This window comes from Thermogemmatispora sp. (assembly GCF_019683635.1).
GTDB lineage: Bacteria > Chloroflexota > Ktedonobacteria > Ktedonobacterales > Ktedonobacteraceae > Thermogemmatispora.
Genome location: NZ_JADGIA010000012.1, coordinates 1 through 47566 on the forward strand (window position 1 = coordinate 1; position 47566 = coordinate 47566).

General features: G+C 59.6%; 37 protein-coding genes and 2 pseudogenes. 14 read left to right on the forward strand and 25 right to left on the reverse strand.

Annotated features, from left to right (window positions below; translation table 11 throughout):
- From IRZ31_RS02720 to extP, 5 genes are all read right to left on the reverse strand, one after another.
- The coding region (locus IRZ31_RS02720) for a hypothetical protein (protein ID WP_297149270.1) at window positions 1-672 on the reverse strand (672 nt) is incomplete at its 3' end.
- Between the two features lie 467 nt (window positions 673-1139).
- Window positions 1140-2120, reverse strand: coding sequence for a c-type cytochrome (locus IRZ31_RS02725; RefSeq protein ID WP_297149272.1), 981 nt, complete (start codon window positions 2118-2120; stop codon window positions 1140-1142).
- 237 nt (window positions 2121-2357) lie between these two features.
- Window positions 2358-3062: a Rieske 2Fe-2S domain-containing protein gene (locus IRZ31_RS02730; protein WP_297149274.1), complete on the reverse strand. Its 705-nt coding sequence runs from the start codon at window positions 3060-3062 to the stop codon at window positions 2358-2360.
- Window positions 3063-3101: 39 nt separating this feature from the next.
- Window positions 3102-3641: a hypothetical protein gene (locus IRZ31_RS02735; protein WP_052888330.1), complete on the reverse strand. Its 540-nt coding sequence runs from the start codon at window positions 3639-3641 to the stop codon at window positions 3102-3104.
- 255 nt (window positions 3642-3896) lie between these two features.
- On the reverse strand, window positions 3897-4718 hold the full coding sequence (gene extP, locus IRZ31_RS02740; protein ID WP_297149279.1) for a selenite/tellurite reduction operon b-type cytochrome ExtP: 822 nt from the start codon (window positions 4716-4718) through the stop codon (window positions 3897-3899).
- Window positions 4719-5674: 956 nt separating this feature from the next.
- On the opposite strand from extP, the gene IRZ31_RS02745 reads away from it, so the two are divergent.
- Together IRZ31_RS02745 and IRZ31_RS02750 are read left to right on the forward strand one after the other, a co-directional pair.
- The gene (locus IRZ31_RS02745; protein ID WP_297149281.1) at window positions 5675-6811 is read left to right on the forward strand and encodes a sensor histidine kinase; all 1137 of its coding nucleotides are present in this window, start codon (window positions 5675-5677) and stop codon (window positions 6809-6811) included.
- Window positions 6808-7497, forward strand: coding sequence for a response regulator transcription factor (locus IRZ31_RS02750; RefSeq protein WP_297149283.1), 690 nt, complete (start codon window positions 6808-6810; stop codon window positions 7495-7497). Before IRZ31_RS02745 ends, IRZ31_RS02750 begins: the two co-directional genes overlap by 4 nt.
- A 120-nt stretch (window positions 7498-7617) precedes the next feature.
- On the opposite strand, the gene IRZ31_RS02755 is transcribed toward IRZ31_RS02750, so the two are convergent.
- The 4 genes and pseudogenes from IRZ31_RS02755 to IRZ31_RS02765 form a co-directional block, all read right to left on the reverse strand.
- Window positions 7618-7965: a hypothetical protein gene (locus IRZ31_RS02755; RefSeq protein WP_297149285.1), complete on the reverse strand. Its 348-nt coding sequence runs from the start codon at window positions 7963-7965 to the stop codon at window positions 7618-7620.
- Between the two features lie 257 nt (window positions 7966-8222).
- On the reverse strand, window positions 8223-9755 hold the full coding sequence (locus IRZ31_RS02760) for a hypothetical protein (protein WP_297149287.1): 1533 nt from the start codon (window positions 9753-9755) through the stop codon (window positions 8223-8225).
- Window positions 9756-10121: 366 nt separating this feature from the next.
- Window positions 10122-10193, reverse strand: a pseudogene (locus IRZ31_RS21340) (zinc-ribbon domain-containing protein); the annotation flags it as partial.
- Between the two features lie 134 nt (window positions 10194-10327).
- On the reverse strand, window positions 10328-11563 hold the full coding sequence (locus IRZ31_RS02765; protein WP_297149289.1) for an FAD-dependent oxidoreductase: 1236 nt from the start codon (window positions 11561-11563) through the stop codon (window positions 10328-10330).
- Window positions 11564-11747: 184 nt separating this feature from the next.
- Between IRZ31_RS02765 and IRZ31_RS02770 the strand changes: the two genes are divergently transcribed.
- The 5 genes from IRZ31_RS02770 (at window position 11748) to IRZ31_RS02790 (ending at window position 16106) form a co-directional block, all read left to right on the forward strand.
- Window positions 11748-12227: a MarR family transcriptional regulator gene (locus IRZ31_RS02770; RefSeq protein WP_297149291.1), complete on the forward strand. Its 480-nt coding sequence runs from the start codon at window positions 11748-11750 to the stop codon at window positions 12225-12227.
- A 129-nt stretch (window positions 12228-12356) separates the two neighbouring features.
- Window positions 12357-13877 (forward strand): MFS transporter, encoded by a 1521-nt coding sequence (locus tag IRZ31_RS02775; RefSeq protein WP_297149293.1) that lies wholly within the window; start codon window positions 12357-12359, stop codon window positions 13875-13877.
- 327 nt (window positions 13878-14204) lie between these two features.
- Entirely contained in the window at window positions 14205-14618 is a 414-nt protein-coding gene (locus IRZ31_RS02780; protein ID WP_297149295.1) for a transcriptional repressor, read from the forward strand.
- Between the two features lie 65 nt (window positions 14619-14683).
- Window positions 14684-15322: a hypothetical protein gene (locus tag IRZ31_RS02785; protein WP_297149297.1), complete on the forward strand. Its 639-nt coding sequence runs from the start codon at window positions 14684-14686 to the stop codon at window positions 15320-15322.
- Window positions 15323-15434: 112 nt separating this feature from the next.
- On the forward strand, window positions 15435-16106 hold the full coding sequence (locus IRZ31_RS02790; RefSeq protein WP_297149299.1) for a phosphoribosylanthranilate isomerase: 672 nt from the start codon (window positions 15435-15437) through the stop codon (window positions 16104-16106).
- 98 nt (window positions 16107-16204) lie between these two features.
- Here IRZ31_RS02790 and IRZ31_RS02795 read toward each other — a convergent pair whose 3' ends face one another.
- The 7 genes from IRZ31_RS02795 to IRZ31_RS02825 all read right to left on the reverse strand — a co-directional run bounded on the left by IRZ31_RS02795 (window position 16205) and on the right by IRZ31_RS02825 (window position 25392).
- Window positions 16205-16633 (reverse strand): M67 family metallopeptidase, encoded by a 429-nt coding sequence (locus IRZ31_RS02795; RefSeq protein ID WP_297149301.1) that lies wholly within the window; start codon window positions 16631-16633, stop codon window positions 16205-16207.
- Entirely contained in the window at window positions 16627-17562 is a 936-nt protein-coding gene (locus IRZ31_RS02800; RefSeq protein WP_297149303.1) for a cysteine synthase family protein, read from the reverse strand. The genes IRZ31_RS02795 and IRZ31_RS02800 overlap by 7 nt, the downstream gene beginning before the upstream one ends.
- An 11-nt stretch (window positions 17563-17573) precedes the next feature.
- The gene (locus tag IRZ31_RS02805; protein ID WP_112428156.1) at window positions 17574-17852 is read right to left on the reverse strand and encodes a MoaD/ThiS family protein; all 279 of its coding nucleotides are present in this window, start codon (window positions 17850-17852) and stop codon (window positions 17574-17576) included.
- 271 nt (window positions 17853-18123) lie between these two features.
- The gene (moeB, locus tag IRZ31_RS02810; RefSeq protein WP_363325629.1) at window positions 18124-19302 is read right to left on the reverse strand and encodes a molybdopterin-synthase adenylyltransferase MoeB; all 1179 of its coding nucleotides are present in this window, start codon (window positions 19300-19302) and stop codon (window positions 18124-18126) included.
- Window positions 19303-19602: 300 nt separating this feature from the next.
- Window positions 19603-21951: a xanthine dehydrogenase family protein molybdopterin-binding subunit gene (locus IRZ31_RS02815; RefSeq protein WP_297149306.1), complete on the reverse strand. Its 2349-nt coding sequence runs from the start codon at window positions 21949-21951 to the stop codon at window positions 19603-19605.
- Window positions 21952-22581: 630 nt separating this feature from the next.
- Window positions 22582-23676 (reverse strand): right-handed parallel beta-helix repeat-containing protein, encoded by a 1095-nt coding sequence (locus tag IRZ31_RS02820; protein ID WP_297149316.1) that lies wholly within the window; start codon window positions 23674-23676, stop codon window positions 22582-22584.
- A 411-nt stretch (window positions 23677-24087) separates the two neighbouring features.
- Window positions 24088-25392 carry an O-acetylhomoserine aminocarboxypropyltransferase gene (locus tag IRZ31_RS02825; RefSeq protein ID WP_297149318.1) on the reverse strand — a complete coding sequence of 435 codons (1305 nt, stop codon included), beginning with the start codon at window positions 25390-25392 and terminating at the stop codon, window positions 24088-24090.
- 374 nt (window positions 25393-25766) lie between these two features.
- Here IRZ31_RS02825 and IRZ31_RS02830 point away from each other — a divergent pair, with 374 nt between their 5' ends.
- On the forward strand, window positions 25767-26291 hold the full coding sequence (locus IRZ31_RS02830) for a CoA-binding protein (protein ID WP_363325630.1): 525 nt from the start codon (window positions 25767-25769) through the stop codon (window positions 26289-26291).
- Between the two features lie 160 nt (window positions 26292-26451).
- On the opposite strand, the gene IRZ31_RS02835 is transcribed toward IRZ31_RS02830, so the two are convergent.
- The 8 genes from IRZ31_RS02835 to IRZ31_RS02870 form a co-directional block, all read right to left on the reverse strand.
- On the reverse strand, window positions 26452-27336 hold the full coding sequence (locus IRZ31_RS02835) for an LLM class flavin-dependent oxidoreductase (protein ID WP_297149322.1): 885 nt from the start codon (window positions 27334-27336) through the stop codon (window positions 26452-26454).
- A 133-nt stretch (window positions 27337-27469) separates the two neighbouring features.
- Complete coding sequence (locus tag IRZ31_RS02840) at window positions 27470-28480, reverse strand: Gfo/Idh/MocA family oxidoreductase (RefSeq protein ID WP_297149324.1); 1011 nt, start codon at window positions 28478-28480, stop codon at window positions 27470-27472.
- A 360-nt stretch (window positions 28481-28840) separates the two neighbouring features.
- The gene (locus IRZ31_RS02845) at window positions 28841-29656 is read right to left on the reverse strand and encodes a hypothetical protein (protein ID WP_297149326.1); all 816 of its coding nucleotides are present in this window, start codon (window positions 29654-29656) and stop codon (window positions 28841-28843) included.
- A 106-nt stretch (window positions 29657-29762) separates the two neighbouring features.
- Window positions 29763-31052, reverse strand: coding sequence for an AMP-binding protein (locus tag IRZ31_RS02850; RefSeq protein ID WP_297149328.1), 1290 nt, complete (start codon window positions 31050-31052; stop codon window positions 29763-29765).
- Between the two features lie 339 nt (window positions 31053-31391).
- A complete protein-coding gene (locus tag IRZ31_RS02855) occupies window positions 31392-32399 on the reverse strand; it encodes an FAD binding domain-containing protein (RefSeq protein WP_297149329.1) in 1008 nt (335 codons plus the stop codon).
- On the reverse strand, window positions 32400-34982 hold the full coding sequence (locus IRZ31_RS02860; RefSeq protein ID WP_297149331.1) for a molybdopterin cofactor-binding domain-containing protein: 2583 nt from the start codon (window positions 34980-34982) through the stop codon (window positions 32400-32402). It abuts the gene before it with no gap.
- A gap of 84 nt (window positions 34983-35066) precedes the next feature.
- On the reverse strand, window positions 35067-35579 hold the full coding sequence (locus IRZ31_RS02865) for a (2Fe-2S)-binding protein (protein ID WP_297149333.1): 513 nt from the start codon (window positions 35577-35579) through the stop codon (window positions 35067-35069).
- 229 nt (window positions 35580-35808) lie between these two features.
- The gene (locus tag IRZ31_RS02870) at window positions 35809-37476 is read right to left on the reverse strand and encodes a mucoidy inhibitor MuiA family protein (protein WP_297149335.1); all 1668 of its coding nucleotides are present in this window, start codon (window positions 37474-37476) and stop codon (window positions 35809-35811) included.
- Window positions 37477-38242: 766 nt separating this feature from the next.
- Between IRZ31_RS02870 and IRZ31_RS02875 the strand changes: the two genes are divergently transcribed.
- Complete coding sequence (locus tag IRZ31_RS02875) at window positions 38243-38932, forward strand: hypothetical protein (RefSeq protein ID WP_297149337.1); 690 nt, start codon at window positions 38243-38245, stop codon at window positions 38930-38932.
- A gap of 107 nt (window positions 38933-39039) precedes the next feature.
- Here IRZ31_RS02875 and IRZ31_RS02880 read toward each other — a convergent pair whose 3' ends face one another.
- Window positions 39040-40341: an amidase gene (locus tag IRZ31_RS02880; protein ID WP_297149339.1), complete on the reverse strand. Its 1302-nt coding sequence runs from the start codon at window positions 40339-40341 to the stop codon at window positions 39040-39042.
- Window positions 40342-40606: 265 nt separating this feature from the next.
- Between IRZ31_RS02880 and IRZ31_RS21345 the strand changes: the two are divergent.
- The 5 genes and pseudogenes from IRZ31_RS21345 to IRZ31_RS02900 all read left to right on the forward strand — a co-directional run.
- Window positions 40607-40675, forward strand: a pseudogene (locus IRZ31_RS21345) (zinc-ribbon domain-containing protein); the annotation flags it as partial.
- A gap of 402 nt (window positions 40676-41077) precedes the next feature.
- The gene (locus IRZ31_RS02885) at window positions 41078-42850 is read left to right on the forward strand and encodes a hypothetical protein (RefSeq protein WP_297149341.1); all 1773 of its coding nucleotides are present in this window, start codon (window positions 41078-41080) and stop codon (window positions 42848-42850) included.
- Window positions 42851-42978: 128 nt separating this feature from the next.
- Window positions 42979-44898, forward strand: coding sequence for a serine/threonine-protein kinase (locus tag IRZ31_RS02890; RefSeq protein WP_297149344.1), 1920 nt, complete (start codon window positions 42979-42981; stop codon window positions 44896-44898).
- A gap of 204 nt (window positions 44899-45102) precedes the next feature.
- Window positions 45103-45984, forward strand: a complete 882-nt coding sequence (gene speB / locus IRZ31_RS02895) for an agmatinase (RefSeq protein WP_297149346.1) — start codon at window positions 45103-45105, stop codon at window positions 45982-45984.
- A gap of 232 nt (window positions 45985-46216) precedes the next feature.
- The gene (locus IRZ31_RS02900; protein ID WP_297149348.1) at window positions 46217-47182 is read left to right on the forward strand and encodes a hypothetical protein; all 966 of its coding nucleotides are present in this window, start codon (window positions 46217-46219) and stop codon (window positions 47180-47182) included.
- Window positions 47183-47566: the final 384 nt, after the last annotated feature.

The following is a 47566-nucleotide window of genomic DNA, read 5'->3' on the forward strand; positions in this document are numbered from 1 at the left end:
CGCCGTGGGGCAGGCCGGGTTGATGCGGGCCGCCAGGGCATTGGGATCAACCAGCATCGAGAAGAGCATGTAGGCAAAGAGGACCACGCTACCTAGCACTGTGAGGCCACGAATTGTCGGTGTGGTCCCCGGGTCACTGCGATCCGGATCGCTCTGCTCCTTGAGCGCCAGGCCACCGTAGAACATAGCAGCAGCTCCGGCGATGAGGAGCACAACGGCGATCAGCACAAAATCAACAGCTCCCGGCTCCAACCAGAGCACATTTCCATCGAGGAGCGGGTTCCAGAAGAAGTTCGCTGATGGAAAGTACTGGCTGTTAGTCGTGACACCCGCCGCCGTAACCGGGGTGAGCACCGCCCAGAGAAGCAGCGCCAGTCCCCCTACGAAGAGCACCAGACCCAGGCCGACGAAGAGCATGGGCGGCAGCAACGGCTTGGGGTCAAAGAGCAGGACTATAACCTCAACGACGAAGAAACCGAGCAGGCAGACCAGACCGAGGGCGAGCGAGCCTTGCTCCATGCCCTGCAGCGTGGAAGCCGTCAGCTCATCGAAAATATAGCCCGGAAGCTGCCCGATCAGCAAGGCCGTAATGAAGAAGAAGCCGACACCAAAGATCAGGGCACGTGCCCACGACATGCGCTCAGGCAGCTCCCGTGGTTGAACTCTCTGCATAGTTGCCAGCCCTTTCAACGACATGTACCACAAACAGTTGCGGCGACATGCTTGATATGGGGCACGAAGCCCCGCTCTGATCACCGCGTCTTCCGCTGTAGCAGTAAACCTTGCCTGGCCTCTCACCAGTCTACGACAGGTCGGCACCTCCAGGCATGGCCTTGTAGATCCATATGCCAGGAGAACGCCCCGGGAGCAGCCAACTCTTTCTCTGCCTGCCCTCCCGGCTGGTGATCTCCTGGCCAGTCAGTCAGTTCCCTGCGCGGCGAAAGACGCTTTGACGCTTATCTGCACTGACGCAGGGCGTCCACACAGACCCCAGTATCCACATGGCTGCTAGCCCCCCTGCCTGCACACTCTCCCCTTCCCAGCCCAGCTCGACAGAGCAGCGCGAGAAGAGTCAGCAGGCATGGTACGGAGCCGGCAGCCAAACCAAGCAGGTCGCGCTCTTAGTAAGCGGCCTCTGATTAGGGCACGATCAGCAGAACCGCCACCATGCTTGGATGGTACTGGCAATAGTAGTAGACCTTATGGTCCTTATTCAGATTATAGGCCGCCATCGTCACTGTGTAGGTGAAGGTGCCATTGGTCAAGATCGGCTTTGACAGGCCGGAGTCGAAGATATTTGAGGCGATCTTCTTATTGTTCAGATCCTCGGTCTGGAGAGCCGTGACCGTATGAGCCTGAGTATCCTTATTCACCCAGGTAATGGTGGTCCCCACCTTCACCTTCACATAGATCGGGTCATAGCAGGCCGGCGAGCAGCTCGCCCCACTGGGGGCGGTCACTATATCGATCGTGACATTCTTCTTGGAAGTCAGATCGACCGGATTGCCGAACTGACCACTACTCTCCTGAGCGACCGCTGTCTGATAGGCCGTAGGGTTATTCTTCTGGATCAGCGCCGGCACCTGGTCGAAGCCATTGCCTGCCGGCAGACCATTGGCCTTCAGATAATCCGGATCGGATGAGCGGATCAGCTCAAAGAGATACTGGATATCGATGTTGGTCAGCGGGCCGCCATAATCCTCGCTCCAGGCCGGCATGATCGCCACGTTGAGCTGATTAGTGCTTGTATTATAGATACCTGCGCTGATAATGCGCAGCAGGTCATTATCGCTCAACTTATTGACCTGGGGATTATTGTTCAGGCTGGGGCCGACACGGCCCTGGCCTTTGGTGCCGTGACATTGGAAGCAGTACTGAGCATATAGCTCAGCGCCGCGCTCCAGAGCGGTTTGATGCTGCTGGACCTTAGCCATCGCCTCGCCATTGCTCTCCATGATCCAAAAGACAGGGATCAACACCGTGATCAGGGAGAGCATGATCAGCGCCCCATAGCCGCTCTTCTCAACTGCATTGGTGCGCGAGTAAAAGAGATAGAGCAGGCCGCCAACGGTCACCAGCAGCACGACAATGCCTATAGCTGCCTGGACAGGATTGATCATACGCGCTACCTTTCCAAGAGTTTTCCTAATGTTCCTTCTCTTACCCCCAGCCAGGAACCTGTACGGGAAGCAGACGGTCCCCGACCATAGGCAGAAGCCAGCGGCGAGCAGGGCCGGACAGGCATCGTGCCGGAAAGAGCCGGACCGGAGCTGCTGCAGATGCATCTCTTGTAGCCTGCCCTCCCAGGGCACTTGACCCGTCTACCCGTCCAGGCGCCGGAGAAGAGAAGGTGAGCATCAGGCGCAGGCAATCGTCGGCTCGGGGATCAGGCGGGTGGACGCATCGGGGTGCTGAACCTTATTGTTCAGCTGAGACGTGTCCACGATCACGCTCTCACCCTGGAAGAGAATGCGGAAGCGATCCAGGCTGCGGGGTGCCGGGCCATCGAGGAACTCGCCATCGACATTATAATGCGAGCCGTGGCACGGGCACTTAAAGCTTACACAGTCATCACGGAATGGCACCGTGCAGCCGAGATGGACGCAACGCTGATAGAGCGCTATCCAGTACGAGCCATCGCTATCCTTAACAATCCACTCCGAATCCAGCTGATCGCTTAGCGCCTGGCCAGAGAGCAACAACGGCGTATCCTTGGCGAGATGGACCACATAGGTCTTGGCCTCCTGGCGATAAAAGACAGCGGCCTGATCCAGCTTCGCCTCGGACGGCTTGGCGGCTGGAAAATCGCTCTTATTGCCCACATTGAGGGCCGAGCCGAACTGGCCAGCCAGATTCGGATAGAGCATATTCAACGCCCCGGCCACCGCAGTAGTCGCCGAGAGGCCCCAGACAGCCAGCGTGGCGCGGCGCAGAAAGCGCCGGCGCGAGAGGCGTTGCCGGGCAATCTCAGCAGCCTCTGCGCCGCCGCCGTGGAGCACCTCGTACTGCTGCGGTGTCAAGGGTGGCCTATCTACATCCCGCGGCGGGAAATCCATACTCATAAAGAACAGATCCTTTCCTTCCGTTTTCCCAGAGTTCCCTTACAGGTCGAAGAAAAGACCCTGCCAGGGCCAGTACCACACCCAGCCGGGGCCACGGAAGAAACTCCCGGCCAGGGTCACACAGGCCCAGAAGACCACAAACATTGTGAAGGTCACAATGGCGATCTTACGGTCTGCGTAAGCACGGCTGGGATTGCGATCCACGTAGGGCAGGCAGGCCAGGCCGACCAGCACCAGCCCCGGGATGAGCACACCGGCAGTCGTTGGTGGGAAGTAGTGCAGCAGCTCCTGCAAGCCCAGGAAGTACCAGGGAGCCTTGGCCGGGTTCGGCGTGACGTTGGGATTGGCCGGCTCCCGCAGCGGCGCGTCGATTGCCACCGAGAGCAGGGTGAGCATGACCATCACGATGGTGGAGGCAAAGAACTCTCGCACCAGCAAATGAGGCCAGACAAAGACCGAGTCCTCCAGCGGTTTCTCAACGCGCGTGATGGCCTCCTGCCTTACTACTGCCAGCGTACGATAGCGTCGCTGGGTCGCCGCTGCTTGCGTCTGTACCTTTGGCTCCTGTTCGATTGCCATTGGCCTATCCTCTCATCTTTGTTCTAATCCCTGAGCCAGCTTCTCCTGACCAGGCCAGACCAGCCTGGCTGGCCTGGTGAGCAGCCAGAGACAGCAACGGCTTCTTTTTCTCATCCCCGATTCTCATCCCTGAGCGAGCGGGCTATCCTGCAAGGAAGAGCCTCGCCTGTGAAAGAGGGCTTTTCCCGTGCCTCCAGATGCCTCCCGCTCAGGCCACTCTCTCGCCTGGTTAGCGGTTCGCAAAAAGCTCACTCACTAACGCGTAACCGTTGGCGCCAGCCCTTGCTCAGCCTCTGCCAGGCGAGCCTCCAGCTCGCGCCGCGGCGGCGGCGGTGGCCCAGCCGCTCCTCCATCCTTACGGATGCGCCAGAAGTGTACCGCCAGCAGAATAGCCGTGGCCAGCGGCAGCAAGATTACATGCCCCACATAGAAGCGAATCAGGGTTGCCTGACCAACCGCGGGACCACCTACCAGCACCTGATAAACCGGCTGTCCCAGAATCGGGGTGTACGGGGCCAGGTTGGTTCCCACCGTAATAGCCCACAGAGCAATCTGGTCCCACGGAAGCAAATAGCCAGTAAAACTCAAGAAGAGAGTACAGAAGAAGAGGCCCACACCCACAACCCAGTTGAACTCGCGCGGCGGCTTATAGGCCCCATGATAGAAGACGCGGATCATGTGCAGGGTCACGGAGACGACCATCAGGTGGGCCGCCCAGCGGTGCATGTTGCGCACCAGATGGCCAAAGGAGACCGCGCTGCTGAGCTGGTTGATGTTCTGATAGGCCGTGTGGGTCTCAGGAACATAATAAAACATGAGAAAAACCCCGGTCAGGGTCAGCACCAGGAAGAGGAAGAAGGAGATTCCCCCCATACACCAGGTATAGGTGATCTTCATCGCCTGGCGGCTCACCTTCACCGGGTGCAGATGCAGGAAGACGTTCCCCATCATCACCAGCGACTGGTTGAGTGGGGTGTCCGGATAGCCGTGGCGGAATATCGATCGCCAGAGCTGGCTCGTCACTATCTTCTGCGTGATGATGTCGAGCAAGCTCTTCTTTTCAGGTAGTGAACTCACACACAGTTCCTCCTGTTCTCATCCCTCAGCGAGCGTGACGACCATCTGAGCTGCTGCTCATAGGTTCGCTCCTTGCCTGCTTTTGTCCAGCAATTCCTTCTCGGGGCCGGTTAGCAGCAACGAGACGGGAGATGGGCGCTCAGCTGCGTGGCAGATTATACCACACCGGCTCTCTCCCTGAGTACCCCTCCCCAACAGGGTCCTGCCCCACTCCAATCTCCTCCCTTTGCTCTGCCTACTCTCTTCTAAAGAAGAGGCCACAGCTGTGCCAGATGGGTAAGGCCGGGCTGATAGGCTCTGCTCCTCTCCTTTAACCCTCGGCGCGCCCCAAGGAGCAGCCCGCTCTTTCTCTGCCCCTCATTGTTAGATTACAGAGTTCTCCTGAGGAGAGCATCAGGTGTTTACCTGATTTTGTCAGCCAACCCCTCGCTCAAGCATCCCTCTGCTCGCGCCTGGGAGGCCACGCGATCCACCCCTTTGCCTCAGCCTTCTCGGCCAGCTAACCCCCGCTCTGCCTGTTCTCCAGGGAAGGCGACGCCCGTTTTACCTTGTAATACACCACTTCTGAGGAGAAAGGCCAGCCTGGAGGTTCTCAGCCGCCCGGAAGATTATAGCATGGGGACCCGAAGAGAACATCAGGTAAATACCTGATTCTGCCCGGTACTCTACACATGCCTCTCCTCGCACCCCCAGCTCCCTAGACGGCTGCTGGCCGTAGCAGTCTGGAGGAGCAGAGAAGAGACAGGGGTGAGGGGCCACTCTACTATTTTACGTTTTCTATCTATACCTTATTTATTAATATATCAGATCAAAAATACCAATAGTATAGCTAATACAGGCAACCGGGGATGACAGGTGCGATTTTGTGTGCGCTCGTTTGACAGGCAAGCCCCCCAACGCTACAATTAAAGAAGAGGGAGGCTCTTCTTCGCCAAGCGTAGAGAGGTTCGAGAGCAATGGAGCGCAAGACTACACTGGCCGGGTCGGGGGTGCAAAGCTGGCCGCGATTGCTCAGGCCCCTGCTCAGTTTGCCTATCTTCTATAAAGTTCTGATTGCCAATAGCTTGATTATCTTTGTTGGCGCTACCGGCGGTACCTGGCTGGCCTCCCATTTGAATGATAGCCGGCAGGGGCTGGCAACGCCTACCTCGCTGATCATTTTTATTACGGTGGGTTGGCTGGTGAGTGTGGCTTTGAATTTCCTGCTGCTGCAGATCGCTTTCCGGCCCCTGATGGACCTGGGCAAGGTTATGAGCCGTGTCCAGAAAGGTGAGCGCTCGCTGCGCGCTCCTCTGACCGGGCTTGATCCTCAAGCTGACCAGCTCGCTGCGACCTTCAACGTAATGCTAGAGGCCATTGACGAGGCTTCGCGTCTGCGTTCAACGCAGATCATCAATGCTCAGGAGCAGGAGCGCAAACGCATTGCACGCGAGTTGCACGACGAAACCAGCCAGATGCTCACCTCGCTGCTCATCAGTCTGGCGATCCTGGAGAAGTCGGTGACCAGCCCCGAGGCCCGCGAGCGTATCGCCGATACACGCAATCTGGCCCATCAAACGCTGCGGGCTATCCGCAACTTGAGCATCGATCTGCGCCCCAGTGCCCTGGACGACTTGGGCTTGCTGCCAGCGCTGCGCTGGTATATTAAAGAATATCAACAGAAGTGCTCCATCGAGGTAGAGTTTTCAGCCACAGGCTTTAAGGGGCGTCTGCCCGCCGAGATGGAGACTGTCCTTTATCGCATTGTGCAGGAGGCTCTGACCAACACCGCTCGTCACGCCAATGCGACGAAGGTCTCTATCGCCCTGCGAGAGGAGGAAGGAGCGGTCCACGCAACCATCAGCGATAATGGCTGCGGCTTCGATGTCGAGGCCTTGATGAAGACGCCAGGCCAGGAGCGCGGCCTGGGTCTGGCGGGCATGCAGGAACGGGCCGTTCTCCTCGATGGGTCGCTGGACATCAAGTCCCGTCCTGGCGCGGGTACCACTATCGAGGTGCGCTTGCCCCTGCACCAGAGCGATGCCGAGTCTGTTCCCTACGCTGAGCTGACCCCTTCGGAGAAGCAACCGCGAGGAGGTCCGGTGAAGGTATGACGATGACGAGTACAGCCGAGGCAACCAAAGCCGTGCAGAAGATTCGTATCCTCCTGGCCGATGACCACACGATCCTGCGCGCTGGTCTGAAGATGATGCTCAATGCTCAACCCGATATGGAGGTGGTCGGCGAAGCACAGGATGGCCGCCAGGCTCTTCAGGAAGCGCTTCGCCTCCAGCCCGATATCGTGCTCATGGATATCACCATGCCCGACATGAGCGGGATCGAGGCCACGCGGCAGATCAAGAAGCAGGTTCCCGAGACCAAGGTGCTCATTCTAACGATGCACGAGAACGACGAATATATCTTCCAGGCGCTGCGGGCCGGCGCCTCTGGCTACATGCTCAAGGAGGCCGCCGACACCGATCTGATCTCAGCGCTGCACGTCATCCAGAATGGCCAGGTCTATCTTTCGCCGGTGGCTCAGTCGGTCATGGTGGGCGATTATCTCCAGCGTGTGCGTGCCGGTGAGGAGAAGGACAGCTACGAGAGTCTCACTGAGCGAGAGCGGGAGATTCTGAAGCTGGTGGCTGAGGGTTATACCAACACGAAAATTGCCGAACGCCTGGTTATCAGCCCCAAGACGGTCGACACGCACCGCACCCACATTATGGATAAATTGAATCTCCATAGCCGCGCCGAGCTGGTCAAGTACGCAATGCGGCGCGGCCTGCTGGAAGACTAGCCAGGCGGTGCGTTACCCCCCTGCCTGCCGCCTGCCCGCCAGCGAGACCTCTCGGCTTGGCCGCGGAGTGAGCTTGCTTCGTTAGCTGCGGCGAGGATGAGAGAGGGTGCAATCACCCCATCACACCTCATCCTCATCGCTGAGGTCAGCTCCTCGCTCGCTCTCCCCGGCGAAGTATTCGTCGCTGTAGAAGCCGACATCTCTGCCAACATAGACGCTCACCAGAAAGTCGTCGCGCGGCATATCTGCCGAAAGGACCAGGTCCTCGTCGATCTGCTCGATCAGTTTGGTCAGCTCAGCCTCCTCCAGCTCGCGCTCAAGGATTAAGGTACCATGTACTGCCGTTGTGGTGAAGTGAATGTCAATGGTACCAAGGCGCGTGCTGTTCTGCAGGCTATTACCCTGCATGATGTAATAGCCTTCTGAGTAGGGTGTACGGAAGTGTCGTTCGAAGCGAATATCTTCCATAAGCCTGCCAGGTCTGCGCGGCAGCTGGGCTTGACCGCCGCGCCCTCCTTTCTGATCACCAGATCTACGCCACACTGTCCGTCGATCGTGAAGGATGGGAAGCTATCCCGCCCTCCGGCGCCTATCCCCTAGGGGACAGACCTGTACCGGATATCGCGCACATTATAACATAGTTCCGTCGCGATAGGGGATACACAGATCACTTCTTCCACGGAATGCCAGCCTTCCCAGTTTCGTCGGTCAGGTTGGCTTGCGCTTCAGTTGAGGAAGCGGAAGGAGGCTCGTGCCGGCGCAAAGACTTGCTTCTCCTCATCTGTGTAGATCTTTTGATATGCCAGCTGCATAAAGGTGTAGAGATGGCCGGAACGGCTCGTGACAAGCAGGACCTCCGTGTAGCTGGCACCGGTGATGGTAACTGTTCCTCGCAGTTGTTGCCAGCTCACGCCACCAAACGTCAGCGGGTCTGCCGATTTGGCACCTGTCAGGCCTACCTGGCTTGCCTCTTTCTGGAGATAATGGGCCAGGTCCTGATCACCAGCGGGGGCCACCAGGAGAATCATCTGTCCGGTCTGGCTGCTATCACTAAAAGTGACCTTGCCCTGCTGGTAATCCAGCTGATAGCTCCACCCCTGCGGGTATACGAGCGCCACTCCCAGACGCTGATCGCTAAACGCCCGTAGAGGCTGGGTAATGAGAGGGACGCTGAACGGCTGATAAACAACTACCCAGGCAGTCAAGCCACCACCGATGAGGAGCAAAGCCAGGATGAATGCTACAATAGCCAGTGGGCGCCTACGTCGTCGGGAGGCCTGGCTCTCAGCTGTAGTTGACCGGGCAGCTGGCGATGAGCCGGGCTTTTCGACTTGGGGCAGGGCGGCTGTTTCCTCGGCCTCCCACTGGCGGAGAGAGGGATTAGCCGGACGTGGCGCCTGCTCAACCCTGTCGGCCCCCCAGCTGGCAACGTCGGGAGATCTGGAGGGAGACGCTCCTGCTCCAGCCCTCGTAGTTGAAGCGCCAAAGAGGGGAGCCTCAGCTATTCCTGGTAACGAGGGAGGCGACCCACTAGAGGGCGCTAGAGCGGATGCCGGCAGCGGGGTGACAGGCTGAGAGCGCCACGGGCCAGCGGTCGCCCCAGGCCCAGCAGGAGGCTGCGCTGCCAGGCGCATGGTATCCAGCTCCTCGATATCCCCCGAGCGCGTGGGAGAACTGGCCTGCCCGGCAAAGGACATGCCGCGTTCCCTGCCCAGCTCGTGCTCCTGCCAACGGCTGGGACGTGGCGTCGAGGCGCGTTCAATGACCAGCCCAGGCCCGGGGCTGGCCTTGAGTGGCATGGTAGGCAGATCGTCGACAGCCCCGTGACGCTGATCAGGTTGCTCACCCGGACGCACACGCTCCGAGCGCGGCAGCACTATCCCTAAGAGATGCCCCTGCGTGGGCATGTCCTCATAGGAGAAGGAAGATGAAGCGCTCTCGATCTGAGCCTGCGACCAGCCTTCCTCTGTCGGCGTCTCCCCCGGGAGCTGCTGAACCTCAGCCTCGCTTGCTTCCCCTGGCTGCGGCATGATCAAGGTCTCATCCTCTTCCCAGACGCGCACATGCAACTCGCGCGGGGAGAGCGAGCGCCCTGAGCGTAGCCCTTCTTCTTCTCCAGAAGAGGGGAGCAACTGGCCAGCTTCCTCTGTCGGAGTCTCCTCCGAGCGAGCGGTGGGTACTGCCGAGGTCGGTGCATCAGCTAACCAGGCCCGGCGCCAGGCCTCTGCCACCGCAGCGGTCTCCGACTGCTCTTCCATGTCTTCGGCAGTGCTTGACTCCTGCTCGCCAGAAGGAGAGGCAGGCCGAGGTGCAGCAGGCTGGGCTGACCACGAAGCTGCAGATCCCTGAACTGGAGAGTCAGCTGTAGAAGAAGAACTCTGAAAGGAACTCTCCGTTTCCCCAGGCAGGTCGGGCAGGCGCTCAAGCGACTCGCGGCGCGGTGCCCGCCAGCGGCGGCTAGCGACCTCCCGATCTAACTGGTCTAGCCAGGGAGGCGGCACATGCACATTGTTAGGAGCAGGCGCCTTCCCAGCAGGCTCCTGGGTCACCAGATGCCCTGCAGAGGGCGGCTCCCCGCTGACGGAAGTGGAAGGAGTCACCTGCTTTGTCGCGGGTAGAAATCTGCCACAGTTATTGCAGAAGCGTGCATTTTCCCTGGGCAAGGCTTTGCCACAATGCGGACAGAAAACGGCCACAAACTCCCTCCTGCATATGCTCGCTCCGGCGCAGCATCACGACCTGCCCGAGTTAGCGGGTCTGACGGTACTTGATGGTAGTTACGGTATCTTACCAGCCCGGTTTCGTCAAGCGCGATAGCCCAAAAGGAGTGCTATTTCAGGGTCAGAACGGCCTCCCGCTCGGTGGGACTGGCCAGCACCTGCTGGTTTTTGATCAGTTCGACAAGCTTTCTGCGTCCTTTGGGGCTGCCAATCATGATCGCGCCAACCAGCCTGTTCTCGCGCAGGAATAGCTTGCGGTAATTCTCATGGCCTTTTTCGCCGGGCTCGCGCAACGAGACGCTTTCCAGCTCTGGATTGTTGGACTCAGCCGTGCCAATGACGGCAATGTTGACATCAAAGAGTGGGCTTGTATACGTGGGCACATCAACGTATGGCTCACGGCCTCCGGCCATGTTGATTGCGGCGATGCGCCCATGCGCCAAAGCATTATCCCAGGTCCCCATCGTATGGTGACGGCCAATCGTTGGATCGTAAAACTCGGCAACGTCGCCGGCAGCATAGACATGCGGCACATTCGTCTCTAGATATTCGTCCACTACGATCCCAGTACGAACCTCAATGGGGGTGCCTTTGAGGAAAGCGGTGTTAAGCGTAATCCCAAGCCCTACACCGATGATGTCCGCCTGGATCTCACGCCCCTGCTTCGTTTTGACATAGGCCGGTACCCCGTCACGCGCGACAACCTCGGCGATTTCGTCGCCGTGGATGACATTGACGCCAAAACGCCTGGCAATGGCATCGACGATCTCGCCCCCCTCGGGATCAAGGCAGTTGCGCAGCCAGTACGGACCACGCATAAGCCAGGTGGTCTCAAGCTTGCGCATGGCGAAGCCGTCACACAGCTCATAGGAGATGAAGCTGCCTCCGTAGGCCAGGGCTGTGCGCGATTCGAGGATGCGCGCTATAATAGTCTTCGTGTCATCCAGGGTGACAAAGTTGTAGATGTGCTTCGTGCCAGCCGCTCCCGGCACCTGCAGTGGCTTGGCCCAGCCCCCGCTGGCAATGAGAAGCGCATCATAGGGGAAATGTTGCCCGCGTTCAGTCACTACAATCCGCTCGTCCGTGTTGACCTCTGTCACAAGGGTCTCGGTCAGCAGAGAGATGCGGCGCTGCTCATGCCAGGCAAAGTCACGCATCATTACCTTTTGCTCGGGCAGCACCCCTTGCAGGAAACGCGGCAATGAAACACGGTTGTAGAGAGGGTAAGGCTCGTTGGTAATCAGATGAATGCTGCAGTTTGGATCAAGCTTGCGTAAGGTCTCGGCGGCTGTAGTGCCGGCGATCCCGTTCCCAATAATAACGTACCGTTTCTCGTGCGTTGCCAAATGCCGTTCTCCTTGCCTGCGATGGTTTTCCTGGTCTCTGTCTCATGGGCGATTCTAGCATAGTCCAGGCAAAATTGCTACTGGACTCTTCTGTAAGGCCAGTAGGCGCGGCCTTCTTCCCTTTACTTGCCTCCCTAGTTTGCCTATCATATAATTAGATTGTCAAAGTGAGTAAGGAGCGACCATGCGACCGGATTCGCTGGATGATAGCGCAGCACTGGCAATGGAGCTGCTGGATATTGTCCCCAAGGTGCTGCGCCAGATGCACACCGATGCGCTCAATTCCGAGACTCTGGCTGAGCCTGACCGCGAGGATCTCTCCGAGATCCGTGCCACCAGCGGACAGCTGAGCTTGCTGCGCATCCTGATTGAGCGCAAGTGCTGCATGATGCAGGAGCTGGCCCGCCAGCTCGGGGTGACGCCTTCAACGGTGACGGCAATGGTGAAACGCTTGCAGGCTCAGGGCTATCTGGAACGGAGTCGCGATGAGGCCGACTGGCGCACGGTCTGGGTGAAGCCAACAGCACGCGCTCAGCACCTGGTCCAACTCTATGATCGTGGCCGCCTGGCTTCGCTGGAGCGCCGCCTGGCTCGCCTGAGCGAGACTGAGCGCGAGCACCTTGTCGCCGCGCTTCCCGCCTTGCGTCACCTCATTGAAGGCTGATGAGTGGCCGCTGAAGGCGCCTATTCGCTCCGCACCGCTTCGCTTCCATCGCCTTTGCTCTCTGCACACTGTTTCCCCTCCTTTATTGTCCACATATATCACGTAAAAGGAGAGTAGAAAGGTTTTACGATGCAGACTTCTTCGGAGTCTTCTTTGACACCGGTGACGCAAGAGGTCTCTTATGCCTCCGAGCAAGCTGGAGCCGCCGATGAGAGAGTGCCGACAGGCGGAGGCGATGGCTATCGCTGGACGGCTCTCTCGGTAACCACTGTAGGGGCCTTGCTGGCTTCTATTCAAGGCTCGGCCTTGCTGATCGCTCTGCCGGCGATTCTGGTCGAGCTGCAGGCCTCGTTCTTCACGATCATGTGGACATTGATGGGGTATTTGCTGATACTGACTGTGCTGACGCCCATCGTTGGCCGCCTGGCCGATATTTGGGGCCGCAAACGCCTCTACAATAGCGGTTTTCTGCTCTTCGCCCTGGGTTCGTTGGTAGCTGGCCTGGCCCAGCCAGCCTTTCACGGGGCCGATCTGGTGGCAGGACGTCTGATCCAGGGCCTCGGGGCCGCCTTGCTGATGACCAATAGTACGGCGATTGTCACCGATGCCTTTCGCAAAGGAGAGGTCGGCCTGGGCCTGGGGATCAACCAGATCGCCGGGGCCGCAGGCTTCTTGATCGGACCCATTATCGGCGGCCTGCTAACCGAGTGGTCCTGGCGCTGGGTATTCCTTTTTAATGTGCCTCTGGCCACCTTCGGCACGCTCTGGGGAATCTGGCGCTTGCGCGAGCCAGTGCGCCCGGCTCGCCAAACCCCTATCGATTGGGTTGGGGGCCTGACGCTTGCTCTGGGCCTCTCTGGGACCTTGCTGGCTCTGACAATGGTAGCTTTCCCGCTGCTGGGCGAGTCGACAACTGTGGTTATTTTGATAGTGGGCCTGCTGAGCCTGCTCCTGTTCGCCGCGATTGAGCCACGCATCAAGACACCTATCGTACAGCTACAGCTCTTTCGCGAGCGTCTCTTTGCAATGGCGAGTCTGAGCGGCTTGCTGAATGGAATCGCCCGTGGCGCGGTGCTCTTCCTCTTGATCTTCTTTCTCCAGGGACCCTATGGGAAAGATCCGCTGACCGCCGGGCTGATGCTTGCTCCCTTCGGAGCTGCTTTTATGATTATTGGCCCGCTGAGTGGCCGTCTCTCGGACCATATTGGTTCCCGTATTCTCACTCCCATCGGTCTGGCCGTTTCGGCTTTGGGCCTGCTGGGCTTGACGACCATTACGCCTACAACGCCGTTCTGGCTGCTTTCGTTCTATATGGCTATGATGGGAGGAGGCTCGGGTTTCTTTGTCTCGCCCAATACGAATGCGATTATGAGTTCGGTGCCACCCCATCAGCGTGGCGCCGCCTCGGGGCTGCTGGGAATGCTCAATAATACTGGCCAGATGCTCAGTATTGCTATTGTCTTTCCGCTGGCTCTGAAGGGGGTGCCCATGGGAGCGGTCATGCAGGTCTTTATCTATGGCGGCGGTATGGGCCAGTTTCCCTCAGCCCTGGCTACCTTTATGCACGGCTTGCACTCAGCGTTTCTGGTGTCGTTCGTTCTGAGCCTGGCAGCGATGCTGGTGGCCGCTTTACGCCCTTCCCATCGCTAAAGAGGCATCTGTTGATTGAAAGTTGAGGCCGATGCTGGCTGGACCAGGGGTGCCTGCTTCCCACATCCTTTCTTCTGGCGTGGCTTGCCCTCCAATCCGCCGCCCTGCCAGTTGTGGATGACTTAGGCGGGAGCAGGGCCCCCCTCCCGTCGCTCAGCTCTCCAATCTCCTCTTCGGCTTCCCTCTCCATCTGCCCCCAGGTCTATCAGCCCTCGCCTCCCTTGACAAAGCCTCCAGGCCGGACATATAATTCTGGTAGCAGATTGATAATGATTATCATTATTAGGTGACCCTAATATCGGGGTCCGAGAGAATCACCAGGCGCCAATGAAAGAGACGTTGAACGCCAATGCCCAGGCAGTTCTGGAGGTTGTGCGCAGCAGCCATAACCACCCGACTGCTCTGGAGGTTTACGAGGCTGTGCGCAAAGTGCGCCCCCGCATCGGGGTGGCGAGTGTTTACCGTATTCTGCACAGCCTGGCGCAGCAAGGGCTGATTCGCGAGTTGGGGCGCAGTGACGAGGCCTGTCGGTACGATGGGCACATCGAGCGCCACGACCACGCAATCTGCACGGCTTGCGGCGCTCTTCTCGATCTGCCTGTTGAGGTGCGTCTCTCAGAGGAGGCGCTCCGCTCGGCAGCGCAGGCCGCGGGCATAGAGCTGCACTCGCATGAGGTCAGGCTCTATGGTCTGTGCACTGCCTGCCGTCAGCGGCTGCAGGCAGAATCAACGGAGGATTGAGCGGATTGCCTCGCTCGCAGGCAATCGGACAAACAGATTACTGGTATGGTAGGGGGAGTCTTTTTATGCCACATAACCCGGAGACCGAGACACGACGAGCGAGCGCGGTGACAGCCGCGCAGGAAGGTCTGTCAGCCGAGGTGAATGAGGCCTTACAGCAACGACCTTCATCGGAGCTAGAGCGGGTGAAGATCGAGCTGGCCGAGATTCTGCGCGGGATCGCTTCTAACAATACAGATTCCCGCCACTTCTTGCTGCGCGTGGTCCAGCCTGGTCTGGCTGGGCTGATGGATGGATCGGTTTCGACGCTGGCCCCCATCTTCGCAACGGCCTTCGCTACTCACCGCCCTTTTACGGCCTTCCTGGTCGGCCTGGCTGCAGCTACTGGTGCCGGGATCAGCATGGCCTTCTCAGAGGCGCTTTCAGATGACGGCGTGCTGACTGGGCGAGGCAGCCCTATTATCCGCGGGGCTATTACGGGTCTGATGACGTTTGTGGGCGGCTCGCTCCATACGCTGCCTTTCTTGATCACCCATCTGCAGCTCGCCCTGGCTACCGCCTACCTGGTGGTCGCCGCTGAGCTGCTGGCTATTGCCGCTATCCGTCACCGCTACTTCGGGACAAAATGGCTCGTCTCTATTGTGCAGGTCATCGGTAGCGGTATCCTTGTCTTCCTGGCAGCTCTTTTCTTCGGCAATGCCTGACCAGCTCCGGGTCCAAACAAAAGAAAGGAAGAGAGTAGGGCACCCTGCTCTCACTATTGTCCTTCCTGAGGGAGAGCGCCCAGACGGATACGGATAATAAGGAGTACCAGTCATGGAAGCAGTCTCAAGGCCACGAGTGAAGATCTGTTGTATCAGCAGCAGGGAGGAAGCGCAGCTGGCGATCCGCTACGGCGCCGATGCTCTGGGCCTGGTTTCGCAGATGCCAAGCGGGCCAGGGGTCATTCCGGAGGAGTTGATTGCGGAGATCGCCGAGATCATCCCGCCACCGATCGCCTCTTTCCTGTTGACCAGCCAGCGGGATGTCGAGACGATCATCGAGCAGCAGCGCCGCTGTCGTACCAATACGCTGCAGTTGGTCGATCGCTTGCCGCCGGGAAGCCATCAGCGCCTGCGCGCGGCGCTGCCCGGTATTGCCCTGGTACAGGTGATCCATGTGCGTGGCCCAGAGGCGGTAGAGGAAGCTCTGGAGGTTGCCCCTTTTGTGCATGCGTTGCTGCTCGATTCAGGTCGGCCCGATCTGCCGGTCAAGGTCCTGGGCGGCACCGGCCAGGTGCACGACTGGACGATTAGCCGGCGCATTCGCGAGGCTGTTCCTATTCCGGTCTTTCTGGCGGGCGGCCTCAGCGCCGAGAACGTCCGGGCTGCTATTGAGGAGGTTGCCCCCTTCGGCCTCGATCTCTGCAGCTCAGTGCGCACCGAAGGCCGCCTTGATCCTCGCAAGCTAGAGCGCTTTTTCGCTCAGGTTGGGCGTCTCTCGCTTTAGCCGGCATCAGGCAGCGAGTGGGCACGACAGCGGGAGAGTGGAGCGGGGAACCACCAAGACAGAGCCAGCCGTCCGCTCCCTCCCTCCATTCACCAGCCTCAATCGATTAGCTCCAGTTTGCCCTCACTGACACTCCCATCTGCTTTGATGGAGAAGACGCGTGCGTAAGGTGGCTCAGGATGGTATTGCAATGAAAAGATAATGTAGTAGAGGCCGTTGCGCCTGGCCCACTCGATATCACGAGCTGAGGGATAGGCCTCGCTACGTGGGTGAGAATGGTAGTAAGCAAACATCTCACCATCGTAGGTGTCGATGTCGTTGGCGATGCGCAGCAGGTCCTGGGGAGAAATCTCGGAGAAATCATCCGGGTGTTCAGCAGCATTGGGGGTCGGGTAGTTTTTCACCACCCGACCATCCTTGCTCGCCAGCAGACCGCAGGCTTCATTAGGATAGCCGGCGGTGACATGCGCCACCATCTCCGAATACATTGTACGAGGGATACGCACAACAAAGGCTTCTGCTACCATAAGAGTTTATTCTCCAGCTCATCCTCCAGCGCGCTCAGGTCGCGCGTCCACAGATCTTCACTGAGATATTTCCAGCCACCGTCTGCGAGGATGACCACGATCTTCCCCCGCTCCATACTGGAAGCGACGCGCAGGGCCGCATGCAGGGCAGCGCCGCAGGAAGGGCCGGCGAAGATGCCCTCCTGGTCCTTGAGCTGGCGCGTGCGCCGGATGGCGTCGATGCCCGAGACCAGGATACGCGCGTCGAGAAGAGACAGGTCCAGCACAGGCGGCACAAAGCCGTCTTCCAGGCTGCGCAGTCCCTGAACACTGTCGCCTTGCATCGGTTCGGCAGCGACGACGCGGATGGCCGGGTTGTGCTCCTTGAGGCGACGCGCGTTGCCGGTGAGGGTTCCCCCGGTGCCCAGGCCGGCCACGAAGACATCGAGGTCAGGGAGATCATTGATGATCTCCACGGCGGTGCCGTAGTAGTGGGCGTCAGGATTGGCCGAGTTGCCGTACTGATAGAGCATTACGTAGCGCTCATCTTTGCGTGCCAGCTCCTGCGCCAGGCGCACGGCGCCATTGCTTCCTTGAGCCCCGTCCGAGAAGATGATGTCCGCGCCATAGAGTTCCAGCAACTGACGACGCTCGCGCGTCACATTATCGGGCATCACCGCAACGAACTTATACCCTTTGACTCGCGCAATCATCGCCAGCGCAATGCCAGTATTGCCACTCGTCGGCTCCAGCAGGATCGAGCCTGGCGCTAGTTTGCCACTAGCCTCAGCCTCCTCGATCATGCGCTTGGCGATGCGGTCCTTAATGCTGCCAGAGGGATTGACCCCTTCCAGCTTGGCGAAGATCTGCACCCCGGGTCGTGGGCTGAAGCTTTTCAGCTCTACCAGCGGCGTATTGCCAATGGTCTCCAGTATGCTGCTATAGCGCATGATGGCATTCCCTACTCCTGGCCTCCGCCAGCCATTGCGGGCAGCAGAATCACCGTGTCGTTGGGACCTACTGCTGTCTGCAGGCCCTGGAGGTAGCGCACGTCTTGATCGTTGACATAGACGTTGACAAAGCGGCTTAACTCTTCCTCTGGCTGAATCTGCTCTTTGAGGGCAGGATACTGCCGATAGAGGTCCGCCAGTACTTCCGCTAGTGTGTTACCTTGGGCGCTGACTTGCTTGGCACCCCCCGCTGCTGCGCGCAGCACTGGGGCAAGACGCACTGTCGCCATAGTTTTCTTCCTACTCCTCTTTTATTGCTACAACTTCGACCACACACCGCTCGCTCAGTCAGTCAGCTGAGCAATCGCGACTGCCTGGCGGTGCTGGCGAGGGCGAGCCGGTCCACCTCGCAGCGCGCTCGTCTGCGCCAGCACCGGCCTGTTCCTATCATGGCAGGATCGGTTCAAGATAGCCACGGTGTGGACGGACGTGATCCACCGTCCCGTCTACTGGCAGCCAATGAGCCACTCGACGTGCTGGCCGCTTCCCTACCGGCATTAATCAGGCCGAGAGGGCGCAGACGTCAGCGTAGGTTGGCAAGTTCTCAGGATGGGCATTCTCGCCGCAGGCCGGGCACTGCGGATCACGATAGAGTTTCAGCTCGCTAAACTCTCCGGCGAGGGCATCGTAGGTCAGCAGTCGCCCGATCAGCGGCTCTCCAATGCCCAACAGGAGCTTGATGGTCTCGACGGCCTGCAGCAGGCCGATCACGCCGGGCAGTACGCCAAGCACTCCAGCTTCGGCGCAGCTAGGAGCCAGGGCCGCCGGAGGTGGCTCTGGATAGAGGCAGCGATAGCACGGTCCCTCGTGTGGCTTGAAGACTGTGACCTGGCCTTCGAAGCGGAAGACACTTCCGTGCACCACCGGCTTGTTGGCAATGATCGAGGCATCGTTGAGCAGGTAGCGCGTCGGGAAGTTGTCGGTGCCGTCGATGATGACATCGTAGTCGGCGATGATGCGCGCCACGTTGGTCTCATCGAGGCGGTCAACGTAGGTGATGACCTTGACATCAGGGTTGAGCGCCTCAATGGTCTCACGCGCTGACTCGGCCTTGTATTTGCCAATACGACTGACGTTATGCAGGATCTGACGCTGGAGATTGCTCTCATCGACGACGTCCGAGTCGATGACGCCGATGGTACCAACCCCCGCCGCTGCCAGATAATAGGCCGCTGGCGAGCCAAGACCACCTGCACCCAGCAACAGGACGCGCGAGTCGAGCAGCTTTAGCTGCCCCGCTTCACCGACCTCGGGGATGAGCAGGTGGCGGCTGTAGCGCTTGCGCTGCGCCTCTCCCAGCGTGCGCGGCTGCGCTACCTCATAGCCACGGGCGCGCCATTGGCCAAAGCCGCCCGCCATTGAGATGACGTTTTGGTAGCCCATCTGCTTGAGGGTGGCTCCCGCCATGAGCGAGCGCACACCGCCAGCGCAGTAGAGCACCACCGGCTTTGTCTTATCAGGTACCGCCTCTTCAATCTGTAGCTCTAGATAGCCACGCGGCACGTGCAGCGCACCGGGAATGTAGCCCTCGTTCCACTCGTGTTTCTCACGCACGTCAACCAGAACCAGGTCCTGCGCTCCCTCCCCCTTGCGCTTGAGAGCCTCATGAACCTGGTCGGGCGTCCACTCCGGCACTAGCTCGCGGGCGCGCCGCATGATTTCCCTGGACGCTTCGCCCATCGCTCTACACCTTTCGATTGTTGACTATGTTCATCGAGTTTGTCGCGTCGTGCTAAAGACAGACTATCACGCGCTCTTTTGATCTGTCAAGGAAGAGCTAATCAGTGAGGAGGGGTCAGCCTTTTCACGACATTCTTATTTTTAAGAACAGCCAGAGCCGGGCCTTTTATTCCTCTTACCGCCGGCAGGCACCGCCCCGGCCCTACCAGGGAGCTTCGTGCTCCCTGGCCGGGCGAAGAGCCGCCTGCCTTCGCTGGCGCACGGCAAAAGCAAGGCGTTTGCTATTCACTCTTACTTCCGTCAGGGCGTCTGGCCCTGCTGCTGGAACGCTCGCAGAACGCGCTCGGGCGTCATGGGGAGATGAGTCAGGCGCACCCCGAGAGCCGCCTTGATAGCGTTGGCGATGGCCGCGGCTACAGGAACCACTGGAGGCTCGCCTACCCCTTTGGCTCCGAAAGGACCATGCTCAGATGGGACCTCAACGAGCAGAGGGGTGATGTTTGGAACATCGGTGCTATGAGGCAGAGCATAATCCATGAGCGTGGCGGTGAGCAACTGCCCATGCTCGTCATAAACAAAGCCTTCGAACAGGGCCCAGCCGAGGCCCTGGGTGACCCCGCCGTGAATCTGGCCTTCGATCTCAGCAGGATTAATGGCGAAACCCACATCCTGGGCAGCCAGATAGTCAAGGACACGCACTTCGCCCGTTTCAGGGTCAACGGCGACACGCGCGACATGGGCCGCGTACATGGGCGAGGAAGCGAGGGCCGAGCGCCCACGGCCATAGATCGGCTGATAGCGGCTGCCAAAAGCTGTGGTGACTTGACCGATCTTCTGGAGAGAAACGGAGCGATCGGGCACACCGCGCACTACAACGCGGTCTCGCTCAATCTCCAGGTCATCAACGGCGGCCTCCAGCAGCTCAGCAGCTACCTCCAGGATTTGCTGACGGGCGTCACGCACGGCGGCCAGTACAGCAGGCCCCATCGTGTAGGTGATCTTGCTGCCACCGGTACTGCCGCTGTGAGGTACGTTGTCGGAGCTGCCGTGCTCGATCTGCACTAGCTCGGGCGAGACGCCCAGTCCTTCGGCAGCGATCAGGGTCAGTGCCGAGTCGGTACCGGTCAGATCGACGGTGCCCACGATCACCGTAAGGCGTCCATCGCGGTCGAGTCGGCAGGCTGCCGCCGCTGGCTCGGTGCCGCCTGGCCAGCCGCCGACTGCCAGGCCAATACCAACCTTCCAGCCGCTTAGCTCGGGCGGTGGAGTCAACAGCTCCCGACGCCGCGCCCACAGGGGATGCTCGCGCACCTTCTCCAGACAGTCTAGCAGCCCAATACGTGGCCAGCGGGGACGCCGACGATCCAGCGCGGGGTCTCCTTCGCGCAGGCAGTTTTTGAGACGAAACTCCAGTGGGTCCATGCCCAGCTCATCGCACAGCTCGTCGACAGTCGACTCCAGGGCGAAAGTCGCCTGGGGCGCCCCGGGAGCTCGATAGGCCCCAACACCAACTTTGTTGGTCAGTACTTCATAACAGCGGATATCGATGTTGGGACAGCGGTAGGTGCTGGCCAGAATAAAACCAGCCAGACCGGCAGCAGCTCCAGCGTAGGCTCCACTATCGAAAATGACCTCGCCCTGGAGGGCGACGAGCGTGCCATCGCGCCTGGCTCCGAGTTTGACAGCAATGATGGCCTGGGGCGCCGGATTGGCCGCTAAGAGGTCCTCGCTTCGCGTAAAAACGAGGCGCACCGGTCGCCGACTGGCGCGGGCCGCAGCGACTACGAGCGGTTCCAGCAAGGTAAATTTGCCTCCAAAGGCGCCCCCAATCGGTACTGACTCAACATGGATCTGGCGCTCGGGTAGATTGAGAGCCTCAGCAATCTCCGTACGGGTGGTAAAGAGGCCCTGGGCGCTGGCCCAGACGGTGTACTGCGCTCCATCGGGGGAGGGCATGACGGTAATCGATTGCGGCTCCAGGTAGGATTGATGCACCACGCTGGTCCGATAGCGCCGCTCAACCACTACTTCGGCCTCACGCCAGCCGGCCTCGATATCGCCTTGCCGCAGGTGGCTCCTGTCGCTGACGTTCTCAGAAAGAGGCTGGCTCTCTTGCTCGCCTTCTTCCTCTCCTCCGGACACCGCAGCGTGGGCCTCTCCGCCAGCGATCTCCCCAGCCTGCTTCTTCTCTAGCAGGCGCGTCAGGGGAGCGTCCGGCTCCATAGCCGCTAACGGATCAACAACCACCGGTAGCGGCTCATAGTCGACCTCGATCGCCGCAGCTCCATCAGCGGCGGCGGCCTCGCTCTCCGCCAGGACGAGGGCTACGGGCTGACCAGCCCAAAGCACTTCCTGGCGCGCCAGAGGCGATTTGGTACGCTGACCCGAATTATAACCCTCTAGCGGCAAGGTCTCACCCGTATAGATAGCGTGCACACCAGGCACGGCTAGTGCCTGGCTGGTATTGATATTGACAATGCGGGCATGAGCATACGGACTGAGCACGGGTCGCGCATAGAGCAGCTTGCCCGGCACTGGAATGTCGCCAGCATAGCGCGCTTGCCCGGTGACTTTGGCGGGCGCGTCTGGGCGCTGATAGGGCTTGCCTATGGCTCTGTATTCAGCCGATCTGTCAGCTGTCTGTGTCATCGGTCACTCACTCGCTCACTCAGCTCAGAGGCAGGCCAGGGAAGAGAAAACCCTAGAGACCAGCTCCGGTTTCGCCCTGCCTCCTGGATAAAAAGCAGCTACTTACCAAAAAACAGTCCTCACACAGTGTAGCACAAACTCTGCCAGCCTGTCATGGGAGCAACGAGAGAAGAGCAAGCAAGCGCAGAGGCAAGGCTTAAAGTGAAGGAGGGAGCAGAGCAGGCGGTGCACTCGTTAGGCCGGATAGCACGAGGGAAGGAAGCTATTGGGACGGAGTGCACCGCCTGTCACCGATGGAGGCAATGAGACGACAAGGCCACCAGAGAACCAGGAGGATCTTTGAGAAGTTAGCAGGGCCGCTGAGCTTGATGGGCCTTGCTTCTTCACCTTCTTCGACTGGGGCTGCTGTCTTCCTCCGGTTCTCTTGATGCCGCTTGAGGCCGCCCACCTAGCGGCAGTTCAGATGGGTTCCTGCTCTGTCTGGTGTCGCTCCCGCGGGCTATCAGGCAAGCCTCAGAAGAGCCGGGAGAGCGAGGCAAAGGGGCAAGAGAAGAGACCTGGCGGCTGCCGCAGAGGCTGGGTCTAACCGCCAGGAGATTCCAGGCACCCTTTGCCTCTATTGAGCGACGGTCAGAGCACCAAGGCCACCAGCAAATGGCTCTGAATGTCAGTGGTAGTGCCCAGGCCAAGCGAGAGATCAAGGGCGGAGCCACCGCAGGCTGTATTGCCACTCAGCTTGAGATCAGTGGCCAGCACCAGATCGATCGGGTAAATGTAGCCCGAAACAGCGGCGTGGGCAGTGGTCAGATAACCAGCGCCACAGATCGTATTGCTGACAATGCTGACGCCGCTACCCTGAACAGTAATGCCGGCCTGGTAGGACTGACCCGCCGCACCGCTAACGTTGAGAATGCGCGCATTGCTAATGGTGTTGCTGAGCAGGACAATGTGGGTGGCTGTGCGGGTCGAGACGCAGAGACCCTGGCGCGCTCCAATGCTGAGCTCGGAGATCCAGATGCCAATATCGTTATCCTGCAGGACGTTCGACTTTAGCTGCAGACCCAGCGTCAGCGGCAGACCATAGCAGGAGCCACCGACTACTGCGATCCCAGCCGCGACCCCCGGCTGGCTGCCAACATAAATATTGGCAGTAATACGGTTGCCACTGAGGGAAACATGCGCGCCGCCCACAACCTGGATGCCTGTCTGAGCCACAAAGGAAATCGGACCCAGGCCAATCAAGGTATTGTTGGTAATGATGGCGCTGTCCGACGGCCCGGCAATGATGACACCCGAGCGCAGATAGTGCGTGATGGTGTTACCTTCGATGGTGCCACAGGCGTGGCTATCATTGGCGAAATAGATGCCTACACCAACGTGGATGTTGCTCAGATGGACATCGCCAATGTCATGAATGCGCGACTGCTTGATCGTCACGTTCGCACCGACATTCAGAACACCGAAGTCCAGCGCACCATAAATATCTGCATTGACAATGGAACCGGTCACACCGCTGCTGAAAAAGACCCCAACGTCACAGCCTGTCGCGTTGACGACCCCTGTGACCGTGGTCGAGGGGTTGACCAGTGCCGCCGTCAGAGTGACTCCATGCCAGCTAAAACCCGTTGACTTACAGCTCGTATGCCAGGCGCGCGCCCCAACAAGCTGCGATAGACCCAGGCTCAACAGCGCTATCACAAGCGCCAACGGTACACATGCCGCCAAAATCAAGGAAGCTTTTCTTCGCAATGCCTTCCTCCACTTGACACCTGTAAGATGTTGCGCAGTCCCTTCCCGCTCTCACTCCAGGCGGAATAGACTGCACGATACTCCTGAAGGTACTCGGTCGAGTACCTTCTCCTATCGAAGCGTGGAAAAATATAACACGCTTTCCCATTGATGTCAATAAAGAATCTGCATTGTGATAATTTATGAATACATTGTAATGTTGAGCGATTTAAATATATAGACATAAAGAAGAGGTGATGAAGGGGAAGCAGCTCTAGCTGGAGCGTGGATAATCCAGGGGTGGGAGAGAACAGTGCCCCGGCAGACAACGCCAGTCTACGCGCTGTTTACCGGGGCCAGAGGCAAGTCTCGGCTGCCAGGTCGTCGCCGCGTCGGTTCTTGACGAGATCAGGCCACCTTCATGGCAGCATGCAGGGCGCGATCCAGGTCCCACAGGATATCTTCGATATCCTCGATGCCGATGGAGACGCGGATCATATCCGGCGTCACACCACCCGCTAGCTGATCCTCTTCAGAGAGCTGCTGATGGGTGGTGCTGGCCGGGTGAATGATCAGGCTGCGCGTGTCGCCGACGTTGGCCAGGTGGGAGAAGAGGCGGACATTGTTGATCACGGCCTTGCCGGCCTCGTAGCCGCCTTTGACGCCAAAGGTAAAGATGGCACCGGCGCCGCGCGGCAAATAGCGCCTGGCCAGTTCATAGTAAGGACTATCGGGCAAGCCTGGATAGTTAACCCAGCTGACTGCTGGATGTTCTTTGAGGAACTGAGCGACCTGAAGCGCGTTCTGGCAGTGCCGTTCCATGCGCAACGAGAGCGTCTCCAGGCCCTGCAGCAGCAGGAAGGCATTGAAGGGACTCAAGCAAGGGCCAGTGTCGCGCAGAGTCTCACAGCGGGCCTTCATGACGAAGGCGAAGTCGCCGAAGGTCTCGTAGAAGCGTACGCCATGATAGCCCGGCGATGGATCAACGATGTGCGGGAATTTGCCGTTATCCCAGGGGAATTTCCCGGATTCGACAAGGACGCCGGCGATCGAGTTACCATGACCGCCGATGAATTTGGTGGCCGAATGCACTACGATGTCGGCGCCGTGCTCGAAGGGGCGGCAGAGATAGGGTGTCGCAAAGGTGTTGTCAACGATGAGCGGCAGGCCCGCCTCGTGGGCAATCTCGGCGACAGCCTTGATATCGAGGACATCCCCCCGCGGGTTGCCGATGGTCTCTCCATAGAGAGCGCGTGTGCGCGGGGTGATGGCGCGCCGGTAGTTTTCAGGGTCGCTGCTGTCAACAAAGATGGTATTGATCCCCCAGGTGCGCAGGGTGATGTCAAACTGGGTATGTGTGCCTCCGTAAAGGCTGCTGGATGAAACCAGCTCGTCGCCGGGCCGTAGGAGCGTTAGCATGGTGACCATCTGGGCCGCCATACCCGAGGCGGTGGCGACAGCCCCGGTGCCTCCCTCCAGGGCGGCGATGCGCTCTTCGAAGGCTGCCGTGGTGGGATTCATGATGCGCGTGTAGATGTTGCCGAAGCGCTGCAAGGCAAAGAGATGGGCCGCATGATCAGTGTCATCAAAGACGAAGGAGGTCGTTTGATAAATGGGCACGGCCCTGGCCCCAGTGGTTGGATCGGGTCGCTGACCAGCATGGACCGATAGAGTGTTGAAGCCGAAGACATGATCACCGTCGATTTCTGGCATCCTCTATTCCCCTCTTCTCTCGTGTAGGCTAGGCTCCTTTTTGGCTGGTGCGCTGTGGTGGGCTCACCATCGTCAGGCAGGCAGGCCGGCCAGGAGCACAGAGATGGTCGCTTGCCGGGCCGGGCGGCTGGCTGACTATTATGTAGTATCGTATCACATGTGCTCCGGCGTTCGGCAGCCCTCACGCGGGGCGGCGCCAGGGGGAGACGGAGAATAGAGAAACGGCTGCAGTTCCTCCTCGCTCTGCAGTACAATAAAGGGCGGGGTCTTGCCTACGCTTTGCCCCGTGGCTCTCCGCGCTTCACCGCGGCGAGGTGGACAAAGACGGCCTGAGTTGCAATTGTCTTAAGAAGGATGAGGTCGAGCGTTCTATGATGCAGTATGCTCCTGATATGTACGATCGTCTGAAGCTCCTTCAGACGTATCGCCATGTGGCCATTGTCGGCATCTCGGCTGATCCCTATCGACCGAGCCATTTCGTGGCCATCTATCTGCAGGCCGAGGGCTATCATATCATTCTGGTGAATCCGCGCTACGCCGGGCAGACGATCCTCGGAAAGCGGGTCTATGCTTCGCTGACAGAGGCCAAGGAGGCCGGGGAAACGATCGAGGTGGTGGATGTCTTTCGCAAGCCCGAGGATGTTCTGCCTATTGCTGAGGAGGCAATTCGCATCGGGGCGAAGGTGCTCTGGCTCCAGCTCGGCATTCGCAACGATGAGGCCGGACGCCTGGCACAGGAGGCTGGTTTGATCTTCGTGCAGAATAAGTGTATTAAGATGGAACACGCCCGCTTCTTCGGCGGCCTGCACACCGTCGGACTGAACACGGGCGTGGTTCTTTCGCGGGCCTTACCTCGGGCTGAGGTACTGAAGCCCTCCTCTGCTGAGCTGGTGCGCTAGGCTGCGGCCCTGTCCTTCCTTGAAGGCTTGGTCTGGAGAGAGGCCGGTCCCGCCCTGCTGACGCTCGGACAGGCGGGTGGCGTTGCCCCAGGGCAGGGAGCCGGGACCAGCCTCATCGTTCCGTTCTGCGCAGTGCACTGCGTTGAACGTGCTCTTCGCCTTAGCGGAAATGTGGCAAGACGCTGCGCACAAAGCGCTCCAGTGAAGGAATGTCCAGGAAGCGGAAGATAAAGTGAGAGACACCGATTTCAATGAACTGCTCTAGTTCCCGAATGACTTCGGTGGGGCTGCCGGCGATGAAGTGCTTTTTGGGGTCGCGTACAACCAGGGCAGGGTCATCGGCAACGCTGGCGGTGCTGAGATAGGTCAGGGTGATCTCTGCAGGATTGCGCCCGAATCGCTGGCAGTGCTGGTGTAATATGCCCAGTTTGCGGCTGTATTCTTCGAGCGTGCAGGAATTGAAGTTCCAGAGGTCGGCATAGCGCGCGGTAATGGCCAGGGTGCGCTGCTCACCTCCGCCACCAATGAGGAGGGGGATCGACGGCTGCGGGACTGGCAGACAGTGCGCTGCTTCGATACGATAGTGCTTCCCGCTAAAGGTGGCTGGCCCCCCTTGCCACAAGAGCCGCATGATTTGAATCGCCTCTTCCAGCTGCTCCATCCGCTCTTTGACACTGGGGAAGTGATAGCCGTAGGAGCGATATTCATGTTCCTGCCAGCCGGCTCCAAGGCCGAGGATCAGCCGTCCACCGGACATGTGTTGCAGATTGGCGGCCATCTTAGCCAGCAGCGCCGGATTGCGGTACCCCTGGCCAAGGACCAGTGAGCCGACTTTCAGGTGGGGATAGCTTGCCGCTACATAACACATGGTCGAGAAGCATTCCATGACAGCTGCTTCTCCCCAGTCAAAATGATCTTCGACCCAGATGGTGCTGAACCCTTCTGCCGCCTGAATCAGCCGCTGATTATACTCCCATAGCTCATCTGGACCCAAGGGGGGGCGCTGCATCATTTGAAGCATCAAACCAAATTCAACACGACTCACGCTTGTTCGTCCCTTCTATTCAGAATAGACCTGAACAGGCTTGCTCTCGTCGAGAGCATCATACCACATGCCAGAGTCTCATTGTGGGCGAACCAGGCCAGGGCCGCGAGGAGGCCGGCACTCCTCACCTGTTTCAGCCAGGTGGCCACTGATAGCCAGCGGAGCGATAGATAGCCTCGATGGTGGCAAGGTTTTCTAGGGATTCCTCAAGCTGCAGCAAGGGCGGGCGCCCGGTGCGCAGGCAGCTTCCGAAATGCTCGATCTCCAGACGATAAGGATCGCTGGGCGGGAAGCGGCGCACGATAATCTGTTCGCCAACGGTGAGGGTCACAGTGGTCTCTATCTGCCCGGGTGTGAAGGGGCCATTGAGCAGAAGGGTCCCATTCTCTCCGATAATTTCAGCAAGCTGACGGGTAGGCAGTTCAAAGCTGCTGTCGATGAGAGCGAAGCGCCCTTCTCCGAAATCGAGGAAGGCCACCACGGCACGCTCGACTTCTCCGCGAGCCGGGGCATAGACACGCGCCCCGACAGCCAGTGGGGCCCGACCATAGATGGCCCGACAGAGATTGAGTGAGTAGCAGCCCACATCAACGAGCGAGCCGCCCCCAAGGGTAGTTTGCAGGCGAATGTCCTGGGAACGGCTGCGCAGGTCGAAATAGAAGGAGGAACGCACAAGCTTGACGACCCCAATGAGGCCCTCGCTGATTTGCTCCATGACCCAGAGCATTTGCGGATGGAAGCGATACATAAAGGCCTCCATGAGCAGCCGCCCCTGGGCGCGGGCCGTCTGAAGCATGCTCAGCCCCTGCTCAACGGTGAGAGCCAGCGGCTTCTCGCAGAGGACATGCTTGCCAGCCTTCAAGGCTCGCATGCTCCACTCCGCATGCATGCTATTGGGTAAGGGCACATAGACTGCCTCTACTCCTTCGTCTGCCAGCAGGCTCTCATAATCACTATAGATGCGTACGGCTGGGGGAGCAGACAGCTGCAGGCGAACACGGTCCGGTTCGCGGCTAGCAATGGCCACCAGTTGGGCATTATTGGCCGCCTGAATAGCGGGAATGACGCGCTTGAGGGCAACGCTAGCAGCGCCGAGTATCCCCCATTTCACCGGCGCTTCCGTTGAGTGTAGCTCGCTTTGCATAGGCCTCTCTTCCTGAGAGAATGCGCAGAGCGCCGTTTCCTCTCTGGTCCTGACTGAGCAGGCGGACGGACGGACGGACGGACGGAGAGACGGGCAGGTGGCTCCCACGCTGTTCATCCGACGGTCCGTAGTGGCCCGAGAGGAGGTCAAGTCTCCTTTCCCTTCCTGCCCTGCTCCAGCGAGAACGAGAAGGTAGATCAGGACATCGGCAGGTCAGGCGCAGGGACCAGGGAAGAAAGATAGGACCGGTGACCCCAGGCAGGCCACAGTTCCAGTAGCCTGGGTGCGCTGGATATGCCACCGGTCGAGCAGCGAATGCCAGGGCAGAGCGAAGAGCCTGCCGCCCTGAGCACTGCCGGGCTAAGCCTCGCTATCTCTCACCCCTACGGGTATGCTGATCAGGAGCGACTCCTCCAGCGGTTGTGTGCCGAGAGCAGCGAATGGCGCGACTGGCGCACTGCGCTGGACGACGACACGAATGCCATCTAGGAATGTATCACCGAGCCAGGCCTCGACATCACTGACCAGCTCGAACGCTTCTGTCGCAAAGCGATGGGCGCGAATCACGAGAAGAGCCTCGCGCTCCTCATGGGGCCGCAACCAGAGAGGTTGCCCGGGAACCAGGCGGCTGCCGTCCTGCGGTAGCTCGACCCAGGCTCGGAAGGCCTCCTCTCCCAGGCCGGTACTGTGGAGGTTCAGGCGCAAGCGCAGGGGCTGGGCCTTCTCTGTAGGATTCCCCAGTCGAAACGGCACTGCCCAGCGGTAGGCATCGGCAGGAGCGTTGATGACATTCAAATTGCAGCCGACGACCCAGGGCTCTGACCATCCCTCGATCTCAAGGGAGACACGCAGACAACGGTGACCGCTAGCACTCGGGAGCCATTGCCAGCTGAGGGCCTCGATATGAGAGGGATCAGCTGGTAAGGTCACAGGCCCCAATGCTGGCAGGTTCTCGTGCTTGAGGGAGCCCATGCCGAAGTAGTAGATCCGCGGCGTGGCCTTCTGCACCGTGAGCGGCTCTCCGGCCTCGTTACATAAGAGAAGACGGATCGAGACTGTCTCGCCGACACGTGGCGGGTTGGGAACGATCTCCAGCCCGTTGGCGGCGAAGCGCAATCGGCGCCAGACTTCCTCTGGTGGAAGCGTTTGCCCAAGGGACACAGCATTCCTGGTCATGGATCTCCTCCTTGCATGGCAAGCCAAAGCGCATCTTTTACAAATCGTTCTATTATACGCTCTATTCGGCTAGTGGTGCAAGCGACGCACCAGGAAAGGAACCGGGCTAGAGCGTTCGCCTGCGACGATCTTCCACGCGCTTCGCCTTTAGCTCGAAGCGCGGTAAGCTTCCCTCGGCGACGGCTTCGACAGGGATGCGCAAGCCAAAGGAGGCGCGCAGAGCCTCCTGAATCTCGCCGACCAACGAGGGAGGGCACTCGACCTGGAGCGCGATCTCATCCAGCGGTCCATTGTTGGTCACGATGATACGGTACTCGGCCACCTCGGGGAAGCGGTGTAAGACATTGGCGATGGCCGAGGGATAGATATTGACACCGCGCACAATGAGCATATCATCGATGCGCCCCAAGATTCCGCCGGGGAGCAGCAGGAAGGCGCGGCCACAGGGGCAGCTATAGCCGCCATTGCGCACCAGGTCGCCGGTACGATAGCGCAGGGCCGGGTTGCCCCAACGTCCCAGATTGGTCAGTACTAATTCACCGACTTCGCCCACCGGCACAGGCTGGCCAGAGAGAGGGTCGAGAATTTCAGCGATGAATTCGCCTTCATTGACATGCAGGCCGTGTTGCTGCTCGCAAGTAAAGCCGTAGGCACCCATTTCGGACATGCCAGCGTGGTCGTAGGCTTTGGCTCCCCAAGCCTCTTCAATGCGCTGGCGCGTGGCCGGAATCGAGGCCCCCGGTTCGCCCGCATGGATTGTAATGCGCACCTTAAGCTTCTGCAGGTCAAAGCCCTCCTGCTGGGCCACCTCCGCCAGGCGCAGGGCATAGCTCGGTGTGCACACCAGGACGGTAGCCTGGACGTCTTGCATCATTCGTAACCGCTGCAGCGAGTCCATACCGCCGCCGGGAACCACCAGGGCCCCCAGATTTTTGGCCCCTTCACAGGCCGCCCAGAAGCCGATGAAGGGTCCGAAACCAAAGGCGATGAAGATCACATCATCGCGGGTGACGCCCGCTGCTTGATAGACCGTCTTCCAGCAGTCGGCCCACCACTTCCAGCTTTCCGCCGTATCGAGGACACGCAAGGGGCGTCCGGTCGTGCCCGACGTCTGATGATAGCGCACGTACTCGCTCAGTGCGTAGGTCATGTTCTCGCCATAGAGCGGATGCCGCTCCTGGTCAGCAAGCAGTTCCTGTTTGGTCGTAAAGGGCAGAAGCGATAGATCGCGCAGCCGTGTTAGTGAGAGCGACTGGCCATTCGCCAACAATTTCCGTTCGTAAAAACTGTTGCGCGGTAAAATGCGCGTAAGCCCTAGCTGGAGCCGGGCCAATTGCCGCGCTTCGATCAGTGAACGCGAAGCACTCTCCAGCCGTGGATGATTTGATTGAGGCATGGATCACGTCCTTTCACTCCCGGCCCCGAGCTGCCCGGCGGGCGGGAAAGCACGCCATATCCCTTACTTTTCTCCTTGCGGCTTTCTCGTTCTTCTTTATTTCTTTCTCGTATCTTCCTTGCCTGTCCTGTCGCTGTGGTTTCAGCAAGCAGCTCTCTCTCGCTGGGAGGCTGGCCTGTGCCCGGGCAGGGACAGCCCGGCACGTCGAGAGAGCCAGGTGCCCGCAGATGGCAGACAAAGGACGGCCCTCTCTTTCCGACCTACCGGGCAGACGGGTGGAGCCTTCTCATGCAGTAACACGCCTGGGCAGCTGCGGAGCGCTTCAAAGTCAGCCCAAGCCTACTCAGCTCCGCTGCCCTGCTCTGCTTCTAGCAGCAGGTCGAGAGCTCGTCGAACGTAGACCGGTGTGAGCTGTTTGCGATAGGTGATTGTCAGATCCGCGTTGTCCAGTGGCCTGGCACGTTTCGCAGCCAGGGTCGCTACTTCTTGCAGCAGGGCAGGCGTTGGCTGCTGTCCTCGCAGGCGCGCCATCGCCTCTTCAGCCTCGACAGGATGAGAGGCAACAGCGCCCAGTGCAATGCGAGCATCGCCTATGCGACCATCTGGCTCACGACGCAGGGCCACGGCCACACCCAGAATGGGGAAGTCGAAGGAGCCACGTCGGCGTAGCTTGAGATAGGTACTGCGCCAGCCAAGCGCGGGTGGCAGCCAGATCTCCTGTAAGATCTCATCAGCCTCACGAGTATAAGGTCGCATGCCGTCGTCGTAGAACAGCTCCTGAATCGGTATCTCGCGCTCGCCACGCACACTGACCAGACGTACCCGCGCTTGCAGGGCCACAAGCACGGGCGCCGTATCCGCCGAGGAGATGGCCCAGCAGCGTGGACTGCCCGGAGCGACAAGGCAGATGCTACCATCGCGCTTCATGCAATAGCCGATGGAATGGCGCCAGAACTCGGTTTGATTATAATAGTTGCAACGCGTATCCAGCAAGATATTGCCGCCAATGGTGCCAGCATTGCGCAACTGAGGTGTAGAGACCGCCGCGGCTGCCAAGGCCAGAGCAGGATAGTGGGCACAAATGAGTGGATGGTTGCTGATGCTTGTCAGGGTCTCGCCTGCACCGATGCGCATGCCCATTTCTGGGGAGCCACTGATCCCCTTCAGCTCGCGCAGGTGGCGCAGCCCAATAAGGACCGCAGGCGTAAACTGGCGACGCTTCATATTAGGCAGCAAGTCAGTTCCGCCGGCCACGGGCATGGCCTGGGGTCCTTCCTCAGCCAGTAGCCGCGTTGCCTCGCCGAGTGTGCGTGGTGCCAGATAGCGAAAAGGAGGCAGGCGTAGCATTCAGGCAGTTCCTCCTTTCTGCGGAAGCTGGGAGGAGGTGGAAGCTGCCCCATGAGGAGCACTCTCTCCCTGCCTCGGATGCTGATGGTGGCCGTTCGTTGGGTCGGGCCGCTGCTCTAGATGCTCTGGAGACCAGCGAATGAGCCGCGCGGGCCATAGCTCATTCAAGACGATAGGCGTGACACGTGGTGGGGGCAGTGGACGCTCGCCAGGTTCGCTATGAGCTGCTTTGAGGGCGCGCAAAACCTTGTCTGGTGTAATAGGCACTTCATCAATACGAATGCCAACGGCGTTATAGACAGCATTGGCAATAGCCGGGATGACAGGCAGCAGCGGCCCCTGCCCGGCCTCTTTGCCCCCAAAGGGGCCTTCATCGTCAGGTTGGCCAACCAGAATCGTCTCGATCTCTGGGGTGTCGAGGGTTGTGGGGATCTTGTAATCCAGGATCGAAGGGATCTTATGCCGCCCTTTGCGAAAGATCTGCTGCTCCATGAGAGCCTCACCATAGCCCATATAGGCGCTTCCCTCGACCTGGCCTGCAACGAGCAAGGGATTAATTGCCTGGCCCACATCGTGGGCGAGCCAGAGCTTTTCAACCTTGACCTCGCCCGTTTCGATGTCAACCCCCACCAGAGCAACACAGGCCGAGTATGAGTAGGCCGGCGAAGGACCAACTCCAGCCCCCTTGAAGTCCCCATGAATGTCCTCTGGAGGCGCATAGGAGCCAGCTGCGACCAAGGCCCCATAGCGAGCTTCGGCCAGCTGCACTGCCTGCTCAAAGGAGAGGGCCACCTGCGGATCGTCAACACAGTAAATGAAGCCATCGCCGCTCTCCAGGCGGTCGGGAGGCAGGCGCAGCCGCTCAGCCGCAACGCTGTGCAGTAGCTCCTTTAGACGCCGGGCCGCTTGAATAGCGGCGTTACCCGCCATGAAGGTGACACGACTGGAGTAGGAGCCAAGGTCAACCGGGGTTAAAGTCGTATCGGCTGTCTCCAGGTGGATGCGCTCCGGCTCAACTCCCAGTTCCTCGGCCACGATATAGGCGAGCACCGAGGTCGAGCCTTGGCCAATGTCGGTGGCGCCGCAGTAGACGGTGACCCCTCCGCCACGATCGAGGCGGATCTGGACAGCGGAATGGGGCATATCATTCCAGTAGATCGGCTTGCCGGCTCCACAGATATAGGTGGAAAGAGCCAGTCCCATGCCGTGCCGAACAGGTGAAGACTGGCGCACAGCCTCAGCCTCGCGCGCCAGACGCGCAGCATGAAACTCACGCCAACCGGAGCGAGCGACGACCTGATCCAGACATTCCTCAAGGGCACAGCTCGTAATGCGCAGACCGTTGATAGTCCGACTGTAGGGTCGGACCAGATTGCGCTTGCGCAGCTCGATCGGATCGATTCCCAGATCGGCGGCGATTTTATCGAGGTGAACCTCGACAGCGAAGCGTGGCTGAGGCGTGCCGTGACCACGCTTCGGGCCACAGGGCGGTTTGTTGGTGAAAACACGCATGCCCTCGAACTTGTAGGCAGGAAGGGCGTAAGTGACCGGCTGGAGAGCGCCCGTATAGTAGGTGGTGGCTACGCCGTAAGAGCCGTAGGCTCCTCCATCCAGGAAGGAGCGAAAATGCATGGCGGTGATCGTTCCGTCGCGCTTGACTCCGGTCTTGATCCACATCTTGACAGGATGGCGCCCGCGATGGATGAGAAAAACTTCTTCACGCGTACAGGTGATTTTGACAGGCCGCCCAGTGCGACGCGCTAGCTCACAGGCACAAATCTCATGCGAGAAGGGATCGCTCTTGCCACCAAAGCCACCTCCCACGTGGGGAGCAATAACGCGCAGATGGGAGGGCGGGATGCCCAGAACCTTGCTAACTTCGCGATGGACATAGTGAGGGGTCTGTGTCGAGGACCAGAGGGTGAGCTTCCCCCCGATGGGATCATGGGGGTCCGGCTCCCAGCGTGCAAGACAGGCATGGGCCTCGATAGGAACGTGGTTGTTGCCCTCGTAGTAGAACCAGTCTTCTCGCACATAGTCGGCGGCAGCAAAGCCAGCCTCGATATCGCCAAATTCATAAGAGACGGCTTTGTGAATGTTACCGTTGCGCGTCTCCTCGTGGATCTTGATGTCAGGGTGCGCCAGAGCCTCCTCGATGCCCATAAGAACCGGCAAGACTTCGTACTCGACTTCGATCAGGCGCAAGGCTTGCTCCAGGGTATCCGGGTCCGTGGCCGCCACGGCTGCCACTGGGTCGCCAACGTAGCGCACTTTGTCAACGGCTAAGGCCGTTTCGTCCTGGCTGGAAGGCAAAATACCGTATTTGCGCGGCAGATCTTCACCCGTAATAACGGCGAGCACACCTGGCAGCTCCCGCGCTTTACGCGTATTGATAGAGATAATGCGCGCATGGGGATGTGGTGAGCGCAGAAGGCCGCCGTAGAGCATACGCGGGAGCATGATGTCATCAGCATAGATAGCCCGCCCGGTCACAGTGCTATAGGCATCAACTTTGGGCAAGGGCTTACCTACCACTTTGTAGGGACCTGCTTTGCGTGGTTGCAGGCGCCGCCATTCGTCCATAGCTTCTCCTCTCTCTTGTGTACCGGTGCTGAGCTGAGCGGACGATACGGATACGATCGCTGTCGATCTGACCAGGATGCCTTTTCAGGGCTGGAGGGCAGCATCGGGCCGCCGCTCACCTTGGTGGGCAACAGACAGACGCTCCGCCGCCGCCTCGATCGCCTCGTAGATCTTCGTGTATCCGGTGCAGCGGCAGAGGTTCCCGGAAAGGGCCTGTTTGATCTCTTCACGCGTTGGATGGGGATTCTGACGTAGAAGGGCTACAGCGGAGAGTAGCATTCCGGGAGTACAGTAGCCACATTGAGCCGCTCCTAGCTCGGCGAAGGTCTCTTGAAGCGGGTGCAGCCTGCCCTGTTCCTCCAGCCCTTCAATCGTCGTAATCTCACAGTCTTGAACCTCTAGCGGCAGGGTCAGGCAGGAGAGAACCGGCACGCCGTCGAGGAGCACGGTGCAGGCACCACACTCGCCTAGCTCGCAGCCATGTTTTGTGCCGGTCAGCCCGAGATCCTCACGCAGGACCTCTAGCAAGGTCCGATGAGGCAACACCGCCACCTCATAGCGTTCACCATTGACACGCAGGGTAATCAGTTCGCGCATGTGGTCTCCTTTCGGCCCGATGATCATCTCCAGGGTGACCCAGAGAGAATCCCTCGGTGAGCACTCCGGCTGACAGGGGAGCCGATCGGGTTCTTCAGATAGTGCAACCCTGTGTTATTATAACATTTTTCCTTGCGTGCTATCTTGCCCAAGTGCAGCACTGTATCTGTAAAGTGCACACTCCTCCCCGCAAAAGCGGCTCCCGCCCGGAATCAGCCCAAGACGAGCCTCAAGGCAGACCGCTGACGCGGAAATCGCGCGGATGCTCGACGAGGAAACGCTCTTCAATCTGCTGCTTCCCACCAGCGGGCAAGGTAAACTGCCAGGTCAGCTGCTCTAGCTTGCTGCGTTCCTGTGGCTCGGGCAACAGAGAGATGATACGCACTTTGATGCGTTCGTGGCGCGAGATGGGCACGCGGTCCATAATGATGATGCGGCGTTCGCCCTGAGCAAAGTTCTCCACTGTGATGCGGTAGGCATAGGTGATGCGCCGCAGGTTTCCCTGCAGGCGACTGCCCTGTTCAACTGTACGCTCGATCAGCTCACGTCGAATGCGCACAGAATCATCGAGGCCAAGGAAGAGGCGAAAGGTTTGGCTGGGAGCCGTGAGGTCGATTTCGGTGGTACCGACATACTCCTCGTCGACGAAGATGTTGGCCTTGCCTTTGAGCAAGACACCGCCGCTGCTGTTCTCTACGGTGGCACGCAGATGGGCCACTTCTTCCAGGGCCGGGATCGCGACCACTTCGAGTCGGCAGGGAAGCCGATATTGGGCAATAAGCGTCCGATGGGGTGAGCCATCAGAGGGAATGTTGACAGAGCGCCCACAGTGATAGACCAGGGCAGTCGCCCGCTGCTCAATCTCGGCACTTGACTCGACGACCTCTTCGCTGGCTAGAGCCTCGTCCTCGACTTGACTCTCCGCTGCCGGAGCTGGCTCTGGCAAGGCGCTCATCGGGGCCGCCAGCATGGCCCTCCGCTGCTGGCTGGACATGCCCAGCGGAGGAGGAGGCACACTAGCAAAGGCCTGGGACAACAACACTGGTTGGAAGGTATCCAGATACCAGGGTTCCAGTTTGGGCAAAACCGTCGCTTGCGCCGGGCGCGCTGTAGAGAGCGCCAGCGCTACCTCGTTCCAATCTTCGCCGGTGCGCTGCTCTACCAGGCCGATACAGGTGAGGTCAACGCTGCTTTCCTGACCAGCATTGCCATTAGCACCATCGTGGCCGGTGAAGGAGAGACGGGCATCGTAGCTGGGACGCCAGGCTGCCCCTTCGATGAGATAGCTCAGCTCCAGCATCAGCTCACCAGCGCGCGGTAGCTCCACGGTTACAAGCACGGCCAGGCGATCAGGATCGCTGTGAAGGCGTTTCTGCTCCAGTTCACGCTTCTTAGCCTGCCACTCTTCTTGCAGTTGATGTAGCTGGATAGCCACATCCTGGGCAGCTTCGGCATCCTGCAGCATTTGCTCTAGCAGAGCAGCAAAAAAGCTCTGGTAATCGCCCGGTTGTAAGCGTCCCTGGGTCAGTCCCTGGATGAGAGCCGGTGCTTGCTCTCCCAAAGCCTGGACCCAGCGTCGACGCTGCTCAAGGGCCTGCTGGCGGGCTTGCAGGAGCTGAATCTTGCGCTCTAACAGATCACAGGCGGTCTGCAAGCGCAGCAGCTCTTGCTCGGGGGGACGGGCCAGAAAGGCTGTGGTAGCCTCAACGCCGAGCAGGCGGGTTCCTGCCGGTCCCCGGCCACTGGCTCGCAGCGAGTCCTTGAGGAAGTGGGGCAGATAGTTGACGCGCAGTTCATGCTCGCCCTCCTCCAGGGAGAGACTTCCTTGCCGCTTAACAAGGGCTCGATCTCCATAGACTGTGACCTCGACGATGCGGGTCTCTAGCTCAATGACCATGCCTACCTCATGGGTGGAAAATGTGAATTGACAACCAATCTAGCGTGGCAAGCGATCAGCGCAGCAGCACTGTTGGCCTGCACCAGCTCGTTTGACGGTGAAAGAATAGCTCGCAGGCTTCGCCCGGAAGACGATTCTGCATATCTGCTTATCCATACCGCTGATGAGATTGATTACGACTCTCCATAACAAAGCTTCTACTGAAAATAGGCGTCTGCCCCTTCACTCTTCTGCAGGTCATCCCCGCTGGGCCAACTACCAGATGAGAGGCTCTCGCCCAACGCCGATCTTGTCTAAGAGAGCCACGAGTAAGGAAGATGGACCCCAGTCGAGAGGCTCCGTTGCCAGAGCATGAAGGCCAGACGAAGCAGTCACGCAGCCTCCCAGGCTATACTCACTCCCTAGGCAGCGTTTGCTTGCTCGTTTGTCTGATCACTCATAAGCGTTTAAAAGCCGAAGCTATCCCACCTCCGTTGCAGCAGGAAGAGGAGGAACAATGTTGTTCGCTAGCACTATACCATATCACTCAATCCGGCGTTCTCTGCGACTCCACCTGGTCAGGCTACTCGGGGCCTGTGGCGTGCTGGGAATCTGCTTGAGTGTCGGCTTCTTGTGGCCGTCCGCTCTCTGGGGCAACCCGGCCATCAGTGTCGCGCATCTCCTCAGTGGTTGGCATCCTTTGAAGATACGCTCCGCCCGGATCACCAGACCGCAGACCTCTAGCCAGAACCTACTGTACCATAACGGTCCAGTGATGAGCCGCGCAATGACCGCCTATGCCATCTTCTGGGAGCCAACAGGCTCTCAGGTAAGCGCGAGCTATCATCAGCTGATCGAACGCTACTTTCAGGATGTAGGCAGTTCAGCGCTCTATCACAACAATGTACAATACAGCGATAGTAGCGGTCAGGTTCCTACTGGCGCCAGCTTCGGCGGCTCCTGGATCGACCGTCGCCCATACCCGGACTCGACGCTGAGCGACGCTCAAATCCAGGATGAGGTCAGACGTGCGCTGCAGATTCAGGGCTGGAGCGCTTCCCTTTCCCATATGTTCTTTGTTTTTACGGCTCGCGGAGAGAACATCTGCTACAACAGCTACTGTAGCTTCTCCAGCTTCTGTGCTTATCACGGCTACTTTGACAAGGAGGTCATCTACGCCGTCATTCCCTATACAGGGAGCGATCGCGAAGCCTGCGGCGTCCCTTCCTCGCCTAACCATGATAGCGACGCAGACAGCAGCATTAATGTGGCCTCCCATGAGCAGATGGAAGGAGCCACCGATCCCCTGCTCAATGCCTGGTACGATAGCCAGGGGAGTGAAATCGGAGATAAGTGCTCGTGGGAGTTTGGGCCGACAAGCGCTGATGGCGGCAATGTCACCTGGAACGGCCACCGCTACCTTGTACAGGAAGAATGGAACAACCAGAGCGGTGGCTGTGCCCTAAGCGGCCCATAAGCCAAGGGAGGCCTGCCGGACCAGCCAACCGCTTTGCACGAGATCCCTTGTCTGTGCCGGTCCGCAGTCCGAGCGCTGGCAGCCTGAGTTGAAAGGAGCAGACCCACTCAGGCTTGCTCAGCGAGTGCAGCCTCCAACGCAGCAGCCCAGGCCAGCAGCTCCTCATCGCGCATCCAGCCGGCCACACACTGCAGGCCGAGTGGTAGCCCGTTCTCAGCTCGACCTGCCGGCAGGCTCAGAGCAGGCAGGCCGGCCTGAGTCCAGGGTAAGTTCATGAGGCCGCTGCCCGTTGTCTGCAGGCCCTGGGGAGCCGGGCCAGGAGCCGCCGGGGTCAGCCAGAGATCGATGCCCTCACGCTCCATCAGGGCCTGCACCTGGGTTCGCAAGATCTCACGCCCTGCCCGCGCCTCTACAATCTCCTGAATGCCGATCGTCGCCCCTTCGCGAATGGCAGCCGCAGTCAACGGACGGTAAAGAGCAGCATAACGCTCGAACCAGCGCGCATGCACTCGTGCCATCTCAGCATGAACCAGACGCAGATGGCGCTGATTGACAGAGGCAATGTCTGGCAAGGCAGGTACGCGTTTGAGGCGATAGCCCGCCCGTTGAAGCCGCGCGAGCTGTTCCTCAAAGGCTCGCCGCCCCTCCGGCGAGGTCTGGTCAAGATAGGGACCCTCGGGCACACCCAGCACTGGCAGGGGTAGGGAAGGACAACCACGCCAGCCGCGGCAGAGCAGGGAGGCCACTTGTGCCATCCCCGCGATGTCTTGGGTAAATAGGCCCACGGTATCGAGAGAAGGGGCACAGAGAATCAGGCCATCGGCGGAGATGCGTCCGAAGCTAGGCTTGAAGCCAATAATGCCACAAAAGGCCGCCGGACGCAGGACCGAGCCGATGGTCTGAGTTCCAAGAGCCAGCGGGCAGTAGCCGGCGGCTACCGCAGCCGCCGAACCACTGCTAGAACCACCTGGCGTATGAAGAGGATTCACCGGGTTGCGCGTTGGCCCTGGCTCGAAATAGGCAAATTCAGCACTGGCGGCCTTGCCAAGCACAAGCGCCCCCGCCTCGCGAAGAAGGGTCACGCTGCTGGCTTGTGGCCCACTCAGGACCTCCGCCGGAAGCTTGGAACCAGCCCGCGTTGGAAAGCCATGCACATGAAAGAGGTCCTTGACGGCGAACAGGACCCCATAGAGCGGTGGGCGATCTGCCGGATCAGGATAACGCCGTTGCAGGCTTAACGCCTCTCTGCGCAGCCTCTCACGCCTTCCCTCTTCGGGCAAGAGAGCGTCAAGTGCGGGTTCGGCCCGCTCCACCCAGTCACAGGCTTCCTCAATGGCGGTCATCAGGTCCTGGCGACCGCTGCTGAGTTGCTCCGCCCGCTCTTGCAATCGCACTTTTCTCGTCCACATCCCCTTTCTAGGCTCCTTTCCTCATGTTCGGTGAATATTTCGTAACACGCACTCAGTCGAATAGACGCACACTTCTGCACCGCCAGAGCACTTCTGAAGGCCAGAGAGCTAGCTGGCGCTGCGATGTTCTTCTCGTACTGTTTCTCGTCGACTGCCGCAGATTTCTCAGGAAGAATTTGCAGACTCCCTATTTACGACGGACTATGGTAGACTAGACACAGTTTCTCCAAGCAAGAGAGCGATTACGCTGCGCAGGAGGATCGCTATGCGCGCCTGCAACTATTGTGGCACGAAGCTACCAGATGATGCCAGATCCTGTGGACACTGCGGGCATTCTCTGCCCACAGAGGAGCCGACTCAACCACTCCAGGCCCGGGACAGCATGTTCAGTCAGCAGCCGTCTAGCGCCGCGTCTGGTTCAGTCTGGACCCCCGCCAGTGAAGGTGAGGCGGAATCCGACGAAGCAACGTTACCACTGCCAGCGGAGCAGGAGTCGGATCTTGCTTCCCTATCCAGCTCCTCAGAAGATGAGACGGTCTCAGACTGGTGGCAGACGATCCCAGAGTCGCCTTCCTCTCTCTCGGCGGATGATGAGGTGGGAGGACCTTACCATTCTCCTTCCGTAGAGATCACCTCTGTCGCTCAACAGGACAACCGGGCTGCGCAGGCGGCGGAGGAGGAAGAGACTCGGCGCCGTCGAGCCTGGATTCTGCCTTTGCCAGGAGGGGAGCAGCTGGTGGCAAGTCAGGTCCCCCATGTCCAGGGCAATCCTCCAGCTCCTGTACCCTATGTGCGCGGTCGACCTCCCCACAGCCCCAAAGCTTCGGGTCATGGCGAGGAGGTTACCAGCCTCCGGGAGCTGGCTGAGCAGCCCCCGATATACCCTGTGGCCCCTGCTGTGGCCAGTCCACCAGCCTCTCGTCGTCTCTGGCAGCCACTTACTCGTCCAAGCAGCGGGCCGCCAGCATGGTTGACACTCGCTCTGGTCGCTTTCTGCGCAGCTTTACTGATCACGAGCAGCACTGTGGCTGCAGCCTTTACTATCTGGTCACCTACGCTCGCCATACTCTCTGGCAGCTCGACCGTAACCCCGGGCGGTTCGCTGCACCTGCACGGCTCCCATTTCCTGCCCGGTAGCACGGTGACCCTGACACTTGATCACCATCTTCCCCTGCACTTCAGCGGCATTATAGCCCCGCAACAGCAGCAACAGCCGGGGACAGTCGCGGCTGAGCTGTTCAATCCAGCGACGCTGGCCTGGCAAACGCTGGAGGGGAATAGCCTGCAGACCCGGGGAGACGGCACTTTCGATGCCACTCTGACCATTGATCCAGCTTGGCCTCTGGGCCAGCACTCGATCCAGGCCAAAGAGGCTCTGACATCGCGTAGCGCAAACCTGACCTTTACGATCGTGAGAGCCACACCGCCGACACCTTCAGCTACCGCCAGCCCGACTCCAACGGTGGAAGTCAGCCCGAGCAGCTCGCCAACGCCTACAGCCACGGCAACCGCTGCGCCAACGTCCCCCCCTCCCACCGGAGGGTTGAGCTGCGTTAATCCCTCAGCGGTGACATTCGGCCCGCTGAGTGCCGGCTATGGTAAGCCAGTTGAGCAGAGCATCACTCTCTGCGCCTCCGGCAGCGGCGCAGTCGGTTGGACGGCCAGCTGGGACAGCCAGCAAGCACCCTGGCTCTCCCTGAGCACAACTTCGGGTCTGCTGGCCGCGCCCGGCGAAGAGCAGATTAGTCTCAGCGCAAGCGTCGGCGCCCTGGCAGCGGGGCGTTACAGTACTGATATTAGCTTCAGCGACGACGCCGGCCATCCAGCCCTGCTGCTACAAGTAACGCTCATCGTGGTCAACCCGTGTCTGAGCGCCTCCCCTACCTCGCTCAGCTTCACTGCTGTGGCCTCCACCAGCGACCCGGCGCCTCAGACCCTGACCATCCAGAGCTGCAGCGGCCTGGAGAGCTGGTCAGCCTCCCTGCAATTGGCAACAAAACAGGTCTGGTTGCATCTCAGCAGCAATAGCGGTACGCTCAGTGCGAACCGCTCCACCTCGATCACGGTCACTGTGAACAGCCTGCAAACCAACCTCTCCGCAGGGAGCTACCAGGGGGAGATTCTCCTGAGCAGCGGGCAGAGCCAGGTGACTATTCCGGTGACGCTGACGGTCCAGCCTCCCCCGACACTGATTTTGGAAGCGCCACAGTCGGGCATGCTCCAGGCAGATAAAGATTGTCAGTTCACCAGCTCAGAGACAAGCTGGCAGTGCCCGGTAACTATTGGGGCGGCAGCCCAGAACGTTGCTGCGCTGAACTGGAGCAGCTCTAGTAGCGGCGTCAGCGGCATCACGTTCACGCCTGCCGCAGGCACCCTGCCCCCTGGCCAGTCGGTATCGATCCAGGTGACGATTCCTGGCGAGGCCTGCCCCTCTTCCGCAGTACTGCTCTTTGAGGGACCAGCCAATAGCATCAAAGTCACCTGGAGCTGTTTCCCTATTGCTTCTTGATACAGGCAAGCAGAGCTGAGAGAGGCCTCAGACAATGACCTGAGCCTCGTGATCAGCCCACAAACAGGTCACGATGGCCGTTGAGTATGACAGTAAGGAGTGATTTTCTAGCAAAAGCAGAAAAAGTGATGGATAGTGACGCATTGATCGGGCAGCGGCTCGGTGCCTATCTGATTCAGCGCCAGCTCGGCGAAGGAGCAATGGCGCGGGTCTATAAGGCCTACCATTCACGGCTGCGGCGCGATGTGGCCATCAAGATCATTCGCCCAGAGGTAGCGGCGCGCCCTGGCTTCGCCGCCCGCTTTGAGCGGGAGGCCCAACTGATCGCAAGCCTGGAGCACCCTCACATTGTGGCCGTCTACGACTTCGGCGAAGCGAACCTTGGCAGGCTCGGGACCATCCCTTACCTGGTCATGCAATACGTTGGCGGTGGTACCTTGCGCGACCTCCTGCGCGACCGTCGCCCGCTTGACCAGAGGCTGGCCATACGCTATGCCCGAGACCTGGCCCGCGCTTTGCATCTGGCTCACGAACGCGGGATCGTCCATCGCGACGTGAAGCCCCAGAACATGCTCTTGACCAGCGGCCCACAGCGCGAGATTTTGCTCTCCGACTTCGGAATCGCTAAATTGCTCGATCGGCGCGCTAGCCCGGCGGTGCGAAGAGGCAGGCCGCCCCTACTCGATGAGAGCGAGGAAGAAGGCGAGCCGACAGAGCCAGAGCTGGAGCACCTGCAACTCACCAGCGCCGGCGAGCTAATTGGCACGGCGGCCTATATGGCCCCGGAACAGATCAAGCGGCTCCCAGTCGATGCGCGCACGGATATTTATGCTCTGGGAGTGGTTCTTTTTCAGATGCTGACAGGGCATCCCCCTTTCGAGGCCGACAGTACCGTCGGGCTGCTTTATCAACATGTCCATCGCACAGCGCCCGACGCCCGTACCATCAATCCGGCGGTCTCGGAGCAGCTGGCGCGCATGACTGCTCGCGCTCTGGCCAAGGACCCCGATGAACGTTTTCAGTCAGCAGCAGAACTGGCTCAGGCCCTGGATCTCCTGCTGTTGCGAGAGCGCGAGGCCATCTATCCCTCACCGCGAGACCAGGGCTCAGGCCAGACGCTTGCTCAGCCAAGCAGAGCCAGTGCTATCGAGCTTGCAGCAGCCCAGGAGGCCAGCTCACTGGCTCCATCCCAGATCACTGCAGCTCCAAGCCACACAGAGACACCACCCGCCGCGACCTCTGCTCTCACCTCAGTGCTCAGACCTGGCAGGGCTAGCACGGACACTGGCACACACTCCCAGACGCTGCCCGCTTCTCTTAGAGGACAAATCTGGCAGCGTCGCAGGCTTCCCTTTGTCCTCAGCGGGCTGGTCCTTCTCCTCCTCATCGCCATCACGCTCATGCAAAGCCCGCTGAGCAGCTGGCTGGCGTTCCTGAATACATCTGGTTCCACATCCGAGGCCATAGCCCAGCCCTTTACGGATACGTTCCAGAACAATCAACAACGCTGGACCGAGAGTGCTCCTGCGCTCAGTACAGCCATCGGCAACGGCCAGTATCTGATCACCATCGACCAGACGCCGCCAGCCACCTACTACTTCCCCTACCCCCAGGCCGTAGGGAACCTGCCGGCCAGCTTCACATTGCAAGCCCAAATGCAGCGCCTGGCCGGAGAGGAGGAAAATTGGTACGGCATCGCTTTCCGCCTCCATCCCGAAGGGAACTATGTTTCCTGCTATGCCCTGGTTATCGACGGCGCTGGCCACTACGCTCTCTGGAAGTTCGATGCCCACGCAGCCCAGCCTGGTACCCCCTTAGTCCTGGCGAGCGGTACCTACTCCCCTCGCCCCCATGCCCCTGATACCTTAGAAATCAGCGTCCGGGGAGACACCTTCACAGCTCGCATCAATGCTGTTCCCCTGGACTTCAACGCCCCAACGCACAGCGTGAGCGACCGCGGCGGCTACAGCGGGGGCAAAGCCGGCCTGCTGCTGACCGGCCCCAACGCCCGCTTTTCCATCACGCGCTTCAGCCTCAGAGTTCCCTGAGAAGGCCAGGTCAGCTTGTGGGGAGAAGTGCCCTTTTCCTCCCACGGGGAACCTCAACCCGCAGGCGGGCGAGCCTGACTGAAGTGGAGGCCAGGGACCTCTCCCGAAACGCCTAGAGAAGAGTCCTGAGAGCTGGGCAGGTAGGGCAGGTTGTGGTAGAGTACAAGGCGGTGCGTAGATGTAAGAGGAGGTTGCTTGCTTCTCATGAGAGAGCATATCATCAGGCAATTTCTGGACGAGCCACAGTACAGCCATCCCGACAAGGCCCGGGTGACCATCATTCCGGCGCCGCTTGAATATACCGTCTCATATGTGCAGGGGACACGTCACGGTCCCCAGGCTATCCTTAATGCCTCTAGCCAGCTGGAACTCTACGACGAGGAGCTAGAGTGCAGTCCGCTTGAGGAGGTAGGCATCTATACCCGTCCGGCCCTGGATTACCGGGGATTAGACCACGCAAGCGCCCTGAAGCTGACTGGCCAGGCGGTGCGTGAGGTTCTAGAGCGGGGTCAGTTCCCTCTGCTGATCGGCGGCGAGCATTCGCTTTCTCTTGAGCCGGTTGCCGTGGCACGCGAGTTTTTCCCCGACCTGACAGTTATTCATATTGACGCCCACGGTGATCTCCGCGCTGAATACGAGGGATCTCCCCTTTCACATGCCTGCATCGCCAGGCGCGTGTTAGAGCTGGGTATCCCGGTGCTCGAAATCGGTATTCGCAGCATCAGTGCCGAGGAGAGGGACTTCCTACGTCGTGGAGCAGATGCAGCTATTGTCTGGGCGCGCGACCTCGCTCGCGGCCAGGCACGCATCCCCTGGGAGCGACTGAGCGAGCACACCTATGTAACATTCGACCTGGATGCCCTCGATCCTGCCGAGATGCCCGCCGTAGGCACCCCAGAGCCAGGCGGACTGAGCTGGTATCAGGCTCTGGAGCTGCTGCGCGAGATCTACCGGCGCACCACCGTGGTAGCCCAGGATGTGGTTGAGCTTTGTCCCATCCCCGGCCAGATTCGCGCGGATTTTCTGGCTGCACGCCTGATCTATAAGATGATCGGCTACCGGTTTTCTGCCCAGCTACCCGAGTAGATCCCCAGGCAGCATCTACTAACAGACAAGAACCAGCAAGGCTAAGAGCATGGGAGGAGAGATGAACGGAGAGAACAGTGAGCAGGGCCTTGGCCTCCCAACCAGGAAAGAGGCGAGGAGAGCAGCCTGTGCCTCCCCAAGGCAGAGGCGCCATCTTGATGAGCACGGTTCAGGTCGGTATTGCTGCTGGCGCAGGCAGGCAAGGCCCTGGCCGGGGAGCAACTTTGTCTTTTTGCTCCTGCTCTTGTTACTGGCCCTGCTAACGGCCTGCGAATCCGACACGAGCCAGCCAGTAGCGGGCCAGGCTCACTTACGCCAGCTTGATAACGGCAGTATTATCTACGATAGTAGTGCCGAGACTGTCTTGCTGCGAACCTTCCGCGGTGGAGGCCATCAGGGCACGCTCGATCTCAGTCCCCAGCTGAGCATTTACGGAGATGGTAGCTATATTCTCGGCCCCGGCCTGCAGATGCGTGAGGGGCATCTTAGCCAGGAGCAGCTCAGCCAATTGCTCCATACGCTGGTTAACAGCTATGGGTTGCTAAGCTTCCAGCGCCAGCAGTTCTACGAGGTACCCGATCAGGATGCGGTCTTGCTCCAATTCAACGTGAACAACCAGCATTATCAGTTTCTCTACAGTACTTTTGGCCAGCGCCAGGAGAGCCAGCAGGATCTCGACGAGTACCAGCGCCTGGGCGAGGCGCTCACGACGATCAATGAAGCTGTGAGTCAGGGATCGACGACAGCTTATGACACCACACGCAAAGTGCTGCTGGTTCGCCAGGACTTCGGTCCCAATCTGAGTCAGCCGATCCCTACCTGGGATGTACCCGACTTTACTCTGCACCAGCTCGCCCAGTTCGAATGCGGTCCGGTGCCCCAGGACATCACAGGACCGAACGCCGACTCCGGCTGTCTGACCTTCACGACACCCCAGCGAGCCTTGCTTCTCACGCCCGAGCAGAGCCGCACCATCAGCAATTTGCTACACGGAAAGCTGAGTGGGGAATTTTATGAGCCAGCAACAGGGTTATACTATACAGTAATGCTCCGCGCACTCCTGCCGGATGAGCTGAACCAGGGGGTGGTGGCCATGTATGGTAGCCAGGACCTGACCTACAGTGGGGTGCCGCTGCAGCAGGGACCGCTTCCGGCCAAGGCCTCTTCTACAGGCCCCCAAGCCCAGCTAGCAGCATAGCCACAGAGCGGTCACCCGCTCGGCCCAGGTCCGGTCAGGGAAATCAGTCCGCGTGTCGCCGGCCATCGATGTCGTCCACAGGCAGTCGATCAGTGAGGGAGGACAGACAGGTCATGGCGTAGTGTGGTATACTGAGTCACAGAGAGCAAGGTCCCTCCACAACACCACTAACGTAGCGTGTAACGCACGCCAACCATGAAGCAGGTACGTTTGCCGATGTAAGGTTGCACCAGGACAGGCAGCCTACGCTTCAAGCCACGCTCAAGAGACGAGCACGTAGGAATCCTCCTTTCCTGGCTGCACCGTCTACCTCGTGATTACTCTACCCCTCAATGGGACGAGCAGAAAGGACATATGACCAGAGAATTCGAAAACAGGCGAAGA

What these genes read in the sequence shown, in the direction of transcription:
- IRZ31_RS02840 (WP_297149324.1), bottom strand. Translation starts at nt 28,480, where the DNA reads ATGCAAAGCGAGCTACACTCAACGGAAGCGCCGGTGAAATGGGGGATA.
- IRZ31_RS02785 (WP_297149297.1), top strand. Translation starts at nt 14,684, where the DNA reads ATGCCACATAACCCGGAGACCGAGACACGACGAGCGAGCGCGGTGACA.
- IRZ31_RS02770 (WP_297149291.1), top strand. Translation starts at nt 11,748, where the DNA reads ATGCGACCGGATTCGCTGGATGATAGCGCAGCACTGGCAATGGAGCTG.
- IRZ31_RS02805 (WP_112428156.1), bottom strand. Translation starts at nt 17,852, where the DNA reads ATGGCGACAGTGCGTCTTGCCCCAGTGCTGCGCGCAGCAGCGGGGGGT.
- IRZ31_RS02750 (WP_297149283.1), top strand. Translation starts at nt 6,808, where the DNA reads ATGACGATGACGAGTACAGCCGAGGCAACCAAAGCCGTGCAGAAGATT.
- IRZ31_RS02780 (WP_297149295.1), top strand. Translation starts at nt 14,205, where the DNA reads ATGAAAGAGACGTTGAACGCCAATGCCCAGGCAGTTCTGGAGGTTGTG.
- IRZ31_RS02790 (WP_297149299.1), top strand. Translation starts at nt 15,435, where the DNA reads ATGGAAGCAGTCTCAAGGCCACGAGTGAAGATCTGTTGTATCAGCAGC.
- IRZ31_RS02845 (WP_297149326.1), bottom strand. Translation starts at nt 29,656, where the DNA reads ATGACCAGGAATGCTGTGTCCCTTGGGCAAACGCTTCCACCAGAGGAA.
- IRZ31_RS02745 (WP_297149281.1), top strand. Translation starts at nt 5,675, where the DNA reads ATGGAGCGCAAGACTACACTGGCCGGGTCGGGGGTGCAAAGCTGGCCG.
- speB (WP_297149346.1), top strand. Translation starts at nt 45,103, where the DNA reads ATGAGAGAGCATATCATCAGGCAATTTCTGGACGAGCCACAGTACAGC.
- IRZ31_RS02880 (WP_297149339.1), bottom strand. Translation starts at nt 40,341, where the DNA reads ATGTGGACGAGAAAAGTGCGATTGCAAGAGCGGGCGGAGCAACTCAGC.
- IRZ31_RS02890 (WP_297149344.1), top strand. Translation starts at nt 42,979, where the DNA reads ATGGATAGTGACGCATTGATCGGGCAGCGGCTCGGTGCCTATCTGATT.
- IRZ31_RS02800 (WP_297149303.1), bottom strand. Translation starts at nt 17,562, where the DNA reads ATGCGCTATAGCAGCATACTGGAGACCATTGGCAATACGCCGCTGGTA.
- IRZ31_RS02730 (WP_297149274.1), bottom strand. Translation starts at nt 3,062, where the DNA reads ATGAGTATGGATTTCCCGCCGCGGGATGTAGATAGGCCACCCTTGACA.
- IRZ31_RS02860 (WP_297149331.1), bottom strand. Translation starts at nt 34,982, where the DNA reads ATGGACGAATGGCGGCGCCTGCAACCACGCAAAGCAGGTCCCTACAAA.
- IRZ31_RS02855 (WP_297149329.1), bottom strand. Translation starts at nt 32,399, where the DNA reads ATGCTACGCCTGCCTCCTTTTCGCTATCTGGCACCACGCACACTCGGC.
- IRZ31_RS02775 (WP_297149293.1), top strand. Translation starts at nt 12,357, where the DNA reads ATGCAGACTTCTTCGGAGTCTTCTTTGACACCGGTGACGCAAGAGGTC.
- IRZ31_RS02735 (WP_052888330.1), bottom strand. Translation starts at nt 3,641, where the DNA reads ATGGCAATCGAACAGGAGCCAAAGGTACAGACGCAAGCAGCGGCGACC.
- IRZ31_RS02875 (WP_297149337.1), top strand. Translation starts at nt 38,243, where the DNA reads ATGACCGCCTATGCCATCTTCTGGGAGCCAACAGGCTCTCAGGTAAGC.
- IRZ31_RS02760 (WP_297149287.1), bottom strand. Translation starts at nt 9,755, where the DNA reads ATGGAAGAGCAGTCGGAGACCGCTGCGGTGGCAGAGGCCTGGCGCCGG.
- IRZ31_RS02755 (WP_297149285.1), bottom strand. Translation starts at nt 7,965, where the DNA reads ATGGAAGATATTCGCTTCGAACGACACTTCCGTACACCCTACTCAGAA.
- IRZ31_RS02795 (WP_297149301.1), bottom strand. Translation starts at nt 16,633, where the DNA reads ATGGTAGCAGAAGCCTTTGTTGTGCGTATCCCTCGTACAATGTATTCG.
- IRZ31_RS02830 (WP_363325630.1), top strand. Translation starts at nt 25,767, where the DNA reads ATGCAGTATGCTCCTGATATGTACGATCGTCTGAAGCTCCTTCAGACG.
- IRZ31_RS02825 (WP_297149318.1), bottom strand. Translation starts at nt 25,392, where the DNA reads ATGCCAGAAATCGACGGTGATCATGTCTTCGGCTTCAACACTCTATCG.
- moeB (WP_363325629.1), bottom strand. Translation starts at nt 19,302, where the DNA reads ATGGGCGAAGCGTCCAGGGAAATCATGCGGCGCGCCCGCGAGCTAGTG.
- IRZ31_RS02870 (WP_297149335.1), bottom strand. Translation starts at nt 37,476, where the DNA reads ATGGTCATTGAGCTAGAGACCCGCATCGTCGAGGTCACAGTCTATGGA.
- IRZ31_RS02815 (WP_297149306.1), bottom strand. Translation starts at nt 21,951, where the DNA reads ATGACACAGACAGCTGACAGATCGGCTGAATACAGAGCCATAGGCAAG.
- IRZ31_RS02850 (WP_297149328.1), bottom strand. Translation starts at nt 31,052, where the DNA reads ATGCCTCAATCAAATCATCCACGGCTGGAGAGTGCTTCGCGTTCACTG.
- IRZ31_RS02725 (WP_297149272.1), bottom strand. Translation starts at nt 2,120, where the DNA reads ATGATCAATCCTGTCCAGGCAGCTATAGGCATTGTCGTGCTGCTGGTG.
- IRZ31_RS02865 (WP_297149333.1), bottom strand. Translation starts at nt 35,579, where the DNA reads ATGCGCGAACTGATTACCCTGCGTGTCAATGGTGAACGCTATGAGGTG.